The sequence below is a fragment of the Streptomyces sp. NPDC057950 genome, assembly GCF_042887295.1.
Lineage (GTDB): Bacteria > Actinomycetota > Actinomycetes > Streptomycetales > Streptomycetaceae > Streptomyces > Streptomyces kaempferi.
The window spans coordinates 1-56,800 of the sequence record NZ_JBHVPP010000024.1; the positions used below are offsets into that span (position 1 = coordinate 1).

Below are 56,800 nucleotides of genomic sequence, written 5' to 3' on the forward strand. Positions count from 1 at the left end.
ACAGCCGCCGGTGACTTCAGGTCGATCACCATGCCGCGCTTGTTGCGGTTGGCGAGGTGCCAGCCGTAGTTGGCCCGTGCCCTGGGGCTGGGCGGCACGGAACTGAGCCTCCGCTGGGGGTCGCCCGCGCCCGGCGGCTCGATCTTGATGACGTCCGCCCCGAAGTCGGAGAGCATGGTGGCCGCTGCCGGTCCCGCGATGAACGAGGACGCGTCGAGGACCTTCAGGCCGGTGAAGACGGATTCGGTGGTCATGGTCATCACTTCACGAAGGCGCTGAGGCCGCCGGTGACGGCGCGTCCGACGATGAGGGTCTGGATCTCCCGCGTGCCCTCGTACGAGTACAGGGCCTCGGCGTCGGCCACGAAACGCCCGACCTTGTAGTCGAGGACGATGCCGTTGCCGGCGAGCAGTTCCCTGGCCCACCCGACGCTCTCGCGCATCCGCACGGTGCAATAGGCCTTCGCCAGGGCCGACTGTTCGTCCCTGAAGATCCCGGCGTCCTGCAACTGGGCCAGGCGCGTCACCATCCCGCACGAGGCCGTGGCGTTGCCGAGCATCTTCACCAGCAGATCCTGCACGAGCTGGAAGCCTCCGATCGGGCGCCCGAACTGCTCGCGCTCCTTCGCGTACTGCAGGGCGATCTCGTAGGCGCCGAACATCACCCCCACCGCCTGCCACGCCACACCGCTGCGCGTCTGGCGCAGAATGCCGGCCATGTCCTTGAAGGTGTTCGCGTTCTGCAGCCGGTTGGCCTCCGGAACACGGCAGCCTTCGAGCACGATGTCGGCGTTCTGCACGATGCGCAGCGCCATCTTGTTCTCGATCTTCGTCGCGGTGAACCCGGGGGTGTCCTTCTCCACGACGAAGCCCAGCACGTGCTGCGTCTCGACGTCACGGGCCCAGACGACCACCATGTCGGCGAACGTCGCGTTGCCGATCCAGCGCTTGGCTCCGTCGAGGACCCACTCGTCGCCGTCCCTGCGCGCGGTGGTGCGCAGGCCACCCGCCACGTCGGAACCGCCGTGCGGCTCGGTCAGGGCGAAGGCGCCGATCTTCTCGAAACGGCTCATCGCCGGCAGCCAACGCCTCTTCTGTTCCTCGGAACCACAGGCGAGCACGGTGCCCATGGCCAGACCCGTGTGCACGCCGCAGAACGTCGCCAAGGAGGCGTCGGCATGCGCGAATTCGAGCGCGAGAAAGCCTGAGAAGAGGTTGCTCGGCCTCGGGTCCGTGGAGTCCGGGTCGGCCCAGTCCACCAGCCCGAGACTCCCGAAGCCCTCGACCAACTGGAAGGGGAACTCGGCGCGGGCCCAGTAGTCGTCGACGATCGGAGCGGCCTGCGCGCGAAGGAACTCGCGGACGGTCTCGATCTTCTCCCGCTCGCTGTCCGTGAGCATGTCCTCGAAGGCGTAGAAATCGGCGGGCAGCGGTCCTTTGTCCAGGTACGGACCTGACGGGGTCGGCAACTGCGGGGTGCCGCTCATGGCAATCTCCCTCAAGCACTGTGGGGCATGGCACGGAGATCCGAGCCCCTCAGTGCTCTGGGCGCCCGGCGTTCCGGTTCTCCGGCGCGATTCAACGCGGATCCCGGACCGATCCCCCGCACCCGCGCCGTGCGGGGGTGCCGTTCTCGCCGCAGACCACTCCAGTGGCCTGCCGTCAGCCGGTGTGAGGTCCCGCACGAGAGCCACGGCCGGGCGACGAAGCTGCCGGCCGACCGTGGGAAGCAAGCGCTCACCATGACCCACGATGGCCGGCGCCCTCTCAGGCCGCCCCCTTGTCGGGGTTGCCTCCGATATGAGCGTCTGCGCAATGCGGTTCTCACAAGAGATCCATTGACACGCCCTCGTCCCGGACCAGTAATTGATCATCGACGGATGTGAATCCGCCATCGCTGGGCTGGAGTTGAGCCCTTTCATGGATTGGTGAACAGTGTCGATACCGCCACCCGCGAGAAGTGCCGCCACAGGCTTCCGCATACTCGGCCGAGGCGCCGTGGCCCTGGGTGCCGCCGCGGCCCTCGTACTGCTGGGAGGCCTGCCCTCCGCGCAGGCGGCCCAGAGCTCCGACTCCGCACACGTCCACGCGGGGACGCCGGCAGCGGTGACCACGTCGGGTGCGACCGGCCCGGCCGGACCGGACGCCCCGACCCGACTTGAGCCCGTCTGCGGAACGCCCGGCAAGGATCGGGCGACCTGCTACGCGATGCGCGCCGCGGACGAGACTCCCGTGATGCGGCTCAGTGCGGCGGCCACCCCCGCCGGGCTGGGCCCCAGGGACATCCAGAGCGCCTACAGCCTGCCCGCGGACGGCGGCGCCGGCCAGACGATCGCGATCGTCGACGCGTACGACAACCCCTACGCCGAGGCCGATCTGGCCGTCTACCGCGCGCAGTACGGCCTCCCCGCCTGCACGACCGCCAACGGCTGCTTCACCAAGGTCGACCAGCGTGGCGGCACCTCCTACCCGCAGCCGAGTGAATCGTGGGCCGGAGAGATCGCTCTCGACCTGGACATGGTCTCGGCGTCGGCCCCGGGCGCGCACATCCTCCTGGTCGAGGCGGACAACGACGGTCTGGAGAACCTCGCCGCCGGTGTCGACCGCGCGGTCGCCCTCGGCGCCAAGTACGTGTCCAACTCCTATGGCCGGCCCGGTGACTTCGCCTCCGACCTGGCCACCTACGGCGCCTCCTACGACCACCCCGGCGTCGCCGTGGTCGCGGCCACCGGCGACAACCGGTACGGAGTCTCGTTCCCCTCGACGCTGCCGTCCGTGACCGCCGTCGGCGGAACCGCGCTCACTCCCGCCCCGGACACCGCCCGCGGCTGGACGGAGACGGTCTGGGCCCGTGACCCCTACGGACCCGGCTCCGGGTGCGCGCAGTACCAGGTGAAGCCCGACTACCAGAAGGACACCGGGTGCACCGGTCGCAGCGTGTCGGATGTCTCCGCCGTCGCTGACAACGTTGCCGTCTACCACACCTACGGTGCGGGCGGCGTCGGCTGGCAGCGCTACGGGGGCACCAGCGCCGCCACTCCGCTGATCGCCTCGGTGTACGTGCTCGCGGGCGCCCCTCGCCCCGGCACCTCCCCCGCCGCCTACCCGTACGCGGCCGGCGGCGCCGGGCTCAACGACGTCACCAGCGGCACCAACGGCAGCTGCGCCAGCGACTACCTGTGCAACGCCGGTCCCGGCTACGACGGCCCGACCGGCCTCGGCACCCCCGCGGGTCTGGCAGCGTTCCGCAGCGGGCCGCACGGCACACTGTCGGGAACGGTCAAGGACGCGGCGTCCGGCAAGCCGGTCGCCCACGCGACCGTGGGTTCGGGTCTCGACGTCGCGACGACCGACAGCCGGGGCGCGTACCAGCTGGACCTGCCCGCGGGAACCGTCAAGGACCTCACGGTCCGCGCCTTCGGCTACACCACTTCGACCCCCGCCACCCTCACCCTCACGGACGGCCAGTCCCTGTCCCGGGACTTCCGCCTCGCCGCCATTCCGCGTGAGAAGGTCCACGGCACCGTCAAGGACGGCTCGGGTCACGGCTGGCCGCTCTACGCGAAGGTCACGGTGGACGGCTCTCCCGAAGCCCCCGTCTGGACCGACCCCGCCACCGGCGCCTACGAGCTCTCCCTGCCGAAGGGAGCGGACTACGGTCTGGACGTCACCGCGGCGCTGCCCGGATACGAGCCCGTCGAACAGTCCGTCACCGTCGGCAGGCATCCGGTGGGCAGGAACTTCACCCTGGACGCGGACCCCGACTCGGCCACGGCCGTCGGCTACACCCTGCGACGCGAGGGCACGACGGAGACGTTCGACTCCAACACCTCGGCCCCACAGGGCTGGACGGTGTCCAATGCCTCCGGGACCGACAACGGCTGGGAGTTCGACGACCCGATCCAGCGTGGCAACGCGACCGGAGGCAGTGGCTCCTTCGCCGTCGTCGAGAGCGACAACTGGCCGATCGGCCCGCACCAGGACAGCCAGTTGATCAGCCCGGTGTACGACTTCTCCGGCAGCGAGTCGGCCGAGCTCGACTTCAAGACGGCCTATCTGTACAACCCGAACAACCAGCAGATGAGCGTGGACGTCACCACCGACGGAGGCACCACCTGGGAGACGGCCTGGGCCACCTCCTCCACGAGCGGGGACGGCAGGGACCACCGGACCGTTCACGTCCCGCTGCGGGCGTACGCGGGTGACAAGGCAGTCCAGCTGCGCTTCCACTTCGTGGCCAACTGGGGCTACTACTGGTCCGTCGACGACGTGTACGTCGGGACGCGCGACCTGCTACCGGTGTCCGGCGGGCTGACCGTCGGCACCGTCCGCGACGCCCGCACCGGCGCGGGACTGGTCGGTGCCACCGTGGCCGACTCCGGGCATTCGGACGCCACGACGGTCACCGTCGCGACACCGGACGACCCGGCGGTCGGCGACGGCTTCTACACCCTGTTCCTCGCCGGCCCGGGCAAGCACACGCTGCGCGTGAGCGCTCCCGGCCACGTCACCGCGTACCCGGCGACCAGGGCGCGTGCGGACCGGACGGTCCGCACGAACCTCCGGCTGAAGACCGCCCCGGCGACCTCGGGCTGACCCTCGTCGCCGTGGGGTGCCCCCGGCCCCGGTCCCGTCGGGGTCCGCGGCCGGGGGGCACCCGACGGGTCGGAAGCGCCGCGCGGCGGACGGCGGAACAGCGCGCGTGTCGGTCATCGCCGCCAGGGTTACGCTGGTCGGCAGGAAGCCGGGACGTCGGAGACGGGTCTCGTCGGACACTTTCCGTGGTCGGAGGAAACACGATGGGCGACCAGGAGATTCGCGCGGCGCTGGACCGGCACTGGGAGGCGTCCGCGGCCGGGGACCAGGACGCCGAGCACGAGATCTACCACGACGACGTCATCACTGATTATCCCCAGTCGGGTGAGCGCATCCACGGTCGCCGCAACCTTCAGGCGTTGCGCTCACACCATCCGGCCGAGCTCACGTTCACCGTCCGCCGGATTCTCGGCAGTGGAGAACTCTGGGTCACTGAATACGTGATCGATTACGACGGGCAACCGGCCTCCACCATCAGCATCATGGAATTCCGCGACGGCAAGGTCGTCCACGAGACGCAGTACTTCGCGGATCCGTTCGCTCCACCCGCCTGGCGAGCCCAGTGGGTGGAGTCGATGCCCCACGTATGACGTCTGCTGCCGATCCACTCGCGTCCCGTATCCGGTCGATCCCACCCAGGACCAGGGACCGCGCGATGTCGGCTCGTGACAGGCCGTCGGCTTGCCCGTCCCACGCCCCGCCCCGCCCCGCCCCGCCCCGCCCCGCCCCGCCCCGCCCCAGCTGATTGGACGTCGGCCTACGGGGCCGCCGCTGATCGCAGGGTCCACAGATGGTCCGCTGTGCCGTTGTCGGAGTACTGGACGACGTTGGCGCTGTCGCCGGTGGACATACCGGCGACGCCGAGCAGCAGGCCGCTGTTCTTGTTGACGATCTTGTACTGGCCGCCGCCGGCGTCGACCAGCCGCCACAAGTGATCGCTGGTGCCGTTGTCGTGGTACTGCTGGATCTGGGCGCTCAGTGCGGTAGAGGCGCCCTGCACGGCGAGGAGCAGACCGCTGTTGACATTCACGATCTTGTACCAGCCACTGCCGGCTTTGACGAGTTTCCACAGGTGGTCCGGGGTGCCGCTGTCCGCGTACTGCTGTACATCGGCGCTGTCGGAGAGCGAGGCGTGGTCGACGGCGAGGAGTTTGCCGCTGTTGACGTTGGCGATCTGGAAGACGGGCGGGGCCCAGACCTGGAATTCCGACAGCCCCCACCCGGTACCGCCACCGGCGTTGGGTGCCACGACGCGCAGCCGACTGGTCGTCAGGGGCGGGAAGCTGATCTCGTTCTCGGCGTTCGCGGTGGGAGCGGCGGGAGAGCGGGTCTGTCCGGGTACGGTGGCCCACGCCGAGCCGGTCCAGTACTGCAGGTCGTACGTGGCCGGGGTGCGCACGCCACCGCCGTCGTCGTAGAAGTACAGCCGCACGTCACCGGTCTTCTGGTCGCGGCCGAAGTCGACGCCGTAGTAGTCGCTGGGGTGGCCGGTGGCATAAGAGGTCCAGCGGCTGTTCTCGGGAATCCCCTGCCGGTAGACGATGCCGTCGACGGCGTTCCAGACGTTGTCGTAGCTGGAGGTGTAGGAGGCGAAGGGCTGCGGACCGGACGCGAAGCGCTGCCCGTTGGCGGCCACGTCCGCGGTCGCGTCCGCGCCCGGCCGGGCGTTCGGCGCGCCGACGTCGACCGTGACCGGGCCCGGTTCCGTCCTCGCGGCGACCTGGCCGCCGTCGACGTAGACGTGCAGCCCGGCTCCCTGTCCGTAGCGGCTTCCGGTGCGGTCCCACAGGACGGTCACGTTGTGCCCGTGGTACGGGGTGTTCTCCAGCGCGAAGTAGTCCCAGCCGGCCGGTGCGAGCGGCTTGACGACCAGGGTGTCGTCGCTCTGGCCCCGCAGACCGATGAGTCCGGAGATGACGTTGTCGTTGTAGGTGGAGTGGTTGTAGTCCTCGCTGTGGTTGTTCCCGTCGTACAGCCAGTTGTCGCTGTCCGGGTCATGGGCCTCGGCGACGTAGGGGACGCCGCCCCGGTACTGGGTGGCGGCATAGGTGTGCAGCAGCCGGACGTAGTCGCCGCTGGAGAACACCGACTGGGCCGGGTAGTCCTCCAGCAGGTTCGCCGCCGCTGTCAGCGTCTGGGACGTGGCGAACGGCCAGGAGGGGCCGTCCCAGCGGCAGCAACCGCCGGCCTGGTACATGAACCAGGGGCTGCGCCGTTCCACCGTCGTCGGCCCGTAGGGGGCGGCGAAGCCGTTGGAGTCCTTGAGCTGGGCGAACGCTCCGGCGTTCGCGGCCGGCGCCATGTCGAACATCCAGGGCAGATAGCCCATCAGCTCGCGGCTGCCGGTCTTGCCCCGGGAGGGGTTGTTGTCCCGGGCCACGCCGTAGTAGAACTGCCGTCCCGCGTCCCACAGGTGCGTCTGCACCGCGTTGCGCAGAGCGGAGGCGCGTGCTTGGAAGTCGTCGGCCGTGCCGGTGTCACCCGCCAGCGCGGCGATCGCGGCGATCGCCCGCGCGTCTCCGTACTGGTAGGCGTTGATCGTCGGCCGGTAGCCATGGCCCCCGTGATAGGGGTCGGAGGACTCGTACGACGAGGCGGAGTACTCCGTCGCGTCCCACACCGGCGCCTGCCAGTACAGGCCCAGCGTCCGGTTGAAGTGGTTGCCCCAGCCGTCGTACTGCTTGACTAGCGACGCCAACTGGGACTTGGCGTAGTTCCGGTCCCCGGTGGCCAGCATCTGCTGCCACACCGCGTCGGCCGCCCAGAAACTGTACTCGTGGGCCCAGTCCGACGTGTCGGCGTTCACCCCGTCGGTCTGCGGTTTGGGGAACTGCCCCGGGCCACCGAGCCAGTAGTCGACGACGTCCTTGGTGTACGTCTGGTCCCGCAGCCACCGCCCCTCGGTGATCTGGTGTCCGGCCGCGGCCGAGATCCCCCCGTACGGAGCGCCGTAGCCGACGGGTTGGAGGAACTCGCTCGACAGCCAGCCGTATTCCGGCCCGGTGTAGACCAGATGTTCCTTGTAGGCCTGCCAGCGGTAGTAGTACACGTCCCGGATCTGCCGGTCGGGCACGTCAAGGAAGGGGATGTTGGCCTTGTACCAGGCCGGGTCCTGAACGCCATCCAACAACGCGTCGTGATCGAGGAACGACGTGCCCGCCGGAGCGGGAGAAGCGGCCACGGCGGGCACTGCGGCCGCAGCGGGCGATGTGCCCGGCCCGCCGAGAAGACTGCCGAGCCCCGCCACGGCGGCGGCCGTGCCCCACCATCTGACCAACCTCATCATGGCGTTCCCCTCCGAGCCCCAACGGCGGCCTGACACGGTCCGCTTGTCGACGTCGCGCGACGGCCGCCCACCACGGAGCGCGGCCCGTCTCTTCCGAACTCCCCTTACAACGTTGTAAATGAACGACCGTGTGAACATGACAACATGGGCGGAGCGAGGGTGTCCAGAGGCTGCGAACAAGGCGCTCCGCATCCGCGTACACCGGCCGGTGGAGGCTCACGCGGTCGTGCGGCCGACTCACTTGGTCATACGGCTGAGGTGAGTTGCTGCTCGGCCCAGATGGTCTTGCCCCGGTCCTCGTAACGGGTCCCCCACCGCTGTGCGAACTCGGAGACCAGCAGCAGACCGCGGCCGCCTTCGTCGGTGGTGCGGGCGTGCCGCAGATGAGGGGCGGCGCTGCTGCTGTCGGAGACCTCACAGGTCAGGGTGCGATCGTAGATCAGCCGCAGTCGTACGGGCGGTTCGGCGTACCGGATGGCGTTGGTGACCAGTTCGCTGACGATGAGTTCGGTGGCGAAGACCTCGTCGTCCAGTGCCCACGCGCCCAGTTGGCCCGAGGCAAGGGTGCGGGCGGTGGCCACGGCCGCCGGGACGGCGGGCAGGCTCCAGGTGGCGACGTGGGAGGGGTCCAGGGCCCGGGTGCACGCCACCAGGACGGCCGCATCCTGCGGAGGGTCGACGGGGATGAGGTTCTCGGCGAGGCTCAGGCACAGATCCTGCGGGGCCTGACGGGAAGCGGCGAGCAGTCGCGTGACCTCGGCGTGCCCGCCGTCGTGGCCGAAAGCCTGCACCAGTCCCGCCGTGTACAGCACCAGACGGGTCTGGTCGGGCACCGTCAGCTCGAATTTGGTGAACGACGGGCCGGGCCGGCCCAGGGGCGCCCCCACCGGAAGATCGGGGAAAGTGACCGTGCCGTCCGGCCGGGCCACGGCCAGTCCGGGCCGTCCGGCCGTCGCCATGACGCACTGGCGGGTGACGGGGTTGTAGACCAGGTACAGGCAGGTGGCCCCGGCCTCGCTGTCGGCCGCCGGGTCACCGTTCTCCGCGTCCATCTGGTGAACGACGTCGTCGAGGCGGGCCATGACCTCGTCCGGCGCCAGATCCAGGGCCGCGAGGATGTGGACAGCGGTCCGCAGCCGGCCCATGGTGGCCGCCGTACGCATGCCACGTCCGGGGGCACTGCCCGCCACGAGGCCCACGCGAGCCCCTGGGAGAGCGATCACGTCGGCCCAGTCGCCGCCCGCGCCGGAGTACACCACGTGGTGCGCGGTACGCACCGAGTGCGGTGCGGGGGGATCCTGTGGCAGCATGCCTCGCTGCAGGGAGAGCACGGCGTTTCGCTCGCGGACGAAGCGGCGGGCGTTGTCCAGGGCGACGGCGGTGCGGCCGACGAGGTCCTGGGCCGAGGTGAGGTCTTCGTCGTCGAAGGCGCCGCGCGTGCTCCACCGGTAGAAGGCGACCAGCCCCAGAACGCTCTCACGCGCGACCAGGGGCACCATCATCAACGAGTGGATCCGCTCCTCCAGGATCCGCCGGCCACGGACCATGTCATCGCGTACCCAGGCGCTGTCCTCGTCGATCGTGCGCACCAGACACGCCTTGCGGTCGGCCAGGACCCGCAGGGCGGCCGCGGCACCGGGGTAGTTGCTCGGCTCACCGACCGCGTACACCCCTGGAGTGACACCCACGCGGTTCGACCTGTACGCCGCGCGTTGGAGGGCCCATCCGGCCTCCCCCGGTCCGTGCGGAACCTCGTGTCCGGCGAGCACCGGTTCGAGGAGGTCCACGGCCACGCTGTCGGCCAGCCGGGGAACCACCACCTCGGTCAGCTCCTGCGCGGTGCGCAGCACGTCGAGGGTGGTCCCGATACGGGCGCCCGCCTCGGCCACCAGGGCGAGACGCTGCTGCGCCCGGTGCTGGTCACTGACGTCGACCACGGTATCGGCGACGCCTATGATGCGTCCGTCGGTGTCCTGCAGGCGGAACACGGACGCCGAATAGACGTGCTCGTGCTCCGGGTCGCCGGGTGGTCGCCCCCGCTTCTCGAAGGCGATCGCAGGCTCACCGGTCTCCAGCACCTTGACCATCACCTGCTCCGCCATCTCGGAACTGAATCCGGGCCACGCCTCGGTGGGACGCAGCCCCAGGGCCTCGGTCACCCGAGTGCCTTGCATCCCCTGTGCCGCGGCGTTGTAGCGCGTCAGACGCAGTTCCGGATCCAGGACGAACAGGCCGATGGGGGAACGGGTGAACAGGGCCTCCAACAGGGCCTGGTCGACCGCGGGGACCGTCTCGGACGACGCCGGTGAAAGCTCCACCCGCCAGCACGCCCCGAACTGCGGGTCCTGCTCGGCGCGCGCTCGGATCCGGCAGGCGACCGCATGGCCGTCCTGGTGTCTGAACGCGGTCTCGGCCGCCCCGATGTGATCGGGCGGCCCCGCGGCAAGCAGTTCCGTGATCGTCCGGCCGACACCGCAGGTCTCCGGATAACCGAGGAGTTCTTCGGCTGCCGGGCTCCACCGGACCACTTCGCCTGCGCCATCCACCAGGAACGATGCCTGATCGACCCCGTCAGGCGCGCTTCCCGCTCTCCGCGTGCTGCCGACTTCCGATCCGTCCATGACCTTCCGCCGTTCTGGGCTCCCTCCGGCTCGGCCGGTGCCTCCAGTCTCGCGCAGCCACAACCGCTTCGCGCGGCCTGGGCCGGGAGCGTGCGTGCCCACGGGTGCCCTGGGCGGGTGCGCTTCCATCGGCCCGCCGCCGGCCGGACGTCCGACGCGATCGTCACCTGTTTGACCAGTGACGAGCAGAGATGCCATGATCTCACCGGTTGAAACGGTGACGCGCCGAGGCCCCCACGCCACCGTCCGCGAAAGAGAAGGCGAAAATGGATCTGAAACTCGAAGTCGTCGTGCTGCCCGTCTCTGATGTCGACCGGGCCAAGGCCTTCTACGAGAAGGCCGGCTTCCGTCTGGACGTCGACCACGTCGCCGACGACAACTACCGCGTGGTGCATCTGACCCCGCCCGGCTCATCGTGCTCGATCCTCTTCGGCACCGGGGTCACCACGGCCGCGCCGGGCTCGACGCAGGGCCTGCACCTGGTGGTGTCGGACATCGTGGCGGCCCGTGCCGAGCTCGTCGGCCGGGGTGTCGAGATGACCGAGATCTTCCACGACGCGGGCGGGGTGTTCCACCGCGGCACGGACGAAGGCCGGGTCAGCGGCCCCGATCCGCAGCGCGCCAGCTACGGCTCGTTCACCGCCTTCAGCGACCCGGACGGCAACGGATGGGTACTGCAGGAAGTCACCACCCGGCTTCCCGGCCGGTGACGAACGCCCCCTTCCGCCGCCCACGCGTCCCGCACCCCCGCGCCCCGGCCCATCCGATTCCGACCGCGGACACTTAGTTGACACATAAACTAAATACCCTACGATGGGCCCGACGAACAGGCGGCGAACCGATCCCTTCGCGCACGGGAGGCGCGGCCGCTCACATGATTCACGGCGGCGCGGAGCAGGTCCGTATCACCTCACCCCCACATTTTCCTGGTTGACACATCAAGCATGTATCCTGCGAATATACTTGACGTGTCAATTATTTACTTCGGGGTGATCAGCCCCCTGCGGGCCGCCGGAGGAGGAGACCATGACGCCGCCGACCTTCGAGATCGGCCTCGACTCGTTCGGGGAGGTCGCCACGGACGACGGCCGGACGCTGAGCGACGCCGAGACCGTCCGCCTGCTCATCGATGAGGCGAGACTCGCCGAATCATCGGGGGTGGACGTCTTCAGCATCGGCGAGCACTACCGGCCCGGACACGTCGACAGTGCCACTCCCGTGCTGCTCTCCGCCATCGCCGCCGTCACGGAGCGCATCCGCCTCGGGACTTCGGTGACCGTTCTGAGCACCAATGATCCCGTGCGGCTGTACCACGACTTCGCGACTCTGGACGCCGTGTCGAACGGCCGGGCCCAGATCGTGCTCGGACGTGCGTCGGCCACGGAGTCCTTCCCCCTCTTCGGCTATGAACTCGCCGACTACGAGGAACTGTTCGAGGAGAAGCTCGAGCTATTCATGCGTCTGCAGCGGGACGAGACGGTGACATGGTCCGGCGCGTTCCGGGGACCTCTCGTGGAACAGCGGCTGCGTCCCCGGATGCGCCAGGGAGGCATCCCCACCTGGATCGGAGTGGGCGGCAGCCCGCGCTCCGTGCTCCGCGCCGCCGACTACGGCCTGCCCCTGATGCTTGCCATCATCGGCGGACGTCCGCAGCGCTTCGCAGGCCACGTCGACCTCTTCCACCGGGCGCTGCGGCAGGCCGGACACGGTCCGCAACCGATCGGCCAGCACTCGCTGGGCCTCATCGCCGACACCGACGAGGAGGCGGCCGAGACCTGGTGGCAGTACTGGAAGCCGGTGGTGACCCAGGCGGCCGAGGAGCGCGGGTTCTACACGCCGACCCGCGAAAGGTACGCGGCCGAGATCGACCACGGCGCCCTCTTCGTCGGCTCCCCGCACACCGTCGCCCGCAAGATCGCGAGAACGGCCCGCGACCTGCACCTGAGCCGTTTCGACCTCAAGTACGACATCATGCGCCTGCCGCGTCAGGCCCGTTCCCGCACGATCGAGTTGCTGGGCAGCGAAGTCGCCCCGCTGGTAAGGGAACTGCTCACCAAGGAGTCCACCCATGTCTGAACTCACTTTCGGCCTCGACACGTTCGGCGACGTACCCGCGGACGACTCCGGTGCGACGGTCTCCCACGCGAGGGCGATCCGGCAGGTCCTCGACGAGGCCGTCCTCGCCGACGCCTTGGGCGTCGACGTCATCGCGCTCGGCGAACACCACCGGCCGGAATACTCGATCTCGTCCCCGGAGACCGTGCTCGCCGGCATCGCCACGCGCACCACACGCATTCGGCTCTCCTCCGGCGTGACGGTGCTGAGTTCCGACGACCCCGTCCGGGTGTTCCAGCGCTTCGCGACCGTCGACGCCCTCTCGGGCGGCCGGGCCGAGGTGATTCTCGGCCGCGGCTCCTTCACGGAGTCGTTCCCCTTGTTCGGCTACGACCTCGCGGACTACGACACGCTGTTCGAGGAGAAGATCGAGCTGTTCTCGAAACTACTGGAGGAGAAACCCGTCACGTGGAAGGGCACCGTGCGGGCTCCCCTGGAGGACGCCGAGGTCTTTCCCCCCACGGAGTCGGGTCACCTGAGCACCTGGGTCGGTGTCGGTGGCTCACCCCAGTCGGTCATCCGCACCGCCCACTACGGACTTCCCCTCATGCTCGCCATCATCGGCGGTTCTCCCGAGCGCTTCGCGGCCTACATCGACCTCTACCGGCGCGCGGCCGACCAGTTCGGCACCACCGCGCATCCGGTGGGAATGCACTCCCCCGGCTTCATCGCCGACACCGACGAAGAGGCCCGAGAGGTGCACTGGCCGAGCTACCGGGTCATCCGCGACCGCATCGGCGCCCTGCGAGGCTGGCCGCCGCTGCGCCGCGAGGAGTACGACGCGGAGATCGAGCACGGCTCCCTGTACATCGGCTCACCCGAGACGGTCGCCCGCAAGATCGCCGGCGCCGTCCGCCAACTCGGCGTCGGCAGGTTCGACCTCATCTACACCGCGGGCGCGCAGCCGATCAGTGCCCGCCTGCGGGCGGTCGAGCTGTACGGCACGAAGGTCATTCCCATGGTCCGCGACATCCTCGCGGGCTGACTCACGGAAGAGCGGGAAGGGAGACGGCATGAACTTCGAGGGCGTCCGCACCGTCGGCATCCTGGGGGCCGGAAAGGTGGGAACCGTTCTGGCACGGCTGGCCCTCGCGGCAGGGTTTCGCGTGCTGATCGCCGGGTCGGGCGCGGCCGAGAAGATCGCGCTCACCATCGAGGTCCTCACCCCCGGTGCCGTCGCGGTCACCGCGGCCGAGGTGGCGGCCGAGGCGGACGTCGTGATTCTGGCACTCCCCCTGGGCAAGCACCGCGGCATTCCGGTCGACGCGCTGCGGGGCAAGCTGGTCATCGACGCGATGAACTACTGGTGGGAGGTCGACGGCGTGCGCCACGAGTTCACCGATCCCCGTACCTCCACCAGCGAGATCGTCCAGGCCTTCCTGCCGGACTCCCGTGTGGTCAAGGCCTTCAACCACATGGGCTACCACGATCTCGAGGACGGGTCCCGGCCCGTCGGATCGTCCGGCCGCAAGGCGATCGCCCTCGCCGGGAAGGATCCTGCCGACCGGGCCACGACCGCCCGCCTCGTGAGCGCCCTCGGCTTCGATCCCGTCGACGTGGGCCCGCTCGCCGAAGGTGTGCGCCTGGAACCGGGGACCGAGCCCTTCGGCGCCAACGTCAGCGCGGACGAGTTGCGCGCCATGATCGACCGCTTCCCCGGCTCGGAACGCGGCGTGACGGTCGGCCGAGCCCGCGCGGCCGCGGCACTCCCACCCGTCGACGTGGCGTAGAGGTCGCTTCTTCCCTGTTTCGTCGCGGGAGCGACCGTCGATCCTCGTGTATCGGTTCGTACAGCGGGAGTTGGTGGCCTCGCCGGGAAGGGGCGGGCCACGCGTCGTTCGGGCCGGACACGTGCCCCGCTGTCGGCCGTGGCGACACGCCTCGGGCTCGAGCGTTCCTACGAGGTGATGGCGCTGCGCTCATCGGCGGGTCAGCTTCGAGAGCAGTTCGCGCCCTCAGCGCGTCAAGGGCAGGCCCGGATAGAGGTTCGCCAGATCTCCGGAGAGTGCGGCCCGTACGGTACGGCTCTTGTCGTCGGCCACCACTTCGAGCGCGCGGTCCTGGATGCCGTCGAGTGCGAGCCCGGCCACCCACGCGGGGTCGACCTTGTCGGAGCCGTCCACGTAGTCGGCCATGCCGGTGTCCATGTAGCCCACGTGCAGGGCCATCACGTCGATACCCGACGGTGCCAGCTCCTGCCGCGTCACGTTGGTCATGGCCAGTTCGGCGGCCTTGGCCGCGCTGTAGCCGCCGTAGTCCGGGTAGTGCGCCCAGCTGAGCAGGGAGAGCACATTGACGATGGTTCCGCCGCCGTTCGCGGCGATCACCGGCGCGAAGGCCCTGGTGACATTGAGGGAACCGAAGAAGTGCGTTTCCATCTCCAGGCGGATGTCACCCATGTCGCCCGTGGCGAGTCCGACGTGCGTGCTGATGCCAGCGTTGTTGATGAGAAGTGTCGCGTCCCCGGCGACCTCGGCCGCCCGTGCCACGGAGTCGGCGTCCGTGATGTCCACCGCGAGCGGCACGGCCCCGGGCAGGTCGACCGACGACGGATTGCGTGCGCCCGCGTAGACCTTGGCGGCGCCGCGCTCGAGCAGCTGGGCGGCGAAGTTCCGGCCCAGGCCGCGGTTGGCTCCGGTCACGACCGCCACTGCGTTCCTGATGTCCATGGGTTTCTCATCCCTGAGGGGCTGAATTGGCATTTCCAACATAGATAGCTGGATGAGGAAACGCAACTCAGGGGTAGGCTGAGTCGCATGACGCACGCCAAGACCACGCGGAGGGACCGCGGCCGCGAAGATGCCTGCTCGATCGCCCGCTCCCTGGAGATCGTCGGGGACCGCTGGACCATGCTGGTCCTCCGCGAGGCGGCGCTCCACGGCGTGACGCGCTTCGCCGACTTCCGTGACCGCCTCGGCATCGCCCCCGACGTCCTCACGTTGCGCCTGGCCACCCTCGTGGAGGGCGGCGTCATGGAGAAGCGGCCCTACCGGGAGCCCGGTGCGCGCACCCGGTTCAGCTACCACCTGACGCCCGCCGGTGAGCAACTGCGCCTGGTCCTGGCCGCCCTCCAACAGTGGGGCGACGAGAACCGGCCGCCCTCGGCCGGGCCCAGCACTCTGCGGCGCTCCGGCGACGGCGACCGCCCTGTGCGTGTGGCCTTCGTCGACGACACCGACGCCGTCGTCCCCGCGGCCAACGTGAACTTCCTGACGGCGCTCCCCCGTCCGACGCGGGGGCGGGAGGAAGCAGAGTTGACTCCGAAGCCCTGACCGTCCACCACTGAGCGGCCACTCGCAGGCGAGCCGGCGCTCTCACCACCGGCGGCGCCACATCCGCCCGACCGCCCGAGCCGGCCCACCAGCGCCGCCGCCGCCGCGAGGTCGAGCCGGCGACCGGCCGACCGGCCGAGGGACCGCCGACAGCGGAACGGCCGACAACGGAACGGCCGGCCCGAGCACGAGCACCCTGCGCAAGCAGTCGCCCGTCGCCGCCCCGGCGCAGCACCCTGGGTCCCGCGCCGCGGCCGGCGCGCTCTCCAGACGCGTACCGGCGTCGAACAGCGCCTCGTTCAGCACGAGTTCGACGCAGAGCTTGGTGCGGTGCCCGAATGCTTCCGGCGGGTCGCATCGCCCGGCCACCCGACGTGGGCCGGCCCGGAGGACTTGTCAGTGGGTTGGTTCTCCGTCCCAGGGCGGTTGCTACGCCAAGGCGGCTTGGGCGGCCGGGGGCAGGACGCACGTCCCGGGTGGAACGCGGGCTGACCCAGACCGTGCATCGAAAGCTGATCTTCGATGTGAGCGGACTCCGTCGCGGGGGTGGCGCCCGGCGGCCGCCTTTCCAACACTGGTGACGTACAGGCGACGGGGGGCACAGAGATGGCGACGCACCCAGGACCGGCGCAGGCACCGCTACCGGAGCGGCGGCCGGAGCTGGACACGATCCGGATGCTGGTCGTGATCGGGCTGGTCTTCTTCCACTCGGCGCTCGTATTCGCTGCCGACGACGACTTCTACGTCAAGAACGCCGAGACCACCGGAGCCGTCATGATCATCGCCGGGTTCGGGGTCGTCTGGGCCATGCCACTGCTGTTCCTCATCTCCGGCCTCGGTGCCTGGCATTCGCTTCAGCGCCGCGGCGCGCGCGGCTTCGCCGGCGAGCGGCTGCTGCGGCTCGGCGTTCCGCTGGTCTTCGCGACCCTCACCCTGAACCCGCTGCCGCAGTGGCTGCGGTTGCGCTCGGCCGACGCCGGCTACCACGAGTCGTACCTCGGCTTCCTGCCCCGCTTCTACGACGTGCACCTGGCGCCCGAGGAGTTCCCCTTCCTCGTCCAGGGCGAGCACTTCGAGACCGGCCATCTCTGGTTCGTCGTACTCCTCCTGGCGTTCTCCCTCATGCTGGTGCCGTTCCACCGGTGGTTGCCGCGCGAACGCGTCCGCCGCATCGGCGGCCGGGTGGCGGAGGCGACCCTGCACCGGCGGAGCGTCGTGTTCCTGCCGGCCCTCGCCTTCGCGGCGATCTGCGCCTTCGCACGGCTGGAGGAGGACTACGCGGGCTGGCACCGCTGGTCGTACCTGCTGTTCTTCGTTGCCGGCTTCACGCTCGCCAGCGACGACCGCTTCCGCATCGTGATGCGGCGCGACGCCGGGACCGCGGCCTGGCTCGGCGTCCTGCTGTTCGCGGCGGCCGGCCCCGGCTTCGCCCTGGCCGACGAGCCCTTCACGGAGATGACCGCCCTGGCCACGGCCTCACGGGCGCTGTTCGGTGCGGCCGGATGGTGCCTGGTGGTCGCCATCCCAGGTCTCCTCGACCGTCGACGGCCGGAGCAACCGCCTGTGGCACCTACCCCGACTCCGACGATGCGCCGGCGCCTCTATGGATATCTCGCCGCAGCGGTGCTGCCGCTGTACGTCCTGCACCAGCCGATCGTGGTCGCCGTCGCATACTTCGTGATCGGCTGGTCCGCGCCGATCCTGGTCGAGTACGCCGTGGTCGTGGTGATCGCCCTCAGCCTCACCCTCACCGCGTACGAGCTGCTGGTCCGCCGCACGCGGGCGACCCGCTTTCTGTTCGGGATGCGACCCTAAGCTTGTTCTCTGTCTTCCGTCCGCGTCGTAGGGCGGGGGCGGAAGGTTCCAGACGGCGTCTGGCCGGCTGACGATCTTTCGAAGTTCGCGGCCGCTTCGTGGCGACATGGCTTGCATCACGGTGTCGAGGAGGACTCGGGCTTCGAGCGGGTTGCCGCAGCAGTGCCAGTGCGCGTTGTCCCACTCGTAGTCGTGCCACCGATCACGCTCGGACTGGTGGACGTAGTCCTTCCACAGGCCCACGGCCGCGCGGACGTCGCCTGGCTGCAAATAGTTGCGGGTGTGCTCGAGACGGATGATCTCGGACAGCGCACGCGAAGACAGGCCGTCGATGGCTGGCCTCGCACCCGTTGTCCCGTCACTGCCGCGGGCGCTGGCACGGATCTGTCCTGGCCGTCTACGCGCCATGGACCTTTCGGTTCGTCGTCATGCGGCACATGCTGCCACGATCTCGAATGACATCTCGAACGGTTTCGCTCACCTGGGGATGCGCCGCACGCGGGGGCGGCCTTCGTCTGATCCTGTGCTCCGACCAAGGTGCACGACACAACACCCCTGCGCCCTGAGAGCCGTGGCTTCACCGACAACTAAAACCATCTTGACAATAATTTTTGTCGGCTGCACTCTGAACCCGTGCCGGACCTTGCCGTAAGCGAAGTCCGCGCACCGCAGGGCGGCCCGCCGACACCGAAGGAAACCAGCATGCGTACCCTGATCAGCTCCGCCTTCATCTCGCTCGACGGCGTCATGGAGGGTCCTGGCGGCGAACCCGGCTACCGCAACTCCGGATGGACCTTCAAGGACGTCGAGTTCGTTCCCGAGGCGTTCGCCATCAAGGGGCGGGAGCAGGAAGAGTCCACCGCGGTCCTGCTGGGACGGGCCAGCTACGAGGCGTTCAGCCCGGTATGGCCGGACATGGCCGAGTTCGCCCAGTACAGGACCATGCCGAAGTACGTCGTCTCCACCACCCTCACCGAGGACGAGCTCGTCCCGAACTGGGGCGAGACCACACTCCTGCGCACCCTCGACGAGGTCGCCGCCCTCAAGGAGACCGAGGGCGGTCCGATCATCGTCCACGGCAGCGTCGCGCTGAACCACGGCCTCGCGGACGCCGGTCTGATCGACCGCTACCACCTGCTGGTGTTCCCGCTGCTGCTCGGCGCGGGCAAGCGTCTGTTCCCCGCGACGGACCAGGACACCCGGAAGCTGAAACTGGTCGAGCACGCCGTATACGCCAACGGCCTCCAGATGAACGTCCTCGACGTGATGCGCTGACCAGGTCCGGGCAGCCGCCTCGCACCGACCGGCAACCCGCCCGCCGGTGAGCCCGTGGGCCTCGCGGGGACGCACACCCTGCCGCGGCACCAGGAGCCCTGTGGGGGCCGGGGCCGCGCCCGGATATCATCCACCGATGTCGACGATCTGCCTGATCGGTGTGGGCCGCATGGGCCAACCGCTGTGTGCCGGTCTCGTCCGCGCGGGATACCGGGTGAGCGCTTACGACGTCCTGACCGAGCGCAGGGAAGCGGCCCTGTCACACGGGGCTCGGACCCCGGATTCGGCGGCGGCCGCCGCCGCGGGGGCGGACGTGCTCCTCACCGTCCTTCCCGGGCCCGCCGAGGTGGCGACGGCGGTCGACGACGCCGTTCTCGGGGCGCTGGCGCCCGGGGCCACCTGGATCGACATGAGCAGTAACACGCCGACCGACGCCGAACCCTGCTGGAAGCGGGCCGCCGCACACGGAGTCGGTGTGCTGGAGGCGCCCATCGGAGGTTCGCCCGCGGATGCCGCCGCGGGGCGGTTGCGGCTCTACGTCGGCGGGGAGGACGCCCTCCTGGAGCGCCACCGCCCGCTGCTGTCCGCGGTGTCCGACCGCATCACGCACGTCGGTGGACCCGGCACCGGCTACGTCGCCAAACTGCTGGTCAACCTCCTCTGGTTCGGCCAGGCCGCTGCCACCGCGGAGGCTCTTCTCCTGGGCCGACGTGCCGGCATCGACCTGGGCGTACTCACCGGGACCCTGGCCGCCGGTCCCGCCTCGACCGCGTTCATCCGCCACGACCTGCCCGCCCTCCTGGCCGGCGACTACCTCACCGACTTCGGCCTCGACCGCATCCACGACCAACTGACGGCGGTGACCGCACTGGCGGAACGACTCGGCACGCCCCACAGCATCACGGACACCGTCCGACGTCTCCACGGGCAGGCACTCGAGCGCTACGGGCCCGTGGACGGCGAACTGCTCGGGGTGGCGCTGCTGGAAGAGAAGGCCGGGATCCTCCTGCGCCATCCGGTCCCGCCCGGTGCGAACAGCGGCACCGGCGCGGCCGAAAGCCCGACCGACAGCCACCCGTGAGCCCGCCTCAGCCGCGCCGAAGGAGCGGGGGGACGGGGGGTACCTCGACGGCGTTGGCGATGTCGTCGACGGTCATCCTGAATCCGTCGGGATAGAGGTCACGCTCGGTGCGGCGGGCGGGTTCGCTGGTACGCCAGCAGTAGAGGCACCGCCGGCACTGCAGCACGAGCCAGACCCCGGGGACGGGAGAGGTGAAGAGCTGTTCGATGGTCTCGTGGGCGCAACGCGGGCAGACGCCGGTGCCTTCCATGCCAGTGGTTCCTTTTCGCTTGTGGGGGACGGGAGTTCAGCGCTTGTCGGCACTCGTCAGCGTTCCGCGGCGAGTTGCCGGAGCCTGCTGAGCCATTCGCCCATTTCGGGCAGGTCTCGGACCGGGTTGCCGTAGTTGCCGCGGTGATCGGGCCTGACGGGAGTGGTGGCGTCGATGATGAGCTTGTCGACGATGCCGGGTGTGTCCGCCTGTGGCCCCAGCTCCATCACGGACAGGTTCGGAATCGTGATCAGGTCGCCGGCGGGGTTCATCTTGGTCGACAGCGCCCACATCACCTGTGGAAGGTTGAAAGGGTCGACGTCCTCGTCCACCACGATCACCGTGGCTGCGTATCCCATGCCGTGCGGGGTGGTCAGGACACGCATCCCGACCGCCTTGGCGAAGCCCCCGTACCTCTTCCTGGTCGAGACGATGACGACCAGGCCGTGTGTGTACGTGGCGTTGACGGCCTGGACCTCGGGGAAGTCCCTCGTGAGCTGTTCGTACAGCGGGGCGCACGTGTTGGCGGCCATCAGGTAGTCGATCTCGGTCCACGGCATGCCCAAGTAGAGATGCTCGAACACCGGGTTGCTGCGGTAGGAGATCTTGTCGATCCTGATCACCGGCATGCTGCGACCGCCCGAATAATGGCCGGTGAACTCGCCGAAGGGTCCTTCCACCTCCCGCTTGCGGCCTTCGATCACGCCCTCGATCACGACCTCGCTGCCCCACGGCACCGGCAGCCCGGTCAGGGGCGCCCGTGCGATCGGAGCCGGGGCGCCACGCAGGGCGCCGGCCAGTTCGTACTCGTTCTCGTCGTACCTCATCGGGGTGGAGGCGACGATCGAGATCACCGGGTCATTGCCCACGGCGATGGCGATGGGGAGGTCCTCGCCGGACTCCTCGGCCTTCCGCAGGTGCTGGGCGATGTCGTGCACCGGTACCGGCTGGAGGGCGAGCCTGCGTCTGCCCTTCACCTCGATGCGGTAGATGCCGACGTTCTGCTTTCCGCTGTTCTCCGGGGCCTCCGGGTCCTGGGACACGACCGCGGCCTTGTCGATGTAGAAGCCGCCGTCGCCGTCGTTGAGGCGGATCAGCGGAAGCACCTCGAAGATGTCGACGTCGTCCCCGTCCTGGGTGTTCTCGGCCCACAGGGGGTGCTCCCGCCACTCCGGCCGGACCGGGAACTGGGCCCAGCGGCGGATGAACTCCTCCACCTGGTCCTTGGTCCCGGTCTCCTTCGGCAGCTCCAGGGCCAGCGCGTGATTGGCCCAGGAGCCGTGCACGTTCATGGCTATACGGGCATCCGTGAAACCGCTGATGTTGTCGAAGTAGAGGGCCGGCGCGGCATCCCCGAGGCGCGGTGCCGCGTTGGCCGCCGCGGCGATGTCCGGCTCCGGCTGCACCTCCTCGGTGATCCGAAGCAACTGCCCTTCCCGGTCGAGGACTTCGAGGAAACTGCGTAGATCGTCATAGGCCATGTGAACCCCTTGATGAAGTCGTGGTGGGGAGTCAGAGCGCCGGCTTGATCTCCTGGGCATGGGCGGCTCGCATGCCGTCCCAGCGTTTGGCGGCGGGCGCGGGGAGGTCGAACTGGTCGAGGACCCGGGCCGTGATGTGGTCGACGATGTCGTCGACGGAAGCGGGGTGGTTGTAGAAGGCGGGCATGGGAGGCACCATCCGTACGCCCATGCGCGACAGCGCCAGCATGTTCTCCAGATGGACATCGCTCAGCGGTGTCTCGCGCGGAACGAGCACCAGCTTGCGGCGCTCCTTCAGGACCACGTCCGCCGCCCGGCCGATCAGACCGTCGGCGTAGCCGGCGCGGATCCCGGCGAGCGTCTTCATCGAGCACGGGACGATCACCATGCCGTCGGTCCTGAACGATCCGGAGGAGATCTTGGCGCCCTGGTCCTCGGGCGCGTGCACCTCGTCGGCGAGGGCACCGATGGCGCGGGCGGACAGTCCGGTCTCCAATTCGATGGTGGCGCGCGCCCAGCGGCTGAGCACCAGATGGGTCTCCACCTCGGGCAGCCGGCTGAGATTCTCCAGCAGGCGGACACCGAGCACCGAGCCGGTCGCCCCCGTCATTCCCACGATCAGTCGCACACGGCTCAGCTCCTCGGTAGATGTGGGTGGGTACGGAGAGGGCGGTACGGAGAAGACGGACCACCTCGGTCACCACTCCACTCCCGCGCTTCACACTAGGTTCGACCTGCCTGGTCAAAGCCGTAGGATGAAGACAACCCATGGACAAAAACGGACACGCTGACGTCACTGAAGTCCCCTACCGGTCATCCGCGGGGGCTCCGCCGGGGGTCGAGGTCCTCGCCTTCGCCGACCTGGTCGCCCGAGCCCGTGGTCACGGAGTCGACCCCTACTCACCGGTCCGGGTCGCGTTCCACGAGTTGATCACCGTGCGGACCGGCACGTTGTGCTGCTCGCTGGACTTCACCGATCACGAGCTGACCGAGGGCGACTGGTTGTGGGCGCGCCCCGGTCAGATCCACCAGTTCCGCTCCGATCTGACCTCGGCCGAAGGAACCGTCGTCCTCTTCCAGCCCGGCTTCCTGGACACCACCACCGCCGAGGTAGCCCGTGCGGACCAGTACTTCCCCTACCGTCCGCTGACCCCCTCGGGCACCGCGGGAGACGCGCTGAGGAACACCCTGGGCCTACTGGACAGCGAGTACCACGGGCTCGGCGGCCTGCCGTTGGAGGCGCACGTCGAGGTGCTCCGTCACCTGCTGGCGGCCCTCGTCCTGCACCTCTCCCACCAGCAGGCCGCCGCGGGCGACGAGTCGGACGACGGAACGGGCACCGAGACGTTCCGCCGCTTCCAGCAGGCCGTGGAGCGCGGATACGCCCGTAGCCACCGGGTGGACGACTACGCCAGGGAGCTGGGCTACAGCGTGCGCACGCTGACCCGGGCGACCCGTGACGCCGCCGGATGCGGGGCCAAGCGCTTCATCGACAACCGGGTCCTGCTGGAGGCCAAACGCCTGCTCGTGCACACCGACCTGTCGGCAGGGGTGATCGCCGAACGGGTCGGCTTCCCGGAGGCCACGGTCTTCACCAAGTTCTTCCGCAAGCTGGCGGGCGAGACGCCGACCGCCTTCCGTGACTCCTCGACGGCACACGGCCGCGTCCGGCGGGCCCGAAGCGCCGGCCGGTAGCCGCGTACCGCCCGGCGGAGGCGCCCGGCGAGCGGCGGCGTTGCCGCACACACTGCCGTTCGGCGGTCGCCGACCGCCCGGCGACCCGAACTCGGCACGGCGGCCGCCACCGCGTGCCCCTCGTCAGGGCACGGAGATCACAATCTCGCAGGCCGCTGCCCTGTCCCGTGGGTACCTGGACGTGTCCGCCTACGGGTCGTCGTTCCGACTTCTCAGAGCAGGCGCAGGACGCCGACGACCTTGCCGAGGATCTGGGCGTCATCGCCGGGGATCGGCTCGTAGGACGGGTTTCGGGGCATGAGCCACACCCGGCCGTCCTGGCGGAGCAGCACCTTGATGGTGGCCTCGTCCCCCAGGAGCGCGGCGACGATGTCTCCGTGGTCGGCGCTGTCCTGGCGTCTGACGGTCACGATGTCGCCGTCGCAGATCGCCGCGTCGATCATGGAGTCACCGGAGACCGTCAGGGCGAACAGGTCACCGTCGCCGACGATCTGCCGAGGCATTGAGTAGACGTCCTCGACCATTTCCTCCGCGAGCAGAGGTGCTCCGGCGGCGATCCGCCCGACGAGGGGCACCTCGACCGGCGCCTGGCTCACACTGCCCAGGTCGGGCGCCCACGAGGGCCGCACGCGGTAGGCGCGGGGACGGTGCGGGTCCCGGTAGAGGACGCCCTTGCGTTCCAGAGCCATCAGCTGGTGGGCGACCGAAGAGGTGCTGGAGAGGTTGACCGCCTGGCCGATCTCCCGCATCGACGGCGGGTAGCCCTGGCGCCCGACCGTCTCCGTGATGTAGCCGACGATGGCCGACTGGCGGCTCGTCAGCTCACTCCCGGTGTTCCGGGTGCCCGGCGGACGGCCTCGGCGTGCGGGCGCGCTGTTCTCCATCCCGGGTACCTCCGTACAAGATCTTCGCAGAACGTGACCTTAACCCGCCATCCGGTGCAACCGGAACACCGGTGTCATCGTGGGCCTGCGGAACGACGGCGGATCACCACGTCGAGGGCGTCCGGGCGCACGGCGGCCGGGACGATCCGGTCGGCGGTGACGGCCGGCGGCAGCGCCTGCGAGGGCCGGGGCTACGTCCCCCGCGGCCTTCGCCCCGGTGCGGCGCGGTCGTGTGCAGGCCTGCCTGCCGTTCCGGCTGCTCGCGGGTGGCGTCGCCGATGGGCGCCGTGCGGGCACCTGGTACGCGTCCCGGCCGGCGCAGGTCCTGCGCGCCTGCCGGTCAGGGGGTGGGGGACGTCGGAGCGGGGGGTCCGTCAAGGGCGGCGACCGAGCCGGGCACGAGGTGTCGCCGCACGATGGCCTGCGCGGTCCTCTCGGCATCGGCGGACAGGCCACGTCCGGCATCGGTCAGCGTGACCTTCACAGCCCTTCGGTCGCGCTCGTCTCGATCGCGCTCGATCAGACCGGACGCCTGCATGTCTCTGAGGACGTAGGACATCCGGCCCCCCGATTCCCCGAGGAACGCCGTCAGTCCGGCGACCGGCGCGGATCCGTTCGCCGCTTCGGCGAGGGCGCCGAGGATGAGGTAGTCGTGGAGTGACAGACCGTGCCGTGCCCGCAACTCACCGTGCAGGCGACCCAAGGTCCAGAGGATCCCGGGAGCCTGCCGCTGGGCGGTGTGGGGCGAAGTGCTGTCGGACATGTTCGTTCCCGAGGGTCGGCTCTTCGGTCACGAGTCCGCGACCGAAGATTGACAACCGGGTTTCGCACGGCGGCCATGTCGTGCCCGTGGGACCTGAAGCCCTCGGATCAGGACACGGCGGCAGTCGTCCGCGCCTCGGCTGTGCGCCGGGAGCACTCCACGCGGGCACCGGCCGCCCGGTCCGACGTCCTGATGTGAGGTAGTTGTGGCAGGCGCGGCCACCTGTCCCGGTTCACCGGACGTCCTACCGTCATCACCGAGCGCGACGTGGTCGAAGGGGTTGGCCACTACAACGAACGCAAGCTCCTGTGGTCCGCAACAAGGAGGAGCAGTGGCATGACGCTGCTGGCACGCATCAACCAGCCCGCGGATCTGCGGACTTTGAGCCACGCGCAGCTGATCCGGCTCGCCGGGGAGATCCGCGAGTTTCTGATCCGCAATGTGGCGGTGACGGGTGGCCATCTGGGTCCCAACCTGGGTGCGGTGGAGCTGACTCTGGCACTGCACCGGGTCTTCGACTCACCGCGCGACACACTGCTGTGGGACGTCGGGCATCAGGCGTACGTCCACAAGATCGTCACCGGTCGGGCCGACCGGTTTCCGGGTTTGCGCCGACGCGGCGGAATGTCCGGCTACCCCAGCCGGGAGGAGTCCGCGCACGATCACATCGAGCACTCCCACGCCTCGGTGGCACTGTCGTACGCCGACGGCATGGCCAAGGCCAGAGAGCTCGCGGGGGAAACGGACCGGCACATCGTCGCCGTCGTCGGTGACGGCGCGCTCACCGGGGGGCTGGCCTGGGAGGCGCTCAACAACATCGCGGCGGCGCCCGGGCGGCCCGTGGTGATCGTCGTCAACGACAACGGACGCTCGTACGCACCGACCGTGGGCGGACTCGCACAGCACTTGGCCGCCCTGCGCACGAACGCCGGTTACGAGCGACTGCTCGGCTGGGGCAAACAGACCTTGGGCGGCGCGCGAACGCCGGGGCGGGCCGTCTACCGGACCCTGCACGCGGCCAAGGAAGGTCTCAAGGACGCCCTCGCACCGCAGCCGCTCTTCTCGGATCTGGGGCTGAAGTACTTGGGCCCCATCGACGGGCATGACGTCCCGGCCTTGGAGGCGGCCCTCGAACGCGCCAAGGATCACGGCGAATCCGTCATCGTCCACTGCATCACGCGCAAGGGTCTGGGCTACGCACCCGCCGAGCAGGACGACGAGGATCATCTGCACGGCGTGGGTGCCATCGACCCGCGGACCGGCCGCCCGCTCCGCGCCGGTGGTACGAGCTGGTCGGCGGCGTTCGGCCGGGAACTCGTGTCGCTGGCGGCACAACACCGGGAGATCGTGGCGATCACCGCGGCCATGCCCGGCTCGGTGGGTCTCAGGGATTTCGCCGCCCGGTATCCGGAACGGTTCTTCGACGTCGGGATCGCCGAGCAGCACGCGGTCGCCTCGGCCGCCGGGCTTGCCATGGCGGGGTTGCATCCGGTGGTCGCCGTCTACGGCACGTTCCTCAACCGCGCGCTCGACCAGGTGCTGATGGACCTGGCACTGCACCGGCTCGGTGCGACCCTCGTCCTCGACCGGTCCGGTGTCACCGGCGACGACGGACCGAGCCACAACGGGCTGTGGGACCTGGCGATGCTCCAGGCCGTTCCGGGCCTGCGCATCGCTGCTCCCCGCGATGTCCCCACGCTCCACGAGGAGTTGGGAGAGGCCGTCTCGATCAGCGATGCGCCGACGGTCCTTCGGTATCCCAGAGGCGCGGTGCCACCGACGCTCCCCGCGGTCCGCAGGGTCGGCGGGGTGGACGTGCTGCGCGAGGCCCACGGCGCGAGCGTCCTGCTGATCGCGGTCGGCACCATGGCGAAGGTCGCCCTGGAAGCGGCGGAGCTCTGCGCCGCGCGGGGTGTGGAGGTCACCGTGGTGGATCCGCGGTGGGTCAAGCCGCTTCCGGGCGAACTGCTCGAGCTGGCCGCCGATCACGTGCTGGTCGCCACGGTCGAGGACGGACTTCGTACGGGTGGCGTCGGGGCCACGGTGGCCCAGGCCCTGCACGAAGCCGACCTCCTGGTACCCGTTCGCGCCTTCGGAGTGTCCGACGGGTTTCCCGAGCAGGGGACCCGCGCCGAAGTCCTCGCCGAAGCGGGGCTGACCGCGCGGTCCGTCGCAGAGGCCCTTGTCACCGCGGTCCCGGTCGTCTCCTCGCGGCCGGGGCGTACGTAGTCATGGTGGCCGCACCGCGACCGAGCGGGAACACTGGGTAGTCGTCCCGCACTCTCTCCGGCGGCTCGGGGGCCTGGTGCCGGGGGTGTACGCCGCGTGCCCCGCGCGCCCGGCGCGGCCCGCCCGCCCTCTGCCGGAGCCATTCGATCAAAGCCTTATAGAATGGACATATCGGAAGGGCGGGTGTGCGGGGACGCACACCCGCCTGACGCTCGGAGCTGTGACACACCGGCGTCAGCGTTCCTGAGAGCGGGCCGAACCCAGGGCGAGCGCCCCGCCGCGCGGGCGGGTGGCGCCGATCGCCTCGACGGCCCGGGTTACCCACCCGCGAAAGGTACGTCATGGGCAAGCAGGTGACCTGTCGCAGAGTGTACGAGCGGACGTCCTTCGAGGACGGCAAGCGGGTGCTGGTCGATCGTGTCTGGCCGCCGGACATCGGCAGGGACGACGCCCATCTCGACGAGTGGCTGGACGACGTCGCGCCATCCACCGGACTGCAGCACTGGTACAGCCATGAGCCCCTGGGTTTCGCGGAGTTCCGGCGCCGCTATCTCGCCGAGCTCGAGGATCCTGAACACCGAGCTGCACTGAGCCACCTGCGTCACCTCACCGACGACGGCGGGCTCGTCCTGTTGACCGCCGCTCCGGATGCGGACCACAGTCATGCCGCCGTACTCGCGGAGTGGCTCACCGGCGCCGACCGCTCCGAGCCCGACCAACCCGCACCTCAGCCTTGGCCTGGATACCGGGCGGCTGTTTCCGCCAAGGTCGCGAACCTCAACGCGGGAGCGTTCGCGTTCGTCATGGGCACGGGCATCGTGTCCACCGCCCTGTACATCAACGGTGCCCACACCGCCTCCCTCGCGCTGCTGGTGGTGGGCCTGGCCGGATGCGCGATGCTGTTGCCCGCCTATGTCTGGCGGTTGCTGCGCTGGCGGCAGCGCTTCGTCGCGGATCTCGTCGGGCCGCGCGCGTTCGCCTTCCTCACCGTCAGCATCGCTTCCGATGTGATCGCCGCCCGCCTGGTGGCGGACGGCGATACCGCGGCGGCCGGGGCGTTTCTGGCGTTCGGAGCGGTGGCGTGGCTGCTGCTGGGTTACGGAATTCCGCTCGCCCTGATCGCCAGCACCCGGCGGGACGCGTCATTCGACCAGGTCAACGGCACCTGGTTCCTCTGGGCGGTCGCATCCCAGTCGGTGGCGGTCGCGGCCGCCGGTCTGGCCCGGTTGACGTCGAGCCACCCGCTGCAGGTACTGGCCCTGGTCTGCTGGGGCATCGGAGTGATGCAGTACGTGCTGACCGCGACGATCGTCCTGGCCAGGCTGCTGGCGCGGCCGGTGGCACCGGGGAACCTCATGACATCGTCGTGGATCTGCATGGGCGCGGCGGCGATCAGCGTGCTCGCCGGCACCAGGCTGCTCGAACTGCCGCCGGAAGGCATGCTGCTGTCACGCTCGCTCGTCGCCGGAGCGGCCGTCGTCCTGTGGTCGTTCTCCAGCTGGCTGATTCCGCTGCTGCTGGCTCTGGGGGTATGGCGGCACGTCCTGCGCAAGGTCCCTTTCCGTTACGAGCTCGGCTGGTGGAACCTGGTCTTTCCGATCGGTATGTACGGGGTCACCACTCACGAACTGGGCCGCACGACCGGGACGTCGTGGCTGACCACGCTGGGCCGCTGGGAGATCTGGGTGGGCGGCGCGGTCTGGGTGGTGGTGTTCGCCGCCATGGTGGTCACCGCGGTCCGGCCGCACCTCACGGCAGGGCGTACGGCCGGTCGGGACCGACGCGTCGCCTAGCCGCACGCCCACTCGCTGCTCGGACTGACGCCCAGCTCACCGGGCCTATCGCCACCGTCCCCCTCGGGTGCTCCGCGTACGCTGACACCCGTGCCCACCTCTCGTCTGCGCCGCGTCGCCGTCCTCGTGCTCAGTGGTGCGAAACCGCTTGACGTCGGCATCCCCGCGCAGGTGTTCACGACGCGCGCGAGCATGCCCTACGAGGTACGGGTGTGCGGCGCCGCACCGGGGCTCGTCACCGGCGGCGACGGCCTGTCGTACCACGTCGCCGACGGGCTCGACGCGCTCGCGTGGGCCGACATCGTCTTCATTCCCGGTTACCGGTTCCCGGCCGACGACGATCCGCCCCGGGCCGTCGTCGACGCGCTGATCGCCGCCAGTGACCGGGGAGCACGGCTCGCCGCCATCTCCACGGGTGCCTTCGCGCTCGCGGCCACGGGCCTGCTCGACGGCAAGCGCGCGACGACCCACTGGCACTACACGCGGGCTCTCGCGGCGAAGCATCCCCTCGTCCAGGTCGACGAGAACGTCCTTTTCGTCGACGAGGGAAACGTGCTGACGTCGGCGGGCGCCGCTTCGGGCATCGACCTCTGCCTGCATATTCTGCGGGGCGACCTCGGCGTGGCCGCGTCGAACCACGCGGCCCGGCGCCTGGTCGCGGCCCCCTATCGCAGCGGCGGTCAAGCCCAGTATGTGCCGCGCAGCGTGCCCGAGCCGCTCGGCGAACGGTTCGCGGCGACCCGCGAGTGGGCTCTGCACAGACTCGGCGAGCCCCTCACTCTCGAAGTCCTCGCCCGACATGCCGCGGTCTCACCGCGCACCTTTCTGCGGCGCTTCAGCGAGGACACGGGATACACCCCGATGGAGTGGGTCAGGCGGGCGCGCATCGACGTGGCCCGTGAGCTGCTGGAGCGCTCGGAGCGGAGCGTCGAGCAGATCGCCACCGAGGTCGGCCTCGGCACGGGGGCGAATCTCCGGATGCATTTTCAGCGCATCCTCGGCACCACTCCGAGCGAGTACCGACGCACCTTCGCCCGGGGTGAGTAGCTCCTCGCCGGATGGCGTGATCCTTGCGGACCGTGGCGCTCTCGCCGATGCCACGAGCAGGCCGTACGCGCGATCGTGGTGGGGAACAGAAAGGACACCCCACTCATGACTCGCATCGCCATCAACGGATTCGGCCGTATCGGGCGCAATGTGCTGCGCGCACTGCTCGAGCGCGACAGCGACCTCGAGGTCGTCGCCGTCAACGACCTCACGGAGCCTGCCGGTCTCGCGCGGCTGCTCGCCTTCGACTCGACCTCCGGTCGGCTCGGGCGTCCGGTGACCGCGGACGGGGACACCCTCGTCGTGGACGGCCGTCGTATCGCGGTGCTTGCCGAGCGCGATCCCGCTCAGCTGCCGTGGGCCAAGCTCGACGTGGACATCGTGCTCGAGGCGACGGGGCGTTTCACGTCGGCGAAGGCCGCCCGCGCGCACCTGGACGCGGGCGCGAAGAAGGTGCTCGTCAGCGCGCCCTCCGAAGGAGCGGACGTCACGCTCGCGTTCGGGGTGAACACCGACGCGTACGACGCGGCCACCCACACCATCGTCTCCAACGCCTCGTGCACGACCAACGCGCTGGCGCCGCTGGCAGCGGTCCTCGACGAGCTCGCCGGCATCGAGCACGGATTCATGACGACCGTGCACGCCTACACGCAGGAGCAGAACCTGCAGGACGGTCCGCACCGTGACGCCCGACGGGCCCGTGCCGCCGCCGTGAACATCGTCCCGACAACGACGGGCGCCGCCAAGGCGATCGGCCACGTTCTGCCGAACCTGGAAGGCCGGCTGTCGGGTGACTCGATCCGCGTTCCGGTGCCCGTGGGCTCGATCGTGGAACTCAACACGACCGTCAGCCGCGATGTCACGCGTGACGAGGTGCTGGCCGCGTACCGCGACGCCGCGGACGGACGTCTCGCCGGCATCCTCGAGTACTCGGACGACCCGCTCGTCTCCTCCGACATCACGGGGAACCCCGCCTCGTCGATCTTCGACTCGGCCCTCACACGGGTCGACGGCCGCCACATCAAGGTGGTCGCCTGGTACGACAACGAGTGGGGCTTCTCGAACCGCGTGATCGACACACTCGAACTGCTGGCCGCCAACTGACCGTTCACCAGACCGCCACCGCGAGCGTGTCGCCTTCCAGGGTGACCGGGGAAGCGTTGGCCGGGGTGGTCCTTGTCCTTGCCTCTGCGGGATCACACCCTCGAGGCAACACGTGTCCGCACCAGGACGGCATCGATGCCACCCCGGTCCGATGGCGAGGGTGACGCGGGCCGCAGCGAGGGCGGTCGGCAGAATGGCGCGCAGCGTCGTTCCGCTGCCTGCTCAGCACCCAAACGCACACGTGCGCACGGCAGTTGCCGCGAGGGGTTCGCTCTAGATCATTGTCTGCGGATGCGGGAAGTGGCAGCATCGGGCGCATGCCGGGAATGAGCGAGCCGGGCTCGCGCCGACGGGTGGGACGCTTCGTAGGGGCGCGGCTGCTGCCGCTGCTGCTGTGCGTGGTGACAGTCGTGGGGGCAGCCTGTTTCGCCGTGGTCGGAGTCTCCTCCGAGGAGCGGCGGGACCGGGAGTGGCGGGCGGCCACGCCGTGCCCGGCCGCGGCACCGGTCGATGTGCGCGCCGACTGTGTGACGACGCTGCCCGGGGTGATCGAGCGCACCAAGGCCAAGCTGAACAGGTCCCACAGAGACAACTGGCTGTACTTTTCCGGCGGGAAACCGGTGGACCGGCTGAACGTCACCTACGACACAGCCGTCGCCTTCGAGGCGGGTGACCACGTCACACTGACGTGGTGGCGCGGCGAACTGATGAAGGTCGCGAGCCGGCGGCACACCGCGAACGAGGGCGTGCCGCGTCCCGGAGGCATCGCCGGCGGTGTCGTCTTCTGCATTCTCGCGGCCGGCGCCCTCGTCGTCTTCACGCTGGTACGCCGGCGCCGCGACGGCCGTCCCGTCGCCGCGGACGAACCGACGTCGCCGAGCGTGTTGAATTTCCTGACGCCGCTCGCCGTCGCCGCCCTGTGGGCGGTACCGCTGGCCGGCGCCCGACCGGGCCGTGCCGTCGCGGTGCCGGTGGCGGCCGCCGGCCTGCTCGTGGTGCTCGTCCTCCTGTCCCGGGCCTGGCGGGCCAGCGGCCGGACCCCGCCCCTCGAGCCGCGCGCGCTCCCGGAGGGCGAGGACGTCATCGTGCCGGCACGTTTCCTACAGGACACGCCACGCGACCCGGATCTGCAGGGCAGCCACATCGCCGTCGGCGCCGGGCCGATGGCGGTGCTGTCCCACGGCGGTCCCGGCCGCCTCGCCGGCAAGGAGATAGCCGCGGGACGTTTCGACGTACGAGGGTTGCGGCGGCCGGAACGCTTCACGGAACGGAACGTGCCCGCCCACTGGTACGTCGCCGAGCTCCTCGACTCCGGAACCCCGGTCCGCCTCGCCGCAGCCCCCGCAGACCTGCTCCTGCTCGTGCGGGAACTGAAACGGGCGGGGCTCGGCGTCTCGCGATGAGCGCGACTTGCCCCGCTGCTGGGAGCCGGTCCGCACCGATCGCCGACCATATCCACCCACTCGGGCCATCGGGCCAGAAATACCCGAACCTCGCGAGTACCGCCCGTCGCCCTCCGGCACGGGGTGGAGGCGGGGGCCAAATAGCGCATGCCGAGGTGTCTGGACGGATACGCAACGAGGAAATGGCATATGCATGGGGGAGCGATGGAATAGCGAAAGCAGCTGGAACTGGAGACCCGCGTCATGCCCCCGAACAGCAAAGCAATCGTGTGTCCGTTTGATTTCAGTACGGGCTTGGAATTCGACCCGTCCCTCGCGGACCTCATGGCCCGCGATTCCATCACCCGGATCCGGCTGCCGTACGGCGACGCCGACGCCTGGCTGGTCACCGGGTTCGACGCGGTGCGGCAGGTGACCACCGACCAGCGGTTCAGCCGCGCCGGGATCATGGGGTTCGACTATCCGCGGCTGACGCCGGAGCCGATCGTCTCGCCGGAGTCGATCAACGTGATGGATCCGCCGCACAGCAGCCGTCTGCGCCGCCTGGCGTCGCAGGCCTTCACCAAGGGGCATGTCGAACGGATGCGCGAGCGGATCACTCGCCTCGCGGACACCTTGCTCGATGAGATGGCCGCGCAGGGGCCGCCCGCGGATCTCGCGCACCATCTGTCGAACCGGCTCCCCCAGCACACCATCTGCGACGTTCTCGGGATCGTCCAGGACGACTGGCCCCGGATGGACCGGTACGTGCACCAGCTGCTCTCCACCGGCCCCGACAGCCGCCAGAGCGCCGCGACCGCCAAGTCCGAGCTGCGGGCCTATTTCGGGGCCCTGGTCGAAGAACGGCGGCGCTCCCCCGGCGACGACCTGATCAGCGTGCTGGCCACCGCCAAGGACGGCGAGGACGCACTGGACGACCGCGAGCTGGCGGTCATGGCCCTGACGCTGATGCTCAGCGGGCACGACACGGCCACCGGGCAGATCAGCAACATCGCCTACCTCCTCCTGACCCGTCCCGAGCTGCTGAAGGACCTCCGGAGCCGTCCGGAGAACCTGACCGCCGTCGTGAACGAGCTGCTCCGCTTCATCCCCTTCCGCAAGGGGGTCGGCATTCCGCGGGTGGCACTGGAAGACGTGGAGATGGAAGGGGTCCGGATCCAGGCGGGTGACTTCGTCCATGTCTCCTACCTGACCGCGAACCGTGACCCGGAGCGCTATCCGGACCCGGACACCATCGACCCGGACCGGCCTGCCTTGCCGCACATGACCTTCGGCTGGGGCGGACACCTGTGTGTCGCCGTTCCGCTGGCCATGGCGGAACTGGAAGTGGCCATCGGACGGCTGCTGGAGCGTTTCCCGGAGCTGCGGCTGGCGGTACCGCCCGAGGAGCTTCGCTGGGACACGGAGACGATCCGGCGCTTCCCCCTCGAGCTGCCCGTGACCTGGTAGGACAGCAGACAGTCGAGCACCCTTCGCGGACGCGGGCGGCCACCGAGGACCGTGGCCACCCGGCGGATCCACCGCGCCTCGGTCTGCGGAGATCCGCTCACCGTTCGATCATTCTGACTATGGCCCCGAATTCTTCCGGCGCCCCCTGGTCGCCTCCTTCGATCGCACCGATGCTGGCCGTGCCGGGCCCGCTGCCCGTGCCCGACGCCGACTGGGCGTTCGAGGCCAAGTGGGACGGTGCGCGCTGCGTCCTGACCACGACGGGCGACGGATCGGTGCGGCTGATCTCGCGGGCGGGCAACGACGTCACCGTGACCTATCCCGAGCTGCAGGCTCTGGGCGGTGTTCTGCACGGGCGCGGTGTGGTCCTGGACGGTGAGGTCGTGGTCCTGGACGGGTCCGGACGGTCCGACTTCGGGCTCCTCCAACGCCGGATGGGCGTGGTCAACGCCCGCCGCGCCGCGCGACTGGCACTGGACTCCCCCGCCCATTTGATGATCTTCGATGTCATGTTCCTCGACGGCCGCACCCTGCTCGACGCCTCCTACGGCGAGCGCCGCGGGGCCCTGTCCCTGCTGGGGCTGGACGGCCCGCACTGGTCGGCACCGCCGTACGTGCACGGGAACGGATCGCAGGTGTGGGACGCCGTGGTTCGTGAAGGTCTGGAGGGGGTGGTCGCCAAGAAGATCGCCTCCCCGTACACGCCGGGGGTCCGGTCGGCTCTCTGGCGCAAGACCCGCCGGATGGAGACCCTGGACGTGATCATCGGCGGCTGGACGCAGCGAAACGGCGCGGCCGAAGGTGTGCCGGGGGCGGTCCTGGTGGGGTTGGACGGGCCTGCCGGGCTGCGGTACGCGGGATCGGTGGGGTCGGGAATGTCGGAGCACGAAATCGGCGAACTCAGCGCGTATCTCACGGTCATCACGCGCTCGACGTCCCCGTTCGTCGACCAGGCCGACGTGGCCGACGCGCACTGGGTCGAGCCGAGACTGGTCGCGGAGGTCACCGCCGCGGAGTGGACCGCCGCGGGCCGTCTGCGCCATCCCGTCTGGCAACGGCTCCGCCCGGATCTGACCCGGCTGGAGTGAGCCGTCGGAGTAGCCGAACGGCAGGTCGACACGTGAGCGGCGACACCCTCTTGGCCGCCACCGCGATCCCAGGTGCACGACGTGACTCGCGCAGACGCGGCGGTCACCGACTCCAGTCGTAGATCAGTATGCGCCCTGGCCCTGGGGCCGTCCGCCGCGGCGGAAATTCAGATGGCCTCAGCGCACCATCTGGATAGAGTCGGGCGGTGCCCGAGTTGAAACGGCTTCATGCCGGTCATGCCCCGGCGGTCTTGGCGTTCGAGCTGGTGAACCGCGCCTACTTCGCCGCCTCGATCTCCGACCGCGGCGACGAGTACTTCGACCATTTCACCGACCGGCACGGCGCCTTGCTGGCTGAGCAAGAGGCCGGCATCTGTGCCTTCTACGTGCTCGTCGCCGAAGACGGCTCGGTTCTGGGCCGGTTCAACCTGTACGACTTCGTAGACGGCACTGCGACGCTCGGCTACCGGGTTGCGCAGCACGTCGCCGGCCGAGGTGTGGCGACCGCGACCGTCCGGGAACTGTGCCGGCTGGCGGCGGCGCGGCATGGGCTGCGCACACTGCGGGCGGCCACCACCCACGGCAATGCCGCGTCCCGGAACGTGCTGACCAAGGCCGGGTTCGCCCCGGTCGGCCCGGCCGACCCGGCCGACCTCGGCGGTAAGCCAGGCACCTGGTATCAACGTGACCTGGAAGCCCAGCCGTGCGAAGTCCCGCCGAGTTGAAGGTGTGGCGGGTGGCCGGAACGGGGGCCCGGCTTGTCCGCCGCGGGAGTTGATCGCCTTTCACGCAGGGATTGCGTTGCGCTGGTGTTCGGGTGCCGTAAGAGTCCTACGAGGAGCTGAGACATGGTCGGTCGTTCGAGCGCGCGTTGACGTCGTCGGCCCTGATCGGCCTGCCATCGCGTGCTGCCCTTGATGTCGCGGCGCAGCGAGCCTTCTTCCGCCTCCATCGTCGGCGCCTGTGGTGCGCCGCGTGACCGGGCTCCTCGTCGGTGATCCAAGGTGACCTCGTGCCGTCCGATTCCTCCGCTGCATCGGATTCCGTCCTGCCTGTTCCGTCGAATCTGTGGCGGGACGACGACTTCCGCAGACTCTGGGTGGGTCAGACGGCCTCCCAACTCGGCGAACACACAAGTCTGTTGATCCTGCCGCTCTTCGCCGTCCTGACACTCGACGCCGGTGCCGGACAACTGGGCGTCCTCCGCGCGGTGGGGCAGGCGCCGATCCTGTTGCTCTCGCTCTTCGTCGGCGCGTGGGTGGACGGGTGGCGGACCCGCACGGTGATGGTACTGACGGACGCCGGCCGAACCCTGACACTGGGCGCCGCCGCCGTGGCCGGCCTCCTCGGTTGGCTCGGCCTGCCCGCGCTGTTCGTGGTCGCCTTTGCCGTCGGGACCCTGTCCGTGTTCTTCGACGTGGCCTACCAGGCGTCCCTCGTACGGCTGGTGGAACGCGATCAGTTGGTGCGGGGCAACAGCGCGCTCGAGGGGAGCCGGTCCGCGGCGCAGATCGGCGGTCCGGCCCTCGGAGGTGCGCTGGTGTAACTTCTGTCGGCACCGATCGCCGCCGCCTCCAGCGCGCTGTTCTTCGCCCTGTCGTTCCTGTCGATCCGACGGATCCGACGGATCGAATCGATCCCGACGAGCACGGAACGTCCCCCACGCGTCTGGCGACGGATCCATGAGGGCCTCCGTTTCGTCGCCGACGATACCTCGCTGCGGACCGTGTGCCTCGCCTCGGCCGCCTTCCAGTTCTCCTTGGCGGCCATGATGACCGTCTACCTGCTCTTCCTGCCGCGGGAACTGCACCTGTCGGGTACCGCTGTCGGTCTGGCGCTTGCGGCGATGGGGCCGGGCGCGCTCCTGGGTTCGGTGCTGGCCGCCCGCCTCCCCGGCCGGTTCGGCCATGGCGTGGTGCTCGTGTCAGCGGCGGCACTCGGCGACGGCGTGCTTCTGTGCGTACCCGCGGTGCACGGCTCCTCCGCGCTCACGGTTCCCGCACTGCTCGCGGTCAACTTCGTGTTCGGCACCTCCAACCAATTGGTGTCCGTCACGGTCATGGCGGTGCGGCAGGCCGTCACCCCGGACGGGATGCAAGGCCGCGCGGCCGCGACGATCGCATTCGTCGGCATGGGACTCACCCCACTCGGCTCGCTGCTCGGCGGACGTCTCGCGCAGGAGTGGGATGTGCGCACCAGCCTCCTGGTGACGGCCGCAGGCATGATGCTCTCCCCGGTGCTGATGACCTTGTCCCCGCTCGCCCGCCTGGGACGGGCACTCCCGGTTTCGCAGGGCGCGCCCGCCACGAGACCCGAAGTCACGTGATCACCTGCTTCCGTCAGAACACCTTTGGAACGGACTTCGAGTTGCCGGTGACCGCGGGCGGAGCGACTGCCGTCCCAGGACGGCGCTCGGACGCGAGCGCGTCGTCCCCGTACGGTGCCGCGGCACGATTCTCCGACGTGAATGCGGTCGATCCGCTTCAGGAGTCCGTCGCCTGCCGCTATGTTGCTCATGTCCATGACAGCAACAGAAAGGGCCTCTCGGCATGTCTGATCGCAGATTCGTCGTGTCCCGGCGAAGCAGAGCCATCGCGGTGACCGCGGCCCTCGCCGCTGTCTTCGTCGGCGGACCCGCCCCGGCCGCCTTCGCCGGAGCCAGCTGTTCCATCGCCGGCTGCTCGTCACAGGTCAATGACTCCTCGCTGGGCGCCACCGCCCTCAAGAACTGGTGCCTGGGCGGGAATTCGACCGGTGACCTGACGACGACACAGCCCACGTGTTCCAGCGACAACGTCGCCCAGAAGACGTACTACCTGTCCTCCGGAGGCGGTCACACGCCCTACAGCGAGGACTGGGACACGCTGCGCATCGACGCCGGTTACTGCTACAAGGTCAAGTTCATCATCGACCTGGCCCCTGACTTCACGAGGACCTACGACCGCAGGGGTACGTCGGCGGCCTGGGTGAAGTCGGCGGACAACGCCGACGCGCACATTCTCGGGCAGAGTTCCAGTTCCTGCCCCTGACCGTCGGAGCCGTTCCGCATCACCGACAGCCCTCACACGTGAGGCGGCGGTGCGCCGGCGAAGGCTCGCCTGCTGGATCGCCGGAGGCACGTACGCCTGGTCGGGCGTCCCGACGTCCGCGCCCGGTGGAACGGTCCCGCGCTCCGGTCGATCCGGTCGAGGAGGTCGTCGGTGAGGGCCACCTCGCCACCGGCGAGCAGGTCGTCCAGGTGGCTCATCGTGCGCGGCCCGACGATCGCGCTGGTCACGCCGGGATGGGCGATCGCGAACGCCACGGCGAGGTGGGTCAGCGGCAGACCCGCCTCGCCGGTCCGCTGCCGACTTGGAAACCCCGAACGGCGGGGCCGACTGGCTCCTGGTCTACGGCGCTGGCGCCCGGACCATGGCGCTGCGGCACGGCATCGACCGCTTCGGCCGCTTCATGGTCTTCGGCGTCCCCGACGATGACCTCCCCGAGCACGCCTTCGACACTGCCCTGCGGCAAATGACCGACGGTACTCCGGTCACCGAAACGGACGAACTCCTCCTGCGACTGCGTGTCGGCACCGCTCCGTACCGGCTCAGCCACCCCACCAACACCGCAACCAGCACACAGCACACAGCACACAGCAACACTCAACGAACCTGATCACCGCGCAGAGAAACTGACCGCAGCGGACCAACATTCATTCCACCTGCCAACGCGGCAGCTCAGCCCACGGCCGGTGTCCCTGTTCGCTCCCTCACCAAGCCGTCAAACCCGGCCCGTCAGCACGGCGGGGATGTTGACCTGGAAATGAATGAATTCGTACATGCTGTAGTCGCTGTACTCCTTCATCGCGAGCGCTTCGCGGACCTGAGCGTCCGAGAGCCCCTTGCCCCGGGCGTCCCGTGCCAGGCCGGTCAGCTTCTCGAGGTAGGTGATCGAGTGCAGGATGTCCGCACGGCGCATGGTCCGGCCGTGGCCCGGCACGATCACCGTGTCATCGTCGAGGATGTCGTACAGGCGCCGGTAGGTGACAAGTGCCTCGTCGGCCCGCCCTTCCAACAGCCATGGGAACGCCGGGGGCGGCGCCTGCAGCATGTTCCCGACGAAGACGATGTTGTCTTCGCGCACGCGGACGACCAGGTCGCCATCGGTCTGGGCGTAGCCGATGTGTTCGATGTCCACATGCTTGCCCCCCAGGTCCAGGGAGCACGACCCGGAAACCGTCACGTCTGCTGAGCGGGCTACCGCCTCCTCGATGCCGGCGCCCGCGCCGAGCAAGTCGATCATGAAGGCGCGGTCCTGCTCGAAGCGTTCGTCGATCTCACGCTTGGTTGCCTCGTGATGGATGATCACCGTCTGCGACGGAAAGGCGAAATTTCCGAAGCAGTGATCGCCGTGGAAACTGGTGTTGACCAGGAACCGAATGGGCAGAGTGGTCACCTTGCGGACCTCGCCGATGACCTGCGACGCCAAACGGCCATTGCTCAGCGATTCGACCACCAGCACTCCCGAATCACCCACGATGAAGCCTGCGTTGGTCGCCGCGTGGTCGGTGTCGTCGACGTCTGTCGCCATGACCGCGTGTACGCCGTCGGCGAGTTCGCGTGCGCGCATCTGGACATCGGCGAGTTCGAAGGGTCTGTTCTTCTGGTGCATGGTTCTTTTCTCTTCTGGAAGCGTGACGGCTGACCGGCCTCGTTCGACGCGCGGCTCGAGGCGCGCCTTCGTGGGCGCGGGCGGGGGGTGATCCGGGCACCGGCCAGGAACGCCCTGGTGTGTGAGTGGCCCCGGTCTGAGAGTGAGGGCGACGGCTTCACCCTCGCTCGGCACTCCCGCTCATCGACTTGGGCTCTTCCTCGGCGTGTGCCCGGGTTCCCGTCGCTCCTTGGGCCTGTCCTATTTGTCTCATGCTTGGGTGGCGGCTGCATCCCGCTCCGACGCGGGCTTGCGTCGATGCCACGTCTGGGACTTCGAGGCATACGACCTGCGCTGGGTGCCCGTCGTGCCCGAGTACATGCCTGTCGTGTGCGCTGCTGGGCAGGGTCAGGAGACGACCTTGTCGAAGACCTCGTTGAGGGCTTCGGTCGAGCTCGGGTGGGTGTAGATCGAGTCGCGGAGCTGCGTCGCGGTGATGTTGTGCCGCATGGCCAGCGCGACGGTGTTAATGATCTCCTGCGCGTCGATGCTGAGCAGGGCGGCCCCGAGGATCAGGTCGGTGTCCGAGTCGACGACGAACTTCATGACGCCGCGGGTCTCCTCGACGGTGTAGGCGCGAGGCATGGCCACGATGTTCGCGACCTTCTCCCGTGAGACCGTGATGTCGAGTCCTCGCGCCCGCGCCTGGCTCTCGGTCAGTCCTACGGTGGCGAGCGGGGGCGTGATGAACAGGGTGTGGGGCACGGCCCTGCGGTCGGTCGTGGTGCGCTTGCCCGCGCCCAGGAGCTGGTCCAGGACGATGCGCGCGTCGTCCAGGGAGATGTAGGTGAACTGCTCGCCGCCGTTGACGTCGCCGAGTGCGTAGATGTGCGGTTGGCTGCTGCGCAGGTGCTCGTCCACTTCGATCGCGCCGTTCGGTGCGGTCCGGACGCCGGCGGCGTCGAGCCGGAGGCGGTCGGTGACGGGTCGGCGTCCGGTGGCGGGCAGCAGTGCGGAGGCTTCGACGGTGTGCGTCTGCCCGTCCTTTTCGTATACGACCTTTGAGACGGCGCCGTTGTCGTGGACCTCGGTGACCTTCGCGCCGGTGATGACGCGGATGTCGTCGCCGGTGAGGATCTCTTCGACGGTCTGGGCGATGTCCTCGTCCTCTCGCGGCAGGAGCCGGTCGGCTGCTTCGATGACCGTGACTTCGGTGCCGAAGCCCCGGTAGATGCCGGCAAATTCCAGGCCGAGGTAGCCGCCTCCCAGGACGACGAGCCGCTCGGGGAGGTTCTGTGTGCGGGTGAGTTCCGTGCTGGAGACGAGGTGGGGGCTGCTCGCGAGGCCGGGAATCGGGGGGATCACCGGCTCGGAGCCGGTGTTGATGAGGATCGTGGGGGCGGTGACGGTGATGAGGTCCGGTGCCTCGCCGACGGCGACGGTGTGCGGGTCGACGAACCGGGCTGTGCCGGTGATGACCGTCGCGGTGTCCCTGCTGTTCAGCGCGTCGAAGTTGCCGGCGCGGAAAGCGCTGGTCAGCGCGCGAACGCCGGCGACCGAGTGGGCGAAGAACTCCTGCGCGTCGTCCTCGAGGCGCTTGGTGTTCGCGTAGTGGACGAGCATTTTGGTCGGTACGCAGCCGACGTTCGGGCAGGTCCCGCCGTACATGTTCTCGGACTGCTCGATCAGGACCACTCGGCGGCCGGCGTCGGCGAGTACACGTGCGGCGGTCTTGCCGCCCTTGCCGAAGCCGATGACCAGAATATCCGCGGTGAGCATTGTGGTGATCTCCATGTCTTGAGTCTGCGGCGCGGCCACTGGTACGACTAGACTTGATCGTCTCGCTTTTCTGCCTGAAAGTTTCATCATGGATTCAGTCAGCCGGTTGCTGCGCATGGCCCGCCTCGAGGCCGGTCTCGACAAGCGCTGCCTGCTCGGAGCCGGTACGAGGATGGACGTGCCGGCTCACGGCGAGCTGCGGGCACCCTTCCATGTGCTGTTGGAAGGCGCATGTCGGCTGCAGGTGGGCACGGTCCTGCTCGACCTGCGTCCCGGGGACGTGGTGATGATCCCGAGCGGCGCTCCGCACCGGGTGATCACTGACGGTGGGGCCGGTTTGACGGGGACGGCGGAGAGCGTCGGCGAGGTGTTCGTGACCACGCGAAGCGAGGACGGCGGTAGGCCCGTCATCGACTTGTTCTGCGGGCACTACACGTTCGACGCGGGTGCGGGCTCGCTGTTGTTGGCAAGCCTGCCTGACCCGGTGCATGTCTCCTTCGGGCAGTCCACCGAGAGCGATGAGGTGCTGCGCATGCTGAGCGCCTTGATGCGCGGTGAGGCGCGGCGCGAGGGCGAGGGCACCGCTGCGATCCTCTCTGCGCTGTGCACGGTGCTTTTGGCGATGGTGCTGCGCACCTCGCGGGGCGACACAACGCGGACCGCCCTGTGGACCGCGGCGGCCGACGGCCGCATCGCGTCGGCCGTCGAGGGCATGCTGAGCGATCCGGGTGCCGACTGGACGATCGAACGGCTCAGCGGCGCGGCTGCCATGTCGCGGGCCACCTTCCTGCGTCACTTCACCCGGGACACGGGGACGACCGTGGGCGCCTTCCTCACCCGGGCGCGGCTGATGGCTGCGGCGGAACTGCTCACAACCACGGACGCGACTGTGGCAGCCGTCGCCGGTCAGGTGGGCTACTCCTCCGAGTCCGCGTTCTCACGGGCCTTCCGGGCGTATCTCGGTACGACACCCGCCCGCTTCCGGCGCGGGAGAACACGGGCACCGGGAGCGGCGAAGAGCGGATGACCTCGGGTGAGGATGGAGGGAGCTGCCCGCGAGTTGTCGCTGAGGTGGTCGCGGTGCGGTGGCGCGGTAGGCCGGTCTGGCTCCGCTCCGGGAGCGGGCAAGCTGGCCTGATGACCGTCTTTTTCGGCGACTTCAAGGACTTCTCCCACCTCGACCTGCATCCGCTGGCCGCAGCCGACGCTCACGAGCAGGCCCAAATACGCCTCGACCGCGCCCGTAACTCCGCCACCACCCAGGGCACACTGCCCAATTACCATCCCTACGACATCGCCGCCGCCCGCTCGGGCTCCTGGCGTGCCCTGCGCCACGACGAGCTCGGCGACAAACAGCCTGAAAGGCTCGGGAGGCGGCTGTACCTGCTGACTTTCGAGGGAATCGTCCGCTACATCAAGGTCGGCATGGTCGAGGGGCGGACTCTGGCCGCGCTACGCGACAGGGTCCGCCGCCACGAGCACGCCGCCGAGATCCACCAATGCTTTCTTGTCGACGCCTGGGCCTCGCAACCCTGCACCACAGACCAGGCGGCCGGGCGGTGGGAAGATCGCGTCCTTGAGCGGTTGAACACCTTGGTCAAAGGGGATCGGGTACGGCGGGTGCACCGGGAATACTTCTACGGCATCCCTTTGGACCTGGCGCTGACCGCGATCGAGCTCGAACGCCCAGAGGTGGACGGTAGCCCCCGGCATCCCGGTGTCGTTTACCAGGAGTGAACACCAAAATCGTGCGGTAGGACGCCCCCCAGCCGCGGCGCACCGACAGGTGTGCAGCGCACACAGCACGAGCACCTGCACCCGGGGCCTTGTCCCCCATGTCTTCCTGCGCGATGCGGGCAGTGGTCTCATCCGCTGGACGTCTGCTGGCACTGGCTCGATCGTTAACCCGCCATGGCCGCCTACGAAGCTGACCCGGAAGGCTCCCGCCAGTATTCGCGCAGGACCCGCCCGGTGTAGGGCCGTTGCGGGACGGAGAGTCTGTCTGCGCTGGTGGCGGCGGCCCGCCACACTGTGCTCATGGGTGCCCATATTCGGCCCGCCAGCCAGGTGCCCATTTCCACTACGGTCCGCAGACCCGGCAGTTGGAGGAAGCCCGACCAGAGCCAGGGCCACGCTGCGGGCGGAGGTCTCCCCAGTGCTGGCCGATCATCAACACCACAGCTCACACCCCACCCACCACACCGACTGCGAACCCCTCAATCACAACTGGACCGAGCGGCGGGGCGCGCGTTCGGGTGGGCGGGGGGAGGCGCAGTGTCACGGGACGATGGCTGCCGCGTCCCACACGATGAGTGTGCCGCTGCGGTCGAAGGTCATGAGGTGTTCTCGGTCCGGTGACGCGCGGCAGTCGAGAACGACGTCCGTGTGGGCCTCAAGGGTGTCCAAGAGCTCACCGGTGCGGGTCGACCGGATCTGCACGCGTCTGGCGGCAGGCACGGCCAGCCAGTCCTCGGTGGTGGCGAAACGCGTACCGTTCTGCTCCAGCGTGAAGCGCTCGCGATTGCTGGGCAGTTCCAGAACCCGGAGGTCGTACGGTCCGCCGAACGCGATCCATGAGCCGTCCCCGGCCAGACCGATCCGGTGGACCGAGTGCGGCTGGTCGGGCAACTTCGCGAGCAGTCGGCCGGAACGTGGGTCCCAGAGCAGGACCTGACTGTCGCGGCCGCGGGTGGCCAGGGTTGATCCGTCGGCAGCGAGCGCCAGATGCGACATTCCCTTCAACGTGGGCTTCGTTCCCCGGCGTTCATTGGTGAGCGGGTCGACGAAGCTGCCGGTGAAGCTGTTGTAGGCGACCCACGTGCCGTCCGGACCGTACACGGACTCACCCACGGTACCGACCTTGAAGGGGAGCCTTTCCTCGCCGCTGACCGCGTCCCATGCCTGCGCCTTCTCGCCCACCGCGCTGGTCATGATGAAACTGCCGTCCGGAGAGACGGCGCAGTTATAGAGCCTGTCGTACGGGCTACGGATCACCCGTCGCAGGTCCTGGGTCTCCACGTCGTACACGTTGACGAGCCCGCCGTCTCCGACCGCCACCAGCCATGTGCCGTCCGGTGACAGAGCGAAGCCGAATGTGGACCGCGGCAGCTGCAGCACACCACGGACCGCCGACACTTGTTGGCCACCGGGGTGCCCGGCGACGGCGGACTTCTGCCGGCCCGCGTGGGGGTCCGCGTCCGCTCGCGGGAGCGGCACGGGGCCAGGGCTCAGGGCTCGCAGCAGCTCGGCCCGCTTCCCCGGATCCAGCCGGGAGCCGTGCTCCTCCGCGCCCATGACCTCGTTGATCACTGAAGCGGTCTCCCTGGACTCCGGGGAGTCGACCAGGGCCAGATCGGCCAGCAGGCTCTGTGCACCCAACCGCTGGATCTTGGCGATCTGCCAGCCTGGAAACGTCACGAGCGCGGCGGCCTGAGCCGGGTCGCAGTACCGCAAGTGCCACACCAGATGCCGCCACCAGTATCCGGCGCCGGCGGGCAGAGACCACCACGGGTCACCGGGTTTCAGCAGGAGGAAGGCGTTGTGCACGAGCTGTTCGTGCCAAGCGGCCTCTTCACCCGCCGACCAGCGCGACCTCAAGCGCTCGTGCAGTCCCTCCGGGACGGTCAGCCACCTCCTGCCGTCGTCGTCCTTGGTGATACGCACGAGGCCCACGTGATTGAGGCTCTCGAGCAGGCCCAGGGTGATGTGGACGTGTCGGAAGGGTGAATCCGGTTGGTTCCATGCCTCTTCGACCTCGGTCGCGCGCAGTTCGACGCCCGGCGGGATGGCCGCCAGACGACGGACCTCAAGGTCACTCGGATAGTTGAGACCCAGACCTTCCAGGAGCGTGCCGATCCTGTCGTCACCCCAGTCCTTGTGGCCCGTCGCCTGCTGCCAGTGTTCCCTGAGCCGGCGATCGAGCCGACGTCTGCCCCACGGTGTTCTCGCCATCGTCTGCGCCTCCCGCACCTGGACTCCGAGTAAAACAGTCCGAACGCCTGCGCGTAGGCGTTCCTCCCTCCAAATCGGCGCGTGAACCAGGGGCATTGCATGATCGGGATTGGTCCGGCCAGCGACACGGACAGGCACCACCAGGTCGGGCGATCCCTCTCGTGTCCCGCACCCCGTGCCACGCCTTCTCGGGCGAGCAACAATGAACGGGCGACACCGTCTCGCGAGGGGAACGCGGATGACTGCGCCGGAGAGAACCGGAATACGGAGCGCCTCCGCGCTCCACGGGCGCGGTGATGGCCGCCACGGCCACCCTGGACGTCCACGGTGGTGTCCAGGGCTGGTCCGGCGGGGCGCGGGAGATCCTGGGGTACACGCCGCGGGAGGTGCTCGGCAGACCCGCCTCCGACCTCACAGCGGAGGAAGGCGACGTCCTCCATGACATCAAGGGGTGCCGGACCGACCGGCCGTGGAGTGGTCCCGTCCGGCTCCGGCACCGCGACGGCCACACCTCTGCTGTCCGACGGCCGGCAGAGGAATCACCGGAGCGCGAACGACGCCCGCTGCTGCCGGCTTGTTCCGTCGTGGACCATCAGATCGACCGACGACACGCGGGCAGTGACGGGAAGCCGGCCGCGAAGGCCGGCCGCGGCCTCCTTCAGCACGGCATCGTCTTGCCCCTGGGCGATGGTCGGATGCGACGACCTGGTCGAACTGCCCACCGAACGGCGGGGCCTCCGGCCACCGTTCCGCGATCTCCTCGGTGAGCCGACGGAACGGGAGGTCCGGGCGGCCGCGGCCTGTTCCTCGTCGCCCGCATGAGCCAGCGCTGGGGAACCCGGTACACCGACGGCGGGAAGATCCTGTGGACCGAGCAGCCACTGGACCAGGCCGAAACATCGTTGCTTCCCGAGTGGGACCCGGAAGACCTAGAAGATCTGGAGGGAAGCTTGAGCGAGGCCACGCGGCGGTCACCGGAGGAAAGACCTCCGTGACGCGCGGCGATGCCTCGAACGAAATGTCTGCCGCCAGCCCAGCCCTTCAAGGTCCTTGCGCGCGCACCTGAACCCGCACGAGTACGTCGATGAACTCGCGGAGGCGGCCTGCCACGGCACAGCAGTTCCTGAGGTGCTGTCAGGTATCGGCGTAGAAACTGCAGAAACTGCCCTCGGGGCCGACGACTGACGGCCGGTGCCCGCCCGTTACGTAACTGCACTCGCTGAGCCCGACCGCTCAGCGAGCGGGGAGCAGATACCTCGACGCCGCCGCGCGGAACGCGGCGAGCAGTGGGTGCCGTTCGCCGGATCTGGAGGCCAGCACCACCCGTACCGGCAGTGCGTCCGAGACTGGAACGCTCACGATGTCCTGCCGCAGATTGGTCGCGAACCCGGCCGGGGCGAGCGACACCACCTCATCGCCCGCGACCATTTCCAGCTTGTCCTCCAGCGTCTCCACCAGCGCACCCAGCCGGGTGTGGCCCGGCGGATTCGCCCCACCCCCGTCGACGCCCGCGAACCGGGGGAGTGTCTCGCCGGCGATGTCGTCCAGGGTGACCGACTCCTTGCCAGCCAGCCGGTGACCGAGAGGCACCAGCAGAACCCGCGGCTCTACGTAGAGAGGGGTGATCTCCAGCCCGTCCGGGGCGAACACCAGCCGCGCCGCGACCACGTCGACCCGGTGGTCGAGCAGTGCGTCCCGCGGCTCGCTCCAGCTCAGGTGGACGGCGCGCACATCGGCGTCCGGATGCCGGTGCCGCAGCTCGCGCACGGCCGGGGTGACGATGAGATTCGTGGTGTAACCCACGGTGAACGGACCGTGCCCTGCGGCGGAGCGAGCGCTCGCCGTAGCCCGTGCCGCCGCCCGCAGCAGCTCCCGGGCCTGTGGCAGAAAGGTCTCACCTGCCGCAGTCAGCCGCGTCCCGCGCGGAGAACGGTCCAGCAGCCGCGCACCCAGCTGCCGTTCCAGGCGCCGGATCTGCCGGCTCAGCGACGGCTGCGCCAGCCGCAGCACGTCGGCGGCCCTGCCGAAGTGCAGCTCGTCGGCGACCACCGTGAAATAGCGCACGAGGCGCAGCTCCAAGTCCGCTGGTGGAACGGGAAGATCGGCCACGCCTCGACCATACTCCGGCCAGGACCTGCAGTCATGACGGATCGAGCATCACCCGGTGCGCAACAGGCCTTGGACCGGCGGCCGGTGCAGGACGCAGCCTGGGAGCGGTTCCAGCAGAAACTCTCCGTGAGGTGAACAGTCATGCGTGTATTCGTCACCGGTGCCACCGGGTTCATCGGCAGCGCGGTCGTCCGCGAGCTGCTCGGCGCCGGGCACCAGGTGCTCGGCCTGGCCCGCTCGGACGCGGCCGAAGCGGCCCTGAAGGAGGCGGGGGTGGAGCCGTGCCGGGGCGATCTTAACGACGTCGACGGGCTGCGAGCCGCCGCGGGATCCGTGGACGGGGTGATCCACACCGGCTTCAACCACGACTTCTCCGACATGCCTGGCGCTCTGCGCACCGAGCTCGCCGTGATCGAGGCGTTCGGTGACGCCCTCGAAGACTCCGGCCGCCCCCTCGTCATCAGCTCCGCCACCGGTGTGCTCGCCCCCGGCCGCCTCGGTATCGAGACCGACAGCCCGGACCCGGCAGCGCCCGGCGCGCACCGGGGCGAGGCGGAGCGGGCCGCGCTTGCCCTGGCCGCCCGTGGCGTGCGGGTCTCTGCAATCCGGCTCCCGGCTTCGGTGCACGGCGTCGGCGACCACGCGTTCGTCCCGCAACTGATCCGTCTCGTCCGCGAGACGGGCGTCTCCGCCTACCTGGGCGACGGCTACAACCGCTGGCCGGCCGTGCACCGGCTCGACGCCGCCCGGCTCTTCCGCAACGCCCTGGAGTCGGCCGACGCCGGTGCCGTTCTACACGCGGCGGCGGAGGAGGGCGTACCGCTGCGGGCCGTCGCCGAGGCCGTCGGCGGTCGCCTCGGCGCAGCGGTGGTCTCCCTCGGCGAGGAGGAGGCCGCCGCCCACTTCGGGTGGATCCTGCGATTTGCCCGCAACGACAACCCGACCTCGAGCACCGCGACCCGCGAACGCTACGACTGGCGCCCCCAGGAACCCGGCTTGCTGGCCGACCTCAGTCAGGACCACTACTTCGCCTGACCCACCAGGACCGGTGCACTGTCGCAGCGCCCCCCAGGTGGGGTGGCCTTCGCGTTTACTCCTCCACCGGCATCGGCCGCCCCTTGTGGTCGATGCCGGGCGCATACGGCAATAGCCGCAGATCTCGGCTGGCCTTCTAGTTGCTGGGGGGGGTGAAGAGGGCGTTGAGGCCCTCGGCGAGGAGGGGGTACGTGAAGATGGCGTCCGCCAAAGTGGTGTAGGAGACCCGGCCGAGGATGGCGACCTGGATGATTGGCATTGCGAGGCGACGGACCTGAACCTCGCACCGAACAACATCAACAACGTCCGCATCAAACTGAAGCGTTTGACCAGGCGCGGAATCCTGGCCGAAACCGAGCCGGGACTGTTCACCAGGCCACGACCGCAATCGCTGGAATTCTCCCTGACCAGCGCGTCTACTCGAGGTCCATGGGCGACTCGGCCGATGCCTCACCGCCCATCGCCTCGGACGGCGCGGTCTTGATGCTGCCCGGAGCCCAGCCAAGGACTTCCTCCAAGCTTCGGGCAACGGTCGCGGTGGGCAGGTCCCCGCGGTCGCATTCGAAGGTCCTGATGGTCGCTTCACTCAGCCAGGTGCGGCGCGCGAGTTCACGCTCCGAGATGCCTTCGGCCTCACGGAACTCGATGAGGGCTCTCGCCAGCCGAGTCGATTCCTCTCCACTCATGACCGCAGTATGTCGCAGAGCCCGGGCTGGGATAGCCCTCTGGCTCGGTCCCATGCCAGGGGCACACCCGGAGCGCGGTAACACGCCCGCCAGACCGAATCCCAGTCGACTTGTTCGTCCTCGCCATGCAACCGGCGCTCGTCAACAGGCTGACCTGCACGCCCATCCCATGACAGAGTCAGATACCGGGTGAAACCTCGCACACCTTCCTCAAAGGTCGGCCGACCCAAGCCCGTTCTGGTCGTGATCGACGTGGCTGCCGCGGACGACCAGTCAGCCTTCACCTTCCAGGCGGCTCCGGCCGCAATGTGGGCGGCTACCTCGGTGGAACGCAAGACCCGAGACGCCGAGCAGCCGGTTTACGGCTGCGCTGCTATCTCGACATGCGCCAGAGCCTCAGCCCCTGACCAGGCCCGGCCCGGCACCAGCCCATGGGTGCGCGAGCCGGGCCGCGAGATAGGGCGCAGTGGCGCTGCGGCGGGCCCTGGCCACCTTGGCCGGCGGGCCCGCCGCGACCACCCGCCCGCCGTCGTCGCCGCCGCCCGGCCCGAGGTCGATGACCCGGTCGGCGGTGGCGAGCGTGTCCAGGTCGTGCGCGACGAGGACGACCGTGTTGCCTGCGTCGACCAGCCGGTGCAGTTGTCGAAGCAGCGGGGCGATGTCCGGGGGCAGCCCCGCCGTCGGCTCGTCGAGCAGGTAGAGCGCGTGCCCGCGGCGGGCACGCCGCAGTTCGGTGGCCAGTTCGATGTGTTGCGCCTCACCGCCGCTGAGTTCCGTCGCGGACTGGCCCAGCCGCAGGTATCCCAGTCCCACCTCGCGCAACGTCTCCAGACTGCGGGAGGCGCCCGAACGGCGGACAGGAACCTGGCGGCGACGTCGACGGAAAGCTCCAGCACTTCCGCGATGTCCTTGCCGCGGTAGGTGACCTCCCGCGTTTCGGCGTTGCACCGGGCGCCCTGCCAGGTCGGGCACGGCGCGTAGTTCCCGGGCAAGAACAGCAGACCCACCGCGACGAATCCTTCGCCCTGGCAGGTCTCCCACCGCCCTTCGCGCACGTTGAAGGAGAACCGCCCGGCCGAGTAGCCGCACGCTCTGGCCTCGTCCGTCGCCGCGTACAGCTTGCGCACCGCGTCGACCATCCCCGCGTACGTGGCCAGGTTGGACCGGGGAGTTCGACCGATGGGCCGTTGGTCGACCGCACCAGCCGGCCGAACGACTCGACCCCCGACGCGTCCTGGACGTCGACCTCGAGAAACAGGCAGCGCTTGGGCTCATTTGGCTGGAGGGCACGGTCGTCCTCTAGGTACTCACATGAAGTCGAAACCGCTTGGTGCCGCATCGAAATCAATAACAACGGCTAACAGAATGAGGTCGTCTGTCAGCCCATGCAGGCGATGCAGCACGTGAGGTCCCCCTAACCCTGGGGGCGTTGACCGACGCGGTCGACAACGGCCAGTTTCTCCATGCTGGTCATCTCGAAGTACCAGCCGGCCGTCTGCCATTTCCCGTTGACGCGCTTGAGGCCACTGCCCTTGAAACGCAGACCGAGGTAGTCGTAGGTCTCACTGTCGAAGACGAACGTGAAGCTGATCTTTGGGTACGAGACGCCGATCCCGTGCCGACCGATGGCGTCCACCTGGTCGTGGTCCAGTTCAACGCTGCGGATCTTCGCGAGTGCCTCGAAGGCGGCGGCCTGCAAACCGGGAGGCATCACGCGCGGCCCCCGCATCAACATACAGATCTCGAAGAACGCGTTCCTGTCTCCGTCCGCCGTGCCCGCACCCCCGAGCGATAGTTCCTTGAGGAGCCTGTCCGGGTCCGTGGGCATCGTCTCGAGCTTCGCGTACGAGGTGGGCGGCCACGCCACCTCGTGCTTTCCCAGCGGAGGATCATGGTGGACCTTGCCGTGCTCCTGTCGCCGTGAGGGCCGCGAGCCGTCCACCGACAGCCAGCTCTCGTCCGTCCACGTCTTGGCCCTGCCGCCCTTCAGAGGCGTCTGCGTGCTGTACGTCCTGGTGTAGAAATACTGGTCGTTGCGCGGGATCGGCAGCCCGGAACTGTCGGACCGTGACCTGTCCGCGGCCTTGCGCAACACCTGCGCCGCGGTGAGCGACGTCCGCGCTACGGCGTTGCCGTCGCGGTTCGCCGAGGCGACGACGACGGTTCCCCCCACCGCCGCCACCGCCCCGGCAGCCGCCACCCGTAAGACCAGCCGCCGGGACGGAGCGGCCGACCTGGTCCCGTGGTTCTCCCGGTGGATCTCGCTCTGCAACCGAACGCGGGCGGCCGAGCGGGCTTCGTCGGTCGGTGGCGGCACGTCGGCCTCCCACTCCCGCACCCGTGTGAGGTCATCCATGATCCTGCTCCTCCTGGTCCTCTCGACTCGTTGTGGGATCCGACTCGCCCAGCGCCTCGCGAACTCCGCTGCGGGCCCTGTGCAACCGTGAGCGCACGGTGCCCACCGGTATGCCCAGGGCCTCCGCGGCCTCCGCGTAGTCCAGGTCGCCCCAGGCGATCAACAGCAGGACGTCCCGGTTACGGGCGGACAGTCCCGCCAGGGCCGCAGCCAGCCTGCCCCGGGTCTCCTCGGCGCTGACCCGGGCCACCACCCGGTCCTCCATCGCCTCGCCCTCGCCGCTTCCCTCGGCCGGAGCCGTGGAGGCGGCACGCGACAGTGCGCGCAGCCGGCGGGCCTCGGCACGGTTGTGCCGACCGATGAGGTTGGTGGTGATCCCGTACAGCCACGGCACCGCCTGCGACCTCGACAGGTCGTAACGCCGGCGTCGCTGAAACGCGATCACGAACGTCTCGGCCATCAGATCGTCGGCCGCCTCGCTCCCCAACCGCCTGGCCGCGTACCCATGAATGCTGTCGGCGTAGCGGTCGAACAGGACGGCGAACACGTCCGGGTCGTCCCAGGACCGTTCGATGACCGAGGCATCGGAGTCGGCCGATCCCTCCATCACCGCAACACGGCCCACTCCGACGCCCGGTGAAGCGGTCATTGGTCACCTGCGAGTTTCATGTGGTCCCTTTGACGATGTGGGCATGGTCACCCGTTGTTCGCCGATGCCGGCAATCGAGTTCCATCCGGGATTCCACGTCCGCGCGACAGTCATGAGACCGCTCCCGCACGACCGCCTCCCCTGCTGCGCGTGCAGCCGATTCGCCCACCCATTCGCCGGGCCGTCTGCCCCCAACGCACCGCCAGGGGCGTAACCGCGATCAAGCACCCCTCTCGTCGAGGAAGCGGTCCCGGCTCCGTGGCGGAGCGCCGGGGGTCACGGGGTTCGGGGCACCGCCGGCACGGCCGGGTGGGACCTTCGGGCAACGGAACTGCCCAGTCCTTGTCGCCGCCCGATGCGTTCGAGGTCCGTGACATCGATCGAGTGGCCGGGCTGAACGGAGCGCAGTCGACGGCCAAGTCCTATCGATCAGCACCGGAGTTGGTGCTCAATGGTGGAATTGTCGCCCTGGCTCATGGTGTGGAGCGGCTTGGTACGCGCGGTCGCTGTGGCTGCCATGTCTGCCTGCCTGCCTGCCTGCCTGTCTGCCTGTCTGCCTGTCTGCCTGTCTGCCTGCCTAGGAAGCGCAGCTTCTGACGGTTCTGAGTCGTGTCAGGCGGCTTTGCAGTCAGCGGCGAAGCGGAGCACGTAGCGACGCTGCCAAGGGGTCTCAACTGCGCGCGAATGATAGTGGTGACGCACGAAGTTCACCGCCTCACCAGCGGGTACCCCATCCAGAACGGCGAGGCAGGCCAGGGCTGTTCCTGTCCGTCCCCGGCCTCCGCCGCACGCGATCTCGACGCGTTCAGCGTCGGCGCGGGCCCATGCCATCTGGAGGACCTCTCGTGCCTGAGAGTGGTTACTGGGCAGTCGGAAGTCCCTCCAGAGTAGCCATTGAGCCACCCAGGGAACCGTCGGAGGCGGGGCGCCGAGCAGGTAGACGCCGTAGTGAGGAACGGGGCCCTCCGGAAGCAGTTGGCGCAGTCCGCGACCACGGACCAAGCGGCCGGACGGAAGCTGGAGCACTCCCTTGCCTGTCGGTTCCCACGTCTTGGTCACGTACTCAGGCTAGCTTTCAGTCGATGCGGTTCCGGGCGTCGGGCCTCCGGAGCAGGGGTTCAGGGGTGGTTGGGGCTGCGCTCACAGCATGTCGGTCGCCGTGCCGGGCGACCCGCGGCCGCCGAGACCACGCAGACCGAGGCGCGGACGGAGCTGATGTTTCGAAGACGCCGCAGCGCACCGACGTCTGCGGATCAGCGGTAGTTTTCCAGCTTTGCCATCGCTTCGCAGGCACGATGGAGAACCGGCGGATTCAAGCGAGACCACCTGCAGGGCGCCGTCCCGGCTTACTGTTCCTAACAAAGCCGTTGGACGTGGCGATGGGTGATCAGGCAGACGGCGAGCCCGAGGAACGCTTCGTGGATGTCGTCGCGTCGTCCCCAGCGCATGCGCAAGTGGCGGAAGCCGTGAAGCCAGGCGATCGTGCGCTCGACGACGTAGCGGAAGATGCCCAGGCCGGTGCCGTGGGGCTCGCCGCACTTCGCGATCACCGGTCGGATCCCGCGGGTCCAGAGCAGACGCCGGTTCTTGTCGTGGTCGTAACCACGGTCGGCCGGCAACGCGGTGGGGCGCCTGCGCAGCCTGCCGACGCGGCCTGCGACGGGCGGGATCTTGTCGAGCAGTGGCTGGAGTGGGGTGACGTCGTTGCGGTTCCCGCCAGTCAGTGACACTGCGAGCGGGATGCCCTGCCCGTCGACGATGAGGTGGTGCTTGCTGCCCGGCCGTGCTCGGTCGACGGGGCTGGGCCCGCTTTTGGGCCCCGGCGCGCGGCCCTGACGTGGGAGGAGTCGATCACTGCCCGGGACCAGTCCAGCTGGTCCTGCGACCGTGGCTTCTCCGGCAGCAGCACGTGCGGTTGGTCCCAGACGCCGGCCTCGTTCCACGCGGCCAGGCGCCGCCGGCACGTCATGCCCGACCCGAAGCCCAGCTCCTGAGGCACGTACTCCCATTGGATGCCGGTGTGAGGGACGAAGAGAATCCCGCGCAGTGCTTGCCGGTACGGCACTCGAGGTCCGCCCTCGGCCAGCTTCGGCGCCGGCTCGGGCAGCAACGGTTCGATGAGTGACCGCAGTTCATCCGACACGATCCAAGGCCGCGACTGACGTGTCCCCACGATCGGACCAACGAGCAGTGGCCGACACGCTCCAATCCGTTGTGGACGGTGTCGTCAACGGTCTCGGTTACGAACTGGCGTTCATGCACCTGGTACGCCCGGACGGCGATCTCGTGCTCGCCTCCTGCGCGGGCGACTCCGCCGAGGCACTGATCACCGGCCGCGTCGGCTCTCGTACCTCCTGGGACCGCCGGCTCCACATGGGCGAGGCCTGGGGCAGCCTACGCTTCATACCGCACACTGAGGGCTGGATCCTCGACGACGACGTACCGGAGTGGCACAACAAGGAGGACGGGCCCGAGCGCCGCTTCAAGGAGGGCTGGCACCCCTCCGACCGCCTCTACGCCCCCATGTACGCTCCCGGAACCTCTGGCGGCAGCGGCGGCGAGCTCATCGGCGTCCTGTCCGTAGCCCGCCCGCGCAACCATCGCCCGCCCAGCCCGGACCAGCGCGAGGCCCTGCAGTCCTACGCATTCCACGCCGCTATCGCCGTCGGCAGCGCCAGAATGCGCGCCAACATGCAGCGCGCCCTGGTCCGCCTGGAGCGGGAACAGGAGATCCTGCGGGCCAGCGAGGAGTCCTTCCGTCAAGCCTTCGAGTACGCCCCGTCGGGCTTTGCCATCGCCGAGTTGGGCGGCGACCAGCACGGCCGCATCGTGCGCACCAACGACGCCCTGTGCCGCCTGCTCGACCGCTCAGCCTCTGGCCTGCGCCGTATCGCTTTCTCTGACCTCGTACACCCCGAAGACATGGGCATCTTGCTCCGCACGTCAGCAGAAGGCGGCCGTGCCGAACTCAGACTCGGCCGCCGCGACGGCACCTATGTCTGGGTCTCCCTGCGCAACTCCGTCGTTGCCGACGCACCCGACGGCCCCCGCTTCGTTCTCACGCACATTGAGGACATCGAAGAACGCAAACACCGTGAACTCCAGCTGATGCATCAGGTCAGTCACGACCCGCTCACCAGTCTGCCCAACGTCACTGAGCTGCGTGCCCGCCTCAACTCCCGCTTGTGCATCGACGCTCACCGGCCAGCTGATGCAGGCATGCATGAGGACGGCACCCTCTCCCACATACACCTCGGGCCGCCCGCTGACGATACTGGTGACGGCGCCAAAGGCCTCGCTGTCCTCGTATGCGACCTCGACGGCGTCAAATCGATCAACGACCGCTATGGACACCACACAGGCGACATGGTGCTCGTCGAAGTAGCGCAACGACTCACCAACGGGATCCCAGACGAGGGCGTTGTCGGCCGTGTTGGCGGCCACGAGTTCGCTGTGCTCGCTGACGGGCTCGCCCCCGCCGACGCGGCTGACCTCGCCGTACGACTACGGAACGCGATCATCCCGCACATCCGCGTCGACGGCCGCGCCGTCCGCGTCGGCGCCAGTTTCGGCATCGGATGGGCACGCTGCGGAATGACCGCGGACGAGGTCTTGAAATCCGCCGACGAACAGATGTACGTCGAGAAACGGTCACGTCCCCGACAGCATCGGCGCACGGGATGAGCGCGGCGGCCTGCGCAAGCATCTTCATGTACTGCACCGCAGGCGCCCGTCACCACGCTGGCGGGCAGGGCATCGTTCTCGTGGCGCGTCTTTCACTTTTTGCGAACTGGGCCACCGGGGAGGAACTCGCCGCGTGATCACCCGCATCCGAGCGTCAGCCCGGCCACGGCAGCACGGTGAGCTCCGGCCATTCGTCCCTCCAGCGCGCCATCTTGGTCTCATAGACCTCTCGCGGGGCAAGGACTGGGTTCGGCCGGACCACGAGGTTGAACACGTCGGAGAGCCCGTGGGGCGCATAGACGCGCCACCTACCGTGGGCTTCCAGCCGCACCCCCAGACAGCACGTCGTCGCGGCGAACGAGTCGATCGCCGCCTCGGTGGACTCGTGAGGCGGGCAGGGCACGCCGAATTTCTGCTCGTACCAGAGGTGCACACGGGCCTCGTTGCGGATCTCCACCTCGGCCGGCAGCCCGGCGAACATCTCCTGTCCTGCCTTGATCGCGGCATCCTCCGCCTCCCAGGAGAGGTCGGTGCCGTCGAAGTAGAAGATGTCGTAGTCCTTGATGCCGCTGGTCGGGGGCCTGTCGGTGACCACGTTCCACACCGTCTGGAACAGGCAGCCCGCCGTCACATACCAGCCGGGCAGCTCCATCGTCGCTGCCCTGGTCATCAC

Annotated in this window: 46 protein-coding genes and 6 pseudogenes (1 of these 52 cut by a window edge); 29 read left to right on the forward strand and 23 right to left on the reverse strand. The window is 69.2% G+C overall.

The features are described 5' to 3' along the window. The coding region (locus tag ACFVTC_RS33335) for a CoA transferase (protein WP_390132191.1) at positions 1-254 on the reverse strand (254 nt) is incomplete at its 3' end. A gap of 5 nt (positions 255-259) precedes the next feature. Continuing rightward, positions 260-1,486, reverse strand: coding sequence for an acyl-CoA dehydrogenase family protein (locus tag ACFVTC_RS33340; RefSeq protein WP_390132192.1), 1,227 nt, complete (start codon positions 1,484-1,486; stop codon positions 260-262). A gap of 511 nt (positions 1,487-1,997) precedes the next feature. Here ACFVTC_RS33340 and ACFVTC_RS33345 point away from each other — a divergent pair. Both ACFVTC_RS33345 and ACFVTC_RS33350 read left to right on the forward strand, forming a co-directional pair. Continuing rightward, entirely contained in the window at positions 1,998-4,595 is a 2,598-nt protein-coding gene (locus ACFVTC_RS33345; protein WP_390132193.1) for a carboxypeptidase regulatory-like domain-containing protein, read from the forward strand. 203 nt (positions 4,596-4,798) lie between these two features. Further along, positions 4,799-5,185, forward strand: a complete 387-nt coding sequence (locus ACFVTC_RS33350) for a nuclear transport factor 2 family protein (protein WP_390132194.1) — start codon at positions 4,799-4,801, stop codon at positions 5,183-5,185. Between the two features lie 167 nt (positions 5,186-5,352). On the opposite strand, the gene ACFVTC_RS33355 is transcribed toward ACFVTC_RS33350, so the two are convergent. Both ACFVTC_RS33355 and ACFVTC_RS33360 read right to left on the reverse strand, forming a co-directional pair. Next, positions 5,353-7,881, reverse strand: a complete 2,529-nt coding sequence (locus tag ACFVTC_RS33355) for an RICIN domain-containing protein (RefSeq protein WP_390132196.1) — start codon at positions 7,879-7,881, stop codon at positions 5,353-5,355. Between the two features lie 245 nt (positions 7,882-8,126). Continuing rightward, positions 8,127-10,427, reverse strand: a complete 2,301-nt coding sequence (locus ACFVTC_RS33360) for a SpoIIE family protein phosphatase (RefSeq protein WP_390132197.1) — start codon at positions 10,425-10,427, stop codon at positions 8,127-8,129. A 341-nt stretch (positions 10,428-10,768) separates the two neighbouring features. Between ACFVTC_RS33360 and ACFVTC_RS33365 the strand changes: the two genes are divergently transcribed. The 4 genes from ACFVTC_RS33365 (at position 10,769) to ACFVTC_RS33380 (ending at position 14,347) form a co-directional block, all read left to right on the forward strand. Then, complete coding sequence (locus tag ACFVTC_RS33365; RefSeq protein WP_390132198.1) at positions 10,769-11,212, forward strand: VOC family protein; 444 nt, start codon at positions 10,769-10,771, stop codon at positions 11,210-11,212. A 316-nt stretch (positions 11,213-11,528) separates the two neighbouring features. Continuing rightward, on the forward strand, positions 11,529-12,578 hold the full coding sequence (locus ACFVTC_RS33370; protein ID WP_390132199.1) for an LLM class flavin-dependent oxidoreductase: 1,050 nt from the start codon (positions 11,529-11,531) through the stop codon (positions 12,576-12,578). Beyond that, the gene (locus tag ACFVTC_RS33375; RefSeq protein ID WP_390132200.1) at positions 12,571-13,602 is read left to right on the forward strand and encodes an LLM class flavin-dependent oxidoreductase; all 1,032 of its coding nucleotides are present in this window, start codon (positions 12,571-12,573) and stop codon (positions 13,600-13,602) included. Before ACFVTC_RS33370 ends, ACFVTC_RS33375 begins: the two co-directional genes overlap by 8 nt. A 28-nt stretch (positions 13,603-13,630) precedes the next feature. Then, entirely contained in the window at positions 13,631-14,347 is a 717-nt protein-coding gene (locus tag ACFVTC_RS33380) for an NADPH-dependent F420 reductase (RefSeq protein ID WP_390132201.1), read from the forward strand. Positions 14,348-14,572: 225 nt separating this feature from the next. Here the strand turns inward: ACFVTC_RS33380 and ACFVTC_RS33385 are convergent, their stop codons facing one another. Continuing rightward, positions 14,573-15,286: an SDR family oxidoreductase gene (locus ACFVTC_RS33385; RefSeq protein WP_390132202.1), complete on the reverse strand. Its 714-nt coding sequence runs from the start codon at positions 15,284-15,286 to the stop codon at positions 14,573-14,575. Positions 15,287-15,373: 87 nt separating this feature from the next. Here ACFVTC_RS33385 and ACFVTC_RS33390 point away from each other — a divergent pair, with 87 nt between their 5' ends. The 4 genes from ACFVTC_RS33390 to ACFVTC_RS33405 all read left to right on the forward strand — a co-directional run bounded on the left by ACFVTC_RS33390 (position 15,374) and on the right by ACFVTC_RS33405 (position 20,060). After that, on the forward strand, positions 15,374-15,889 hold the full coding sequence (locus ACFVTC_RS33390; RefSeq protein ID WP_390132203.1) for a winged helix-turn-helix transcriptional regulator: 516 nt from the start codon (positions 15,374-15,376) through the stop codon (positions 15,887-15,889). A gap of 606 nt (positions 15,890-16,495) precedes the next feature. Further along, positions 16,496-17,704 carry an acyltransferase gene (locus ACFVTC_RS33395; protein ID WP_390132204.1) on the forward strand — a complete coding sequence of 403 codons (1,209 nt, stop codon included), beginning with the start codon at positions 16,496-16,498 and terminating at the stop codon, positions 17,702-17,704. 702 nt (positions 17,705-18,406) lie between these two features. After that, the gene (locus ACFVTC_RS33400; RefSeq protein WP_390132205.1) at positions 18,407-18,979 is read left to right on the forward strand and encodes a dihydrofolate reductase family protein; all 573 of its coding nucleotides are present in this window, start codon (positions 18,407-18,409) and stop codon (positions 18,977-18,979) included. A gap of 136 nt (positions 18,980-19,115) precedes the next feature. Further along, positions 19,116-20,060: an NAD(P)-dependent oxidoreductase gene (locus ACFVTC_RS33405; protein WP_390132206.1), complete on the forward strand. Its 945-nt coding sequence runs from the start codon at positions 19,116-19,118 to the stop codon at positions 20,058-20,060. A 7-nt stretch (positions 20,061-20,067) separates the two neighbouring features. Here the strand turns inward: ACFVTC_RS33405 and ACFVTC_RS33410 are convergent, their stop codons facing one another. The 3 genes from ACFVTC_RS33410 to ACFVTC_RS33420 are packed head-to-tail and all read right to left on the reverse strand — an operon-like array spanning position 20,068 to position 22,419. Further along, positions 20,068-20,310, reverse strand: a complete 243-nt coding sequence (locus tag ACFVTC_RS33410; protein WP_390132207.1) for a non-oxidative hydroxyarylic acid decarboxylases subunit D — start codon at positions 20,308-20,310, stop codon at positions 20,068-20,070. 56 nt (positions 20,311-20,366) lie between these two features. Beyond that, a complete protein-coding gene (locus ACFVTC_RS33415; protein WP_390132208.1) occupies positions 20,367-21,791 on the reverse strand; it encodes a non-oxidative hydroxyarylic acid decarboxylases subunit C in 1,425 nt (474 codons plus the stop codon). A gap of 31 nt (positions 21,792-21,822) precedes the next feature. Next, complete coding sequence (locus tag ACFVTC_RS33420; RefSeq protein ID WP_390132209.1) at positions 21,823-22,419, reverse strand: non-oxidative hydroxyarylic acid decarboxylases subunit B; 597 nt, start codon at positions 22,417-22,419, stop codon at positions 21,823-21,825. Positions 22,420-22,559: 140 nt separating this feature from the next. On the opposite strand from ACFVTC_RS33420, the gene ACFVTC_RS33425 reads away from it, so the two are divergent. Then, complete coding sequence (locus ACFVTC_RS33425) at positions 22,560-23,486, forward strand: helix-turn-helix domain-containing protein (protein WP_390132211.1); 927 nt, start codon at positions 22,560-22,562, stop codon at positions 23,484-23,486. Between the two features lie 212 nt (positions 23,487-23,698). On the opposite strand, the gene lexA is transcribed toward ACFVTC_RS33425, so the two are convergent. Further along, complete coding sequence (lexA, locus tag ACFVTC_RS33430; RefSeq protein ID WP_390132212.1) at positions 23,699-24,370, reverse strand: transcriptional repressor LexA; 672 nt, start codon at positions 24,368-24,370, stop codon at positions 23,699-23,701. A 340-nt stretch (positions 24,371-24,710) separates the two neighbouring features. Beyond that, on the reverse strand, positions 24,711-25,133 hold the full coding sequence (locus ACFVTC_RS33435) for a MarR family winged helix-turn-helix transcriptional regulator (protein ID WP_390132214.1): 423 nt from the start codon (positions 25,131-25,133) through the stop codon (positions 24,711-24,713). Between the two features lie 336 nt (positions 25,134-25,469). Between ACFVTC_RS33435 and dxs the strand changes: the two genes are divergently transcribed. The 10 genes and pseudogenes from dxs to ACFVTC_RS33485 all read left to right on the forward strand — a co-directional run bounded on the left by dxs (position 25,470) and on the right by ACFVTC_RS33485 (position 38,275). Further along, the gene (gene dxs / locus ACFVTC_RS33440; RefSeq protein ID WP_390132215.1) at positions 25,470-27,362 is read left to right on the forward strand and encodes a 1-deoxy-D-xylulose-5-phosphate synthase; all 1,893 of its coding nucleotides are present in this window, start codon (positions 25,470-25,472) and stop codon (positions 27,360-27,362) included. A 341-nt stretch (positions 27,363-27,703) separates the two neighbouring features. After that, entirely contained in the window at positions 27,704-29,155 is a 1,452-nt protein-coding gene (locus tag ACFVTC_RS33445; RefSeq protein WP_390132216.1) for a DUF488 family protein, read from the forward strand. A 90-nt stretch (positions 29,156-29,245) separates the two neighbouring features. Beyond that, positions 29,246-30,202, forward strand: coding sequence for a GlxA family transcriptional regulator (locus ACFVTC_RS33450; protein ID WP_390132218.1), 957 nt, complete (start codon positions 29,246-29,248; stop codon positions 30,200-30,202). A gap of 105 nt (positions 30,203-30,307) precedes the next feature. Beyond that, on the forward strand, positions 30,308-31,306 hold the full coding sequence (gene gap, locus ACFVTC_RS33455; RefSeq protein WP_390132219.1) for a type I glyceraldehyde-3-phosphate dehydrogenase: 999 nt from the start codon (positions 30,308-30,310) through the stop codon (positions 31,304-31,306). Between the two features lie 317 nt (positions 31,307-31,623). Then, on the forward strand, positions 31,624-32,709 hold the full coding sequence (locus ACFVTC_RS33460; RefSeq protein ID WP_390132220.1) for a hypothetical protein: 1,086 nt from the start codon (positions 31,624-31,626) through the stop codon (positions 32,707-32,709). Between the two features lie 243 nt (positions 32,710-32,952). Beyond that, the gene (locus tag ACFVTC_RS33465) at positions 32,953-34,158 is read left to right on the forward strand and encodes a cytochrome P450 (protein WP_390132221.1); all 1,206 of its coding nucleotides are present in this window, start codon (positions 32,953-32,955) and stop codon (positions 34,156-34,158) included. A 119-nt stretch (positions 34,159-34,277) separates the two neighbouring features. Further along, positions 34,278-35,246, forward strand: coding sequence for a non-homologous end-joining DNA ligase (gene ligD / locus ACFVTC_RS33470; RefSeq protein WP_390132222.1), 969 nt, complete (start codon positions 34,278-34,280; stop codon positions 35,244-35,246). A 206-nt stretch (positions 35,247-35,452) separates the two neighbouring features. After that, positions 35,453-35,971, forward strand: coding sequence for a GNAT family N-acetyltransferase (locus ACFVTC_RS33475; protein ID WP_390132223.1), 519 nt, complete (start codon positions 35,453-35,455; stop codon positions 35,969-35,971). Positions 35,972-36,258: 287 nt separating this feature from the next. Further along, positions 36,259-37,572: pseudogene (locus ACFVTC_RS33480) on the forward strand (MFS transporter). Positions 37,573-37,795: 223 nt separating this feature from the next. Next, the gene (locus ACFVTC_RS33485) at positions 37,796-38,275 is read left to right on the forward strand and encodes a hypothetical protein (protein ID WP_390132224.1); all 480 of its coding nucleotides are present in this window, start codon (positions 37,796-37,798) and stop codon (positions 38,273-38,275) included. A gap of 27 nt (positions 38,276-38,302) precedes the next feature. On the opposite strand, the pseudogene ACFVTC_RS33490 reads toward ACFVTC_RS33485, so the two are convergent. Further along, positions 38,303-38,580: pseudogene (locus ACFVTC_RS33490) on the reverse strand (aldo/keto reductase); the annotation flags it as partial. A 17-nt stretch (positions 38,581-38,597) separates the two neighbouring features. Between ACFVTC_RS33490 and ACFVTC_RS33495 the strand changes: the two are divergent. Beyond that, a complete protein-coding gene (locus ACFVTC_RS33495; protein WP_390132225.1) occupies positions 38,598-38,903 on the forward strand; it encodes a hypothetical protein in 306 nt (101 codons plus the stop codon). A 105-nt stretch (positions 38,904-39,008) separates the two neighbouring features. Here the strand turns inward: ACFVTC_RS33495 and ACFVTC_RS33500 are convergent, their stop codons facing one another. Then, positions 39,009-39,899 carry an MBL fold metallo-hydrolase gene (locus tag ACFVTC_RS33500; RefSeq protein ID WP_390132226.1) on the reverse strand — a complete coding sequence of 297 codons (891 nt, stop codon included), beginning with the start codon at positions 39,897-39,899 and terminating at the stop codon, positions 39,009-39,011. Positions 39,900-40,286: 387 nt separating this feature from the next. Further along, complete coding sequence (locus ACFVTC_RS33505) at positions 40,287-41,672, reverse strand: dihydrolipoyl dehydrogenase family protein (protein ID WP_390132227.1); 1,386 nt, start codon at positions 41,670-41,672, stop codon at positions 40,287-40,289. A gap of 73 nt (positions 41,673-41,745) precedes the next feature. Here ACFVTC_RS33505 and ACFVTC_RS33510 point away from each other — a divergent pair, with 73 nt between their 5' ends. Together ACFVTC_RS33510 and ACFVTC_RS33515 are read left to right on the forward strand one after the other, a co-directional pair. Beyond that, positions 41,746-42,684 carry a cupin domain-containing protein gene (locus tag ACFVTC_RS33510; RefSeq protein WP_390132228.1) on the forward strand — a complete coding sequence of 313 codons (939 nt, stop codon included), beginning with the start codon at positions 41,746-41,748 and terminating at the stop codon, positions 42,682-42,684. Positions 42,685-42,794: 110 nt separating this feature from the next. Then, positions 42,795-43,394, forward strand: coding sequence for a hypothetical protein (locus ACFVTC_RS33515; RefSeq protein WP_390132229.1), 600 nt, complete (start codon positions 42,795-42,797; stop codon positions 43,392-43,394). 540 nt (positions 43,395-43,934) lie between these two features. Here the strand turns inward: ACFVTC_RS33515 and ACFVTC_RS33520 are convergent. Then, positions 43,935-45,608 carry a WD40 repeat domain-containing protein gene (locus ACFVTC_RS33520; RefSeq protein WP_390132230.1) on the reverse strand — a complete coding sequence of 558 codons (1,674 nt, stop codon included), beginning with the start codon at positions 45,606-45,608 and terminating at the stop codon, positions 43,935-43,937. A gap of 296 nt (positions 45,609-45,904) precedes the next feature. Here ACFVTC_RS33520 and ACFVTC_RS33525 point away from each other — a divergent pair, with 296 nt between their 5' ends. Both ACFVTC_RS33525 and ACFVTC_RS33530 read left to right on the forward strand, forming a co-directional pair. Next, entirely contained in the window at positions 45,905-46,375 is a 471-nt protein-coding gene (locus tag ACFVTC_RS33525; protein WP_390132231.1) for a PAS domain S-box protein, read from the forward strand. A 21-nt stretch (positions 46,376-46,396) separates the two neighbouring features. Next, a pseudogene (locus ACFVTC_RS33530) lies at positions 46,397-46,603 on the forward strand (ATP-binding protein); the annotation flags it as partial. Positions 46,604-46,841: 238 nt separating this feature from the next. Here the strand turns inward: ACFVTC_RS33530 and ACFVTC_RS33535 are convergent. Further along, positions 46,842-47,717 carry a LysR family transcriptional regulator gene (locus tag ACFVTC_RS33535; RefSeq protein ID WP_390132232.1) on the reverse strand — a complete coding sequence of 292 codons (876 nt, stop codon included), beginning with the start codon at positions 47,715-47,717 and terminating at the stop codon, positions 46,842-46,844. 141 nt (positions 47,718-47,858) lie between these two features. On the opposite strand from ACFVTC_RS33535, the gene ACFVTC_RS33540 reads away from it, so the two are divergent. Then, positions 47,859-48,752: an SDR family oxidoreductase gene (locus ACFVTC_RS33540; RefSeq protein WP_390132233.1), complete on the forward strand. Its 894-nt coding sequence runs from the start codon at positions 47,859-47,861 to the stop codon at positions 48,750-48,752. Positions 48,753-48,888: 136 nt separating this feature from the next. On the opposite strand, the gene ACFVTC_RS33545 is transcribed toward ACFVTC_RS33540, so the two are convergent. Then, positions 48,889-49,011: a hypothetical protein gene (locus tag ACFVTC_RS33545; RefSeq protein WP_390132234.1), complete on the reverse strand. Its 123-nt coding sequence runs from the start codon at positions 49,009-49,011 to the stop codon at positions 48,889-48,891. Between the two features lie 157 nt (positions 49,012-49,168). Continuing rightward, positions 49,169-49,438 (reverse strand): multiprotein-bridging factor 1 family protein, encoded by a 270-nt coding sequence (locus tag ACFVTC_RS33550; RefSeq protein WP_390132235.1) that lies wholly within the window; start codon positions 49,436-49,438, stop codon positions 49,169-49,171. Between the two features lie 252 nt (positions 49,439-49,690). Here ACFVTC_RS33550 and ACFVTC_RS33555 point away from each other — a divergent pair. After that, positions 49,691-49,735 (forward strand): annotated as a pseudogene (locus tag ACFVTC_RS33555) (hypothetical protein); the annotation flags it as partial. A 99-nt stretch (positions 49,736-49,834) separates the two neighbouring features. Here ACFVTC_RS33555 and ACFVTC_RS33560 read toward each other — a convergent pair. The 5 genes and pseudogenes from ACFVTC_RS33560 to ACFVTC_RS33580 all read right to left on the reverse strand — a co-directional run. Then, positions 49,835-50,690: pseudogene (locus tag ACFVTC_RS33560) on the reverse strand (ABC transporter); the annotation flags it as partial. A gap of 162 nt (positions 50,691-50,852) precedes the next feature. Beyond that, positions 50,853-51,794, reverse strand: a complete 942-nt coding sequence (locus ACFVTC_RS33565) for a CU044_5270 family protein (protein WP_390132236.1) — start codon at positions 51,792-51,794, stop codon at positions 50,853-50,855. Next, on the reverse strand, positions 51,787-52,443 hold the full coding sequence (locus ACFVTC_RS33570) for an RNA polymerase sigma factor (protein WP_390132237.1): 657 nt from the start codon (positions 52,441-52,443) through the stop codon (positions 51,787-51,789). The genes ACFVTC_RS33565 and ACFVTC_RS33570 overlap by 8 nt, the downstream gene beginning before the upstream one ends. A gap of 612 nt (positions 52,444-53,055) precedes the next feature. Then, positions 53,056-53,502: a protein-tyrosine phosphatase family protein gene (locus ACFVTC_RS33575; RefSeq protein WP_390132238.1), complete on the reverse strand. Its 447-nt coding sequence runs from the start codon at positions 53,500-53,502 to the stop codon at positions 53,056-53,058. Positions 53,503-53,798: 296 nt separating this feature from the next. Beyond that, a protein-coding gene (locus ACFVTC_RS33580) for an IS5 family transposase (protein WP_390132239.1) occupies positions 53,799-54,616 on the reverse strand; the annotation gives its coding sequence in 2 pieces (ribosomal slippage) (positions 53,799-54,265 and positions 54,265-54,616; 819 coding nt in all). 11 nt (positions 54,617-54,627) lie between these two features. On the opposite strand from ACFVTC_RS33580, the pseudogene ACFVTC_RS33585 reads away from it, so the two are divergent. Continuing rightward, positions 54,628-56,127: pseudogene (locus ACFVTC_RS33585) on the forward strand (diguanylate cyclase domain-containing protein); the annotation flags it as partial. A 154-nt stretch (positions 56,128-56,281) separates the two neighbouring features. Here the strand turns inward: ACFVTC_RS33585 and ACFVTC_RS33590 are convergent. Next, positions 56,282-56,800, reverse strand: the 3' portion of a protein-coding gene (locus ACFVTC_RS33590) for a nucleotidyltransferase family protein (protein WP_390132240.1). 78 nt of this gene lie beyond the right edge of the window; only the last 519 of its 597 coding nucleotides appear in the window; the start codon falls outside the window, past its right edge; its stop codon occupies positions 56,282-56,284.

What these genes read in the sequence shown, in the direction of transcription:
- ACFVTC_RS33340 (WP_390132192.1), bottom strand. Translation starts at nt 1,486, where the DNA reads ATGAGCGGCACCCCGCAGTTGCCGACCCCGTCAGGTCCGTACCTGGAC.
- ACFVTC_RS33350 (WP_390132194.1), top strand. Translation starts at nt 4,799, where the DNA reads ATGGGCGACCAGGAGATTCGCGCGGCGCTGGACCGGCACTGGGAGGCG.
- ACFVTC_RS33355 (WP_390132196.1), bottom strand. Translation starts at nt 7,881, where the DNA reads ATGATGAGGTTGGTCAGATGGTGGGGCACGGCCGCCGCCGTGGCGGGG.
- ACFVTC_RS33365 (WP_390132198.1), top strand. Translation starts at nt 10,769, where the DNA reads ATGGATCTGAAACTCGAAGTCGTCGTGCTGCCCGTCTCTGATGTCGAC.
- ACFVTC_RS33370 (WP_390132199.1), top strand. Translation starts at nt 11,529, where the DNA reads ATGACGCCGCCGACCTTCGAGATCGGCCTCGACTCGTTCGGGGAGGTC.
- ACFVTC_RS33375 (WP_390132200.1), top strand. Translation starts at nt 12,571, where the DNA reads ATGTCTGAACTCACTTTCGGCCTCGACACGTTCGGCGACGTACCCGCG.
- ACFVTC_RS33380 (WP_390132201.1), top strand. Translation starts at nt 13,631, where the DNA reads ATGAACTTCGAGGGCGTCCGCACCGTCGGCATCCTGGGGGCCGGAAAG.
- ACFVTC_RS33385 (WP_390132202.1), bottom strand. Translation starts at nt 15,286, where the DNA reads ATGGACATCAGGAACGCAGTGGCGGTCGTGACCGGAGCCAACCGCGGC.
- ACFVTC_RS33390 (WP_390132203.1), top strand. Translation starts at nt 15,374, where the DNA reads ATGACGCACGCCAAGACCACGCGGAGGGACCGCGGCCGCGAAGATGCC.
- ACFVTC_RS33395 (WP_390132204.1), top strand. Translation starts at nt 16,496, where the DNA reads ATGGCGACGCACCCAGGACCGGCGCAGGCACCGCTACCGGAGCGGCGG.
- ACFVTC_RS33400 (WP_390132205.1), top strand. Translation starts at nt 18,407, where the DNA reads ATGCGTACCCTGATCAGCTCCGCCTTCATCTCGCTCGACGGCGTCATG.
- ACFVTC_RS33405 (WP_390132206.1), top strand. Translation starts at nt 19,116, where the DNA reads ATGTCGACGATCTGCCTGATCGGTGTGGGCCGCATGGGCCAACCGCTG.
- ACFVTC_RS33410 (WP_390132207.1), bottom strand. Translation starts at nt 20,310, where the DNA reads ATGGAAGGCACCGGCGTCTGCCCGCGTTGCGCCCACGAGACCATCGAA.
- ACFVTC_RS33415 (WP_390132208.1), bottom strand. Translation starts at nt 21,791, where the DNA reads ATGGCCTATGACGATCTACGCAGTTTCCTCGAAGTCCTCGACCGGGAA.
- ACFVTC_RS33425 (WP_390132211.1), top strand. Translation starts at nt 22,560, where the DNA reads ATGGACAAAAACGGACACGCTGACGTCACTGAAGTCCCCTACCGGTCA.
- lexA (WP_390132212.1), bottom strand. Translation starts at nt 24,370, where the DNA reads ATGGAGAACAGCGCGCCCGCACGCCGAGGCCGTCCGCCGGGCACCCGG.
- ACFVTC_RS33435 (WP_390132214.1), bottom strand. Translation starts at nt 25,133, where the DNA reads ATGTCCGACAGCACTTCGCCCCACACCGCCCAGCGGCAGGCTCCCGGG.
- dxs (WP_390132215.1), top strand. Translation starts at nt 25,470, where the DNA reads ATGACGCTGCTGGCACGCATCAACCAGCCCGCGGATCTGCGGACTTTG.
- ACFVTC_RS33445 (WP_390132216.1), top strand. Translation starts at nt 27,704, where the DNA reads ATGGGCAAGCAGGTGACCTGTCGCAGAGTGTACGAGCGGACGTCCTTC.
- gap (WP_390132219.1), top strand. Translation starts at nt 30,308, where the DNA reads ATGACTCGCATCGCCATCAACGGATTCGGCCGTATCGGGCGCAATGTG.
- ACFVTC_RS33460 (WP_390132220.1), top strand. Translation starts at nt 31,624, where the DNA reads ATGCCGGGAATGAGCGAGCCGGGCTCGCGCCGACGGGTGGGACGCTTC.
- ACFVTC_RS33465 (WP_390132221.1), top strand. Translation starts at nt 32,953, where the DNA reads ATGCCCCCGAACAGCAAAGCAATCGTGTGTCCGTTTGATTTCAGTACG.
- ligD (WP_390132222.1), top strand. Translation starts at nt 34,278, where the DNA reads ATGGCCCCGAATTCTTCCGGCGCCCCCTGGTCGCCTCCTTCGATCGCA.
- ACFVTC_RS33485 (WP_390132224.1), top strand. Translation starts at nt 37,796, where the DNA reads ATGTCTGATCGCAGATTCGTCGTGTCCCGGCGAAGCAGAGCCATCGCG.
- ACFVTC_RS33500 (WP_390132226.1), bottom strand. Translation starts at nt 39,899, where the DNA reads ATGCACCAGAAGAACAGACCCTTCGAACTCGCCGATGTCCAGATGCGC.
- ACFVTC_RS33505 (WP_390132227.1), bottom strand. Translation starts at nt 41,672, where the DNA reads ATGGAGATCACCACAATGCTCACCGCGGATATTCTGGTCATCGGCTTC.
- ACFVTC_RS33510 (WP_390132228.1), top strand. Translation starts at nt 41,746, where the DNA reads ATGGATTCAGTCAGCCGGTTGCTGCGCATGGCCCGCCTCGAGGCCGGT.
- ACFVTC_RS33515 (WP_390132229.1), top strand. Translation starts at nt 42,795, where the DNA reads ATGACCGTCTTTTTCGGCGACTTCAAGGACTTCTCCCACCTCGACCTG.
- ACFVTC_RS33520 (WP_390132230.1), bottom strand. Translation starts at nt 45,608, where the DNA reads ATGGCGAGAACACCGTGGGGCAGACGTCGGCTCGATCGCCGGCTCAGG.
- ACFVTC_RS33525 (WP_390132231.1), top strand. Translation starts at nt 45,905, where the DNA reads ATGGCCGCCACGGCCACCCTGGACGTCCACGGTGGTGTCCAGGGCTGG.
- ACFVTC_RS33540 (WP_390132233.1), top strand. Translation starts at nt 47,859, where the DNA reads ATGCGTGTATTCGTCACCGGTGCCACCGGGTTCATCGGCAGCGCGGTC.
- ACFVTC_RS33545 (WP_390132234.1), bottom strand. Translation starts at nt 49,011, where the DNA reads ATGCCAATCATCCAGGTCGCCATCCTCGGCCGGGTCTCCTACACCACT.
- ACFVTC_RS33550 (WP_390132235.1), bottom strand. Translation starts at nt 49,438, where the DNA reads ATGAGTGGAGAGGAATCGACTCGGCTGGCGAGAGCCCTCATCGAGTTC.
- ACFVTC_RS33565 (WP_390132236.1), bottom strand. Translation starts at nt 51,794, where the DNA reads ATGGATGACCTCACACGGGTGCGGGAGTGGGAGGCCGACGTGCCGCCA.
- ACFVTC_RS33570 (WP_390132237.1), bottom strand. Translation starts at nt 52,443, where the DNA reads ATGACCGCTTCACCGGGCGTCGGAGTGGGCCGTGTTGCGGTGATGGAG.